50 protein-coding genes, 1 tRNA gene and 1 pseudogene (2 of these 52 running past the window's edge) are annotated in these 56,670 nt (G+C 60.6%); 27 read left to right on the top strand and 25 right to left on the bottom strand.

What is annotated here, in order from left to right; genetic code table 11:
* The 7 genes from BLS87_RS20800 to BLS87_RS20770 all read left to right on the top strand — a co-directional run.
* Positions 1 to 1,365 carry the 3' portion of an LTA synthase family protein gene (locus BLS87_RS20800; RefSeq protein WP_074755138.1) on the top strand. It extends 705 nt beyond the left edge of the window, so only the last 1,365 of its 2,070 coding nucleotides appear in the window; the start codon falls outside the window, past its left edge; the stop codon is at positions 1,363 to 1,365.
* A gap of 337 nt (positions 1,366 to 1,702) precedes the next feature.
* Entirely contained in the window at positions 1,703 to 3,295 is a 1,593-nt protein-coding gene (locus tag BLS87_RS20795) for an ABC-F family ATP-binding cassette domain-containing protein (protein ID WP_074755136.1), read from the top strand.
* A 167-nt stretch (positions 3,296 to 3,462) separates the two neighbouring features.
* The gene (locus tag BLS87_RS20790) at positions 3,463 to 3,699 is read left to right on the top strand and encodes a hypothetical protein (protein WP_074755134.1); all 237 of its coding nucleotides are present in this window, start codon (positions 3,463 to 3,465) and stop codon (positions 3,697 to 3,699) included.
* A gap of 252 nt (positions 3,700 to 3,951) precedes the next feature.
* The gene (locus tag BLS87_RS20785; RefSeq protein WP_074755132.1) at positions 3,952 to 4,290 is read left to right on the top strand and encodes a ribonuclease E inhibitor RraB; all 339 of its coding nucleotides are present in this window, start codon (positions 3,952 to 3,954) and stop codon (positions 4,288 to 4,290) included.
* A 519-nt stretch (positions 4,291 to 4,809) separates the two neighbouring features.
* Positions 4,810 to 6,219, top strand: coding sequence for a circularly permuted type 2 ATP-grasp protein (locus BLS87_RS20780; RefSeq protein ID WP_074755130.1), 1,410 nt, complete (start codon positions 4,810 to 4,812; stop codon positions 6,217 to 6,219).
* Positions 6,220 to 6,231: 12 nt separating this feature from the next.
* Positions 6,232 to 7,191, top strand: coding sequence for an alpha-E domain-containing protein (locus tag BLS87_RS20775; protein WP_074755128.1), 960 nt, complete (start codon positions 6,232 to 6,234; stop codon positions 7,189 to 7,191).
* The gene (locus BLS87_RS20770; protein WP_074755126.1) at positions 7,188 to 8,036 is read left to right on the top strand and encodes a transglutaminase family protein; all 849 of its coding nucleotides are present in this window, start codon (positions 7,188 to 7,190) and stop codon (positions 8,034 to 8,036) included. Before BLS87_RS20775 ends, BLS87_RS20770 begins: the two co-directional genes overlap by 4 nt.
* Before the next feature lie 115 nt (positions 8,037 to 8,151).
* On the opposite strand, the gene BLS87_RS20765 is transcribed toward BLS87_RS20770, so the two are convergent.
* Complete coding sequence (locus BLS87_RS20765) at positions 8,152 to 8,958, bottom strand: cytochrome c (RefSeq protein ID WP_074755124.1); 807 nt, start codon at positions 8,956 to 8,958, stop codon at positions 8,152 to 8,154.
* A gap of 8 nt (positions 8,959 to 8,966) precedes the next feature.
* Complete coding sequence (locus tag BLS87_RS20760) at positions 8,967 to 9,341, bottom strand: rhodanese-like domain-containing protein (protein WP_074755122.1); 375 nt, start codon at positions 9,339 to 9,341, stop codon at positions 8,967 to 8,969.
* Positions 9,342 to 9,971: 630 nt separating this feature from the next.
* Between BLS87_RS20760 and BLS87_RS20755 the strand changes: the two genes are divergently transcribed.
* From BLS87_RS20755 to BLS87_RS20745, 3 genes are all read left to right on the top strand, one after another.
* The gene (locus BLS87_RS20755) at positions 9,972 to 11,177 is read left to right on the top strand and encodes an acetyl-CoA C-acetyltransferase (protein WP_074755120.1); all 1,206 of its coding nucleotides are present in this window, start codon (positions 9,972 to 9,974) and stop codon (positions 11,175 to 11,177) included.
* 80 nt (positions 11,178 to 11,257) lie between these two features.
* Complete coding sequence (locus tag BLS87_RS20750) at positions 11,258 to 13,399, top strand: 3-hydroxyacyl-CoA dehydrogenase NAD-binding domain-containing protein (protein WP_074755118.1); 2,142 nt, start codon at positions 11,258 to 11,260, stop codon at positions 13,397 to 13,399.
* Positions 13,400 to 13,549: 150 nt separating this feature from the next.
* A complete protein-coding gene (locus BLS87_RS20745; protein ID WP_074755116.1) occupies positions 13,550 to 14,272 on the top strand; it encodes an amidotransferase in 723 nt (240 codons plus the stop codon).
* Positions 14,273 to 14,386: 114 nt separating this feature from the next.
* Here the strand turns inward: BLS87_RS20745 and BLS87_RS20740 are convergent, their stop codons facing one another.
* From BLS87_RS20740 to BLS87_RS20695, 10 genes are all read right to left on the bottom strand, one after another.
* Positions 14,387 to 15,358 (bottom strand): magnesium and cobalt transport protein CorA, encoded by a 972-nt coding sequence (locus tag BLS87_RS20740; RefSeq protein ID WP_074755114.1) that lies wholly within the window; start codon positions 15,356 to 15,358, stop codon positions 14,387 to 14,389.
* Positions 15,359 to 15,430: 72 nt separating this feature from the next.
* A complete protein-coding gene (locus BLS87_RS20735; RefSeq protein WP_074755112.1) occupies positions 15,431 to 16,207 on the bottom strand; it encodes a lysophospholipid acyltransferase family protein in 777 nt (258 codons plus the stop codon).
* 452 nt (positions 16,208 to 16,659) lie between these two features.
* The gene (locus tag BLS87_RS20730) at positions 16,660 to 17,349 is read right to left on the bottom strand and encodes a crotonase/enoyl-CoA hydratase family protein (protein ID WP_074755110.1); all 690 of its coding nucleotides are present in this window, start codon (positions 17,347 to 17,349) and stop codon (positions 16,660 to 16,662) included.
* A 145-nt stretch (positions 17,350 to 17,494) separates the two neighbouring features.
* Positions 17,495 to 17,788: a DUF6388 family protein gene (locus tag BLS87_RS20725; protein ID WP_074755108.1), complete on the bottom strand. Its 294-nt coding sequence runs from the start codon at positions 17,786 to 17,788 to the stop codon at positions 17,495 to 17,497.
* Between the two features lie 174 nt (positions 17,789 to 17,962).
* Positions 17,963 to 19,465, bottom strand: coding sequence for a purine-cytosine permease family protein (locus tag BLS87_RS20720; RefSeq protein ID WP_074755106.1), 1,503 nt, complete (start codon positions 19,463 to 19,465; stop codon positions 17,963 to 17,965).
* 199 nt (positions 19,466 to 19,664) lie between these two features.
* Positions 19,665 to 20,063 (bottom strand): YybH family protein, encoded by a 399-nt coding sequence (locus BLS87_RS20715; RefSeq protein ID WP_074755104.1) that lies wholly within the window; start codon positions 20,061 to 20,063, stop codon positions 19,665 to 19,667.
* A gap of 115 nt (positions 20,064 to 20,178) precedes the next feature.
* Complete coding sequence (locus BLS87_RS20710) at positions 20,179 to 20,610, bottom strand: DUF4124 domain-containing protein (RefSeq protein ID WP_074755102.1); 432 nt, start codon at positions 20,608 to 20,610, stop codon at positions 20,179 to 20,181.
* Positions 20,611 to 20,683: 73 nt separating this feature from the next.
* Positions 20,684 to 21,178 carry a helix-turn-helix domain-containing protein gene (locus tag BLS87_RS20705; RefSeq protein WP_074755100.1) on the bottom strand — a complete coding sequence of 165 codons (495 nt, stop codon included), beginning with the start codon at positions 21,176 to 21,178 and terminating at the stop codon, positions 20,684 to 20,686.
* 460 nt (positions 21,179 to 21,638) lie between these two features.
* Positions 21,639 to 21,728 (bottom strand) — tRNA-Ser (locus BLS87_RS20700).
* Positions 21,729 to 21,893: 165 nt separating this feature from the next.
* Positions 21,894 to 22,643: a 3-oxoacyl-ACP reductase family protein gene (locus BLS87_RS20695; RefSeq protein WP_074755098.1), complete on the bottom strand. Its 750-nt coding sequence runs from the start codon at positions 22,641 to 22,643 to the stop codon at positions 21,894 to 21,896.
* 119 nt (positions 22,644 to 22,762) lie between these two features.
* On the opposite strand from BLS87_RS20695, the gene BLS87_RS20690 reads away from it, so the two are divergent.
* A complete protein-coding gene (locus tag BLS87_RS20690) occupies positions 22,763 to 23,686 on the top strand; it encodes a LysR family transcriptional regulator (protein WP_074755096.1) in 924 nt (307 codons plus the stop codon).
* 13 nt (positions 23,687 to 23,699) lie between these two features.
* Positions 23,700 to 24,260: a cysteine hydrolase family protein gene (locus BLS87_RS20685; protein ID WP_074755094.1), complete on the top strand. Its 561-nt coding sequence runs from the start codon at positions 23,700 to 23,702 to the stop codon at positions 24,258 to 24,260.
* 54 nt (positions 24,261 to 24,314) lie between these two features.
* Here the strand turns inward: BLS87_RS20685 and BLS87_RS35295 are convergent, their stop codons facing one another.
* Both BLS87_RS35295 and BLS87_RS35290 read right to left on the bottom strand, forming a co-directional pair.
* Positions 24,315 to 25,043 (bottom strand): methyl-accepting chemotaxis protein, encoded by a 729-nt coding sequence (locus BLS87_RS35295; protein ID WP_425262239.1) that lies wholly within the window; start codon positions 25,041 to 25,043, stop codon positions 24,315 to 24,317.
* A 129-nt stretch (positions 25,044 to 25,172) separates the two neighbouring features.
* A pseudogene (locus BLS87_RS35290) lies at positions 25,173 to 26,111 on the bottom strand (cache domain-containing sensor histidine kinase); the annotation flags it as partial.
* 549 nt (positions 26,112 to 26,660) lie between these two features.
* On the opposite strand from BLS87_RS35290, the gene BLS87_RS20675 reads away from it, so the two are divergent.
* From BLS87_RS20675 to BLS87_RS20660, 4 genes are all read left to right on the top strand, one after another.
* Complete coding sequence (locus tag BLS87_RS20675; RefSeq protein ID WP_074755090.1) at positions 26,661 to 27,659, top strand: NAD-dependent epimerase/dehydratase family protein; 999 nt, start codon at positions 26,661 to 26,663, stop codon at positions 27,657 to 27,659.
* A gap of 33 nt (positions 27,660 to 27,692) precedes the next feature.
* A complete protein-coding gene (locus BLS87_RS20670) occupies positions 27,693 to 28,436 on the top strand; it encodes a glycosyltransferase family 2 protein (RefSeq protein ID WP_074755088.1) in 744 nt (247 codons plus the stop codon).
* Between the two features lies 1 nt (position 28,437).
* Positions 28,438 to 28,731, top strand: a complete 294-nt coding sequence (locus BLS87_RS20665; protein ID WP_074755086.1) for a lipid-A-disaccharide synthase N-terminal domain-containing protein — start codon at positions 28,438 to 28,440, stop codon at positions 28,729 to 28,731.
* A gap of 61 nt (positions 28,732 to 28,792) precedes the next feature.
* Positions 28,793 to 30,277 carry an ArnT family glycosyltransferase gene (locus BLS87_RS20660; protein ID WP_074755407.1) on the top strand — a complete coding sequence of 495 codons (1,485 nt, stop codon included), beginning with the start codon at positions 28,793 to 28,795 and terminating at the stop codon, positions 30,275 to 30,277.
* A 214-nt stretch (positions 30,278 to 30,491) separates the two neighbouring features.
* Here the strand turns inward: BLS87_RS20660 and BLS87_RS20655 are convergent, their stop codons facing one another.
* On the bottom strand, positions 30,492 to 31,934 hold the full coding sequence (locus BLS87_RS20655) for a SulP family inorganic anion transporter (protein ID WP_074755084.1): 1,443 nt from the start codon (positions 31,932 to 31,934) through the stop codon (positions 30,492 to 30,494).
* 256 nt (positions 31,935 to 32,190) lie between these two features.
* Here BLS87_RS20655 and BLS87_RS20650 point away from each other — a divergent pair, with 256 nt between their 5' ends.
* From BLS87_RS20650 to zapE, 3 genes are all read left to right on the top strand, one after another.
* Entirely contained in the window at positions 32,191 to 34,773 is a 2,583-nt protein-coding gene (locus tag BLS87_RS20650; RefSeq protein WP_074755082.1) for a bifunctional diguanylate cyclase/phosphodiesterase, read from the top strand.
* A 108-nt stretch (positions 34,774 to 34,881) separates the two neighbouring features.
* A complete protein-coding gene (locus BLS87_RS20645) occupies positions 34,882 to 36,090 on the top strand; it encodes an MFS transporter (RefSeq protein WP_074755080.1) in 1,209 nt (402 codons plus the stop codon).
* A 9-nt stretch (positions 36,091 to 36,099) separates the two neighbouring features.
* Positions 36,100 to 37,221, top strand: a complete 1,122-nt coding sequence (gene zapE, locus BLS87_RS20640) for a cell division protein ZapE (protein ID WP_074755078.1) — start codon at positions 36,100 to 36,102, stop codon at positions 37,219 to 37,221.
* A gap of 177 nt (positions 37,222 to 37,398) precedes the next feature.
* Here the strand turns inward: zapE and rarD are convergent, their stop codons facing one another.
* Positions 37,399 to 38,283 carry an EamA family transporter RarD gene (gene rarD / locus BLS87_RS20635; RefSeq protein ID WP_074755076.1) on the bottom strand — a complete coding sequence of 295 codons (885 nt, stop codon included), beginning with the start codon at positions 38,281 to 38,283 and terminating at the stop codon, positions 37,399 to 37,401.
* Positions 38,284 to 38,548: 265 nt separating this feature from the next.
* On the opposite strand from rarD, the gene BLS87_RS20630 reads away from it, so the two are divergent.
* Positions 38,549 to 39,190, top strand: coding sequence for an HD domain-containing protein (locus BLS87_RS20630; protein WP_074755074.1), 642 nt, complete (start codon positions 38,549 to 38,551; stop codon positions 39,188 to 39,190).
* Positions 39,191 to 39,809: 619 nt separating this feature from the next.
* Positions 39,810 to 40,961, top strand: a complete 1,152-nt coding sequence (locus BLS87_RS20625) for an MFS transporter (protein WP_074755072.1) — start codon at positions 39,810 to 39,812, stop codon at positions 40,959 to 40,961.
* Between the two features lie 3 nt (positions 40,962 to 40,964).
* Here the strand turns inward: BLS87_RS20625 and BLS87_RS20620 are convergent, their stop codons facing one another.
* Positions 40,965 to 41,798: a PhzF family phenazine biosynthesis protein gene (locus BLS87_RS20620; RefSeq protein ID WP_143024439.1), complete on the bottom strand. Its 834-nt coding sequence runs from the start codon at positions 41,796 to 41,798 to the stop codon at positions 40,965 to 40,967.
* Positions 41,799 to 42,012: 214 nt separating this feature from the next.
* On the bottom strand, positions 42,013 to 42,450 hold the full coding sequence (locus BLS87_RS20615) for a carboxymuconolactone decarboxylase family protein (RefSeq protein WP_074755070.1): 438 nt from the start codon (positions 42,448 to 42,450) through the stop codon (positions 42,013 to 42,015).
* Between the two features lie 259 nt (positions 42,451 to 42,709).
* Between BLS87_RS20615 and BLS87_RS20610 the strand changes: the two genes are divergently transcribed.
* The gene (locus BLS87_RS20610) at positions 42,710 to 43,585 is read left to right on the top strand and encodes an alpha/beta fold hydrolase (RefSeq protein WP_074755068.1); all 876 of its coding nucleotides are present in this window, start codon (positions 42,710 to 42,712) and stop codon (positions 43,583 to 43,585) included.
* 224 nt (positions 43,586 to 43,809) lie between these two features.
* Here BLS87_RS20610 and BLS87_RS20605 read toward each other — a convergent pair whose 3' ends face one another.
* Positions 43,810 to 44,310 (bottom strand): multidrug/biocide efflux PACE transporter, encoded by a 501-nt coding sequence (locus BLS87_RS20605; protein WP_074755066.1) that lies wholly within the window; start codon positions 44,308 to 44,310, stop codon positions 43,810 to 43,812.
* A 108-nt stretch (positions 44,311 to 44,418) separates the two neighbouring features.
* Here BLS87_RS20605 and BLS87_RS20600 point away from each other — a divergent pair, with 108 nt between their 5' ends.
* Positions 44,419 to 45,306 (top strand): LysR family transcriptional regulator, encoded by an 888-nt coding sequence (locus tag BLS87_RS20600; RefSeq protein ID WP_074755064.1) that lies wholly within the window; start codon positions 44,419 to 44,421, stop codon positions 45,304 to 45,306.
* A 62-nt stretch (positions 45,307 to 45,368) separates the two neighbouring features.
* On the opposite strand, the gene BLS87_RS20595 is transcribed toward BLS87_RS20600, so the two are convergent.
* On the bottom strand, positions 45,369 to 47,090 hold the full coding sequence (locus BLS87_RS20595) for an acid phosphatase (RefSeq protein ID WP_074755062.1): 1,722 nt from the start codon (positions 47,088 to 47,090) through the stop codon (positions 45,369 to 45,371).
* A 149-nt stretch (positions 47,091 to 47,239) separates the two neighbouring features.
* Positions 47,240 to 48,013 carry a substrate-binding periplasmic protein gene (locus BLS87_RS20590; RefSeq protein ID WP_074755060.1) on the bottom strand — a complete coding sequence of 258 codons (774 nt, stop codon included), beginning with the start codon at positions 48,011 to 48,013 and terminating at the stop codon, positions 47,240 to 47,242.
* A gap of 154 nt (positions 48,014 to 48,167) precedes the next feature.
* Between BLS87_RS20590 and dnaX the strand changes: the two genes are divergently transcribed.
* The 4 genes from dnaX to recR all read left to right on the top strand — a co-directional run bounded on the left by dnaX (position 48,168) and on the right by recR (position 52,825).
* Complete coding sequence (dnaX, locus tag BLS87_RS20585; protein ID WP_074755058.1) at positions 48,168 to 50,330, top strand: DNA polymerase III subunit gamma/tau; 2,163 nt, start codon at positions 48,168 to 48,170, stop codon at positions 50,328 to 50,330.
* Positions 50,331 to 50,397: 67 nt separating this feature from the next.
* Positions 50,398 to 50,724 (top strand): YbaB/EbfC family nucleoid-associated protein, encoded by a 327-nt coding sequence (locus BLS87_RS20580; RefSeq protein ID WP_062385680.1) that lies wholly within the window; start codon positions 50,398 to 50,400, stop codon positions 50,722 to 50,724.
* Between the two features lie 400 nt (positions 50,725 to 51,124).
* Positions 51,125 to 52,153, top strand: coding sequence for an NADP-dependent oxidoreductase (locus BLS87_RS20575; protein ID WP_074755056.1), 1,029 nt, complete (start codon positions 51,125 to 51,127; stop codon positions 52,151 to 52,153).
* A 69-nt stretch (positions 52,154 to 52,222) separates the two neighbouring features.
* Positions 52,223 to 52,825, top strand: coding sequence for a recombination mediator RecR (gene recR, locus BLS87_RS20570; RefSeq protein WP_074755055.1), 603 nt, complete (start codon positions 52,223 to 52,225; stop codon positions 52,823 to 52,825).
* A 155-nt stretch (positions 52,826 to 52,980) separates the two neighbouring features.
* On the opposite strand, the gene BLS87_RS20565 is transcribed toward recR, so the two are convergent.
* The 4 genes from BLS87_RS20565 to BLS87_RS20550 all read right to left on the bottom strand — a co-directional run.
* The gene (locus tag BLS87_RS20565; RefSeq protein WP_074755053.1) at positions 52,981 to 53,529 is read right to left on the bottom strand and encodes an adenine phosphoribosyltransferase; all 549 of its coding nucleotides are present in this window, start codon (positions 53,527 to 53,529) and stop codon (positions 52,981 to 52,983) included.
* A 66-nt stretch (positions 53,530 to 53,595) separates the two neighbouring features.
* Positions 53,596 to 54,330, bottom strand: a complete 735-nt coding sequence (fnr, locus tag BLS87_RS20560; protein WP_074755051.1) for a fumarate/nitrate reduction transcriptional regulator Fnr — start codon at positions 54,328 to 54,330, stop codon at positions 53,596 to 53,598.
* 120 nt (positions 54,331 to 54,450) lie between these two features.
* Entirely contained in the window at positions 54,451 to 55,833 is a 1,383-nt protein-coding gene (gene hemN / locus BLS87_RS20555) for an oxygen-independent coproporphyrinogen III oxidase (RefSeq protein WP_074755049.1), read from the bottom strand.
* A gap of 214 nt (positions 55,834 to 56,047) precedes the next feature.
* A protein-coding gene (locus BLS87_RS20550) for a sulfite exporter TauE/SafE family protein (protein ID WP_074755403.1) crosses the window boundary here: on the bottom strand, positions 56,048 to 56,670 show its 3' portion. Its footprint extends 61 nt past the window's final position; 623 of the gene's 684 nt are visible here — the last part of the coding sequence; its start codon lies off the right edge, out of view; the stop codon is at positions 56,048 to 56,050.

The following is a 56,670-nucleotide window of genomic DNA, read 5'->3' as shown; positions in this document are numbered from 1 at the left end:
CTTGGCCTGAACGGTACGCTGACCTTGATCGCCGCGGCCAAAAGCCGGATGTCCGAGGATCGCGACAACATCTGGAAGGCCACGCTGCCACAGCCGCAGGCTCAGCAGACCGTGCGTGACATGCTGATGACCGTCAACGACAAACTGGTCGATCCCGACAGCGCTGCCGTGCGTCGCGAGTTCACGCCGCCAGCCAGCAACACGCTGCCGATCAAGAACGTCGTCGTCATCCTGATGGAAAGCTTCGCCGGTCACTCGGTCGGTGCGCTGGGCGATAAGTCCAACATTACGCCGTACTTCGACAAGCTGTCCGAAGAAGGGCTGTTGTTCGATCACTTCTTCTCCAACGGCACGCACACCCACCAGGGCATGTTCGCCACCATGGCTTGCTTCCCGAACCTGCCGGGCTTCGAATACCTGATGCAGACCCCGGAAGGCAGCCACAAACTGTCGGGCCTGCCGCAGTTGCTCAGCGCGCGCAAGTACGATGACGTGTACGTCTACAACGGCGACTTCGCCTGGGACAACCAGTCCGGTTTCTTCAGCAACCAGGGCATGACCAACTTCATCGGACGCAACGATTTCGTCAATCCGGTGTTCTCCGATCCTACGTGGGGCGTGTCCGACCAGGACATGTTCGACCGTGGCGCGCAGGAACTGAAAGCCCGCGAAGCCAAGGGCCGTCCGTTCTATGCCTTGCTGCAAACCCTGTCGAACCACACGCCGTATGCGCTGCCAGCCAATCTGCCGGTAGAGCGCGTGACCGGTCATGGCACGCTGGATGAACACTTGACCGCGATGCGTTATTCCGACTGGGCGCTGGGTCAGTTCTTCGAGAAGGCCAAGAAAGAGCCTTACTACAAGGACACGCTGTTCGTGGTCGTGGGCGACCATGGCTTCGGCAACAACGAGCAGATCACCGAGATGGACCTGGGCCGCTTCAACGTCCCGATGCTGATGATCGCGCCAGGCCTTCAAGACAAGTTCGGCAAGCGCAGCAGCATCGTCGGCACGCAGATCGACATCGTGCCGACCATCATGGGCCGTCTGGGCGGCGACACCGTGCATCAGTGCTGGGGTCGTGACCTGCTGAACCTGCCAGCGGGCGATCTGGGCTTTGGTGTGATCAAACCATCTGGCAGCGAGCAGACCGTTGCGCTGGTCACAGGCAATCGCATCCTGATCGAACCAAAAGAGATGGAGCCGAAGGTCTACAGCTATGAGTTGGGCACCAAGCCTCACGCTGAAGTGATGCCGGATGCGCCGGACGTGGCCGAGTTGCGCAAGAAGCTGGACAGCTTCCTGCAGACCGCGACCAAGAGCCTGCTGGATAACACGGCGGGTGTGAAAGACGCCAAGCCGTAGGTTCGCAGTGTCATGAAAAGAGGCCCTCGCGGCCTCTTTTTTTGCGTTGCATTTTGAGAGCTGTATTCTTCAGACGTATCGCCACAAGGTCTTCGCCTTGCCAGCAAAAGCGTTCCGCCTTCGTCTGAGTGTTCTCGCGCTGGTGATGCTTCGTGGACTCGCGCTGACTGGAGAACCCTCGCCTGACAGCGCATCTTGATGATGCAGGATTGGAAAATGTATCGATTTAGTTGTTCTCCATTCGCGTGCAAGTCGGAAAGACTGGAGGAACAACAGAACCCGTTGGATTGGCCAAGGATGGCTGACGGATCAGGCAATTAAGACAGGGAAAGCAACTATGACTCAACATTCACTCCGACTCGACCAGGTGTCGTTGCACCTGCCCGACGGGCGCGTACTGTTTGATCGCTTGAACCACACCTTCAGTACCAAGGCCACGGGAATCGTCGGCGCTAATGGCTGTGGCAAATCTTTGCTTGGTCAGATCCTGACGGGGGAGCGACTGCCCACCAGCGGCACTGTCCGTCGCGAAGGGCGGATTTATGCCGTGGCGCAGTTACTGGAACCTGAGCGTTATCCCAGTGTTGCTGCGCTGGCGGGCGTCGACTCCATTCTGGCGGCGCTGGACCGCATTGCCCAAGGCAGTGCCGACGATGAGGACCATGCGCTGGCGGCCGACCAATGGGATTGCGCTGCACGCCTTAATGCCGAATTGGCCCAGATCGGTCTGGGCCATTTGGATGCCGACTCGCGCACAGAAGACCTTAGCGGCGGCGAGCGGCAGCGGGTTGCGCTGCTCGGGGCGTGGTTGTCCCAGGCTGACTGGCTCATTCTGGATGAGCCCAGTAACCATTTGGATATTGATCAGCAGCGCAAGCTTGCGGGGCAGATTGATCGCTGGCCCAACGGCCTGGTCTTGATCAGCCACGATCGCGGACTATTGGAGCACGTGAATGAAATCATCGAGCTTTCGCCCTTGGGGCTGGCGGTTTATGGCGGCAACTACAGTCAGTATGCGGCGGAGCGCGAGCAGAAACAGCAGTCGTTTCAGGCGGCATTGCAAGGTGAGCGGGCGCAGGCCAAGCGTGAGCGACGAGAGATGGTGGTTCAAATGGAGCGTCAGCAACGGCGTAATGCGCGCGGCGACCGTCAGGCCCGCGACGGCAATCAAACCAAGCTGATCACCAACGCCCAGAAAGAACGGAGTGAAAACAGTCAGGGAAAATCGCGTCTCAATCAGCTGATGGCCCGTGAGCACCAGCAGCAAAGGATCACCGAGGCTCGTGCGAGATGTGCGCCGGACACTCAACGCCTGATGTTATCCCCGCAGAGCGTAGTGCCCGATGGGAAGCTGATTGTGCAACTCAACGATGTGATTCTCCCTTTCGGTTACGCGGCACCGGTCAATCTGACATTGACCGGGCGTATGCGCGTGGCGATCTTGGGCCCCAACGGCAGTGGTAAGTCGACCTTGATGCGAGTGATTGCCGGCCAACTGCCTGCACGCGCAGGCGAGGTCATCTGCAATTGCAATGTGGCTTGGCTGGATCAACACGCCGGATTGCAGCGCCCTGAACGCAGTGCGGTGCAATGGCTTTTCGAGAGCAATCCACAGTTGCCGGAATCCGAAGCGAGAACTCGTTTGGCGCAAATGGGTATCGATGCAGATCGAGTGGGTTTGAAGACTGCTCAGTTGAGTGGAGGTGAACGCCTGAAAATAGCATTAGCAGCGCAGCTGTACGCGCAGCACCCACCGCAACTGCTATTGCTGGACGAGCCTGATAACCATCTTGATCTCCCAAGCAAGATTGCGCTGGAGCAGATGCTCAATCAGTACGAAGGTGCGTTAATTGTCGTGTCCCACGACAGCGAGTTTTTGCGATCCATTGGTTTGGATGCGCATGTTTATCATCTATCGGTGGATCGGTGATGGGGGCGGTCTTTTCAAACAATTCGCGAAAGGCAGAACACCCTCTGCACCGCTATCTTTAGCTCATCTGCAACCTCCCTGAAAACGGCAAAGAGCGTTGAACGAATAACAAAAAAACGCAGTCCGATTTCGGTAGGCCCATGTGCGGCCTGACTGAGGAGACATTGATGAAAGTCTGGACTATTTCGTTTCAGGATAAAGATGGCGTGCAGCAGACCCTCGATCTTGAATGCGAGCACCGTCCCAGTGTGGAGGAAGCTGCTCAGCGCCTGCGGCGGATCCTGTCCCCGGTCACCGAGGATCTCGACCTCAACGACCTTGACGGCAGGACACAGGAACCCACGGTCAAGACACTCAAGGAGCAGAACGCGGTACAGATCAATTCCATCGTTGAGGCTTCATGAAAAAACCTTGGCGAACACCCCTATCTGCCAATTGGCAACACGCTATTAATGGGCGTAGTCTGCAAGTGAGGCCGGTGATGCATCTACCCGAGCCAGCTCGCGTACAGATGCCTGATTTGTAATAGCAGCATCGGCCTTGTCAGCGACATGCTTGAGTCCCGGGCGACGGATGAACTGTCGTTTTCCCTCTCCGAGCGGGAGGGTTTTCGGGATCGTTGAAACTCTATCTATCGTTGCATAGGAGGACGTTTCATGAGCACGACCTACCAAGAAGACATCAGCAGTCACGTACTGCGCCGCATGAAAGAAGGCGGTTTCGACTTCGCGCGTATCCACCCCATCGAGTTCTACGCCATCTTTCCGGACGAGGAGCGGGCGCGTCAGGCAGCGGAAAAGTTTCGCGGTGAATCCCTCAATACACAGATCAACGCCCGAGAGGACGGCGCGTGGCACCTGCAGTTGAGCAAACTGATGTACGCCACTTATGACGGTATCGGTGATTTCGAGCAGGACTTTCAGACAGCGATTATCGGGCTCGACGGTGAAGTCGAAGGCTGGGGCGTGAAACAGGAGATAAAGCGGCTTCATTAAGGGTCAGAGCGTGTGCTTTGACGATGCAGCACCTGTGGGAGCGAATTCATTCGCGATGCGGTCGATCAAACGATGTCTCTCTGTCGGGTGATGTGGCCTGTCGTGAAGGGGCTCGCTCCCACACGTTTGTACCGATTCAGGAAGTCAGCGGGTTGGGGTTACCAAAAACAGGGCAAAAAAAAAGCCGCTCGGGTGTGAGCGGCGTAAAGGGAATTTCGTTGAGCAATCCGGTTCACATAGACCTCGCTCGAACAGTCGAGAGCGGCGTATCTGCGTTGATGGCGCGATTATCAGGCAACAAAATCCCGTCGGGAAATCATCTCTGGCTATGCTGGTAATAGATTTTTCAGTGGCGGGACGCTTCTCTATGAAGCGTAGGAGAATTGGTGAGGGCGCTTCTTGCACAGGAATGGTGCGAAGGTTGTCGCGGGTTTATTCAACCAATTGATTTTAAAGCGTTTATGCCGCTGGCACGGGCCTTGCGAAGGCCCTTGTGTCCATGGTGACAAGGAGTACGGCATGATCCGCACCTTTTATGATGAGATGTACGATGTGGACGGCACTGTCCGACCGCATTATCGGGAATTCGCCCGCTGGTTGGGCGAAGCGCCACCTGAGCTGCTGGCTCAGCGTCGGCGTGAGGCCGATCTTTTGTTTCATCGCGCCGGGATTACCTTCACGTTGTACGGTGACGAGCAGGGGACTGAGCGTCTGATCCCCTTCGATACGATTCCGCGCAGCATCCCCGCCAGCGAATGGCGAGTGGTTGAACGCGGCTGCATCCAGCGCGTCAAGGCGCTGAACATGTTCCTCGCGGATCTGTATCACGACCAGCGCATCATCAAGGCCGGAATCATTCCTGCCGAGCAAGTGCTGGCCAACGAGCAGTATCAGCTGGCGATGCAAGGCTTGAACCTGCACCGCGACCTGTATTCCCACATCTCCGGGGTCGACCTGGTCCGCGATGGCGACGGGACGTATTACGTGCTCGAAGACAACCTGCGGACACCGAGCGGCGTGAGCTACATGCTCGAAGACCGCAAGATGATGATGCGCCTGTTTCCCGAGTTGTTCTCCGCACAACGTATCGCCCCGATCGACCACTACCCGAACCTGCTGCTCGACACGCTGAAAAGCTCAAGCCCCCTGGACAACCCGAGTGTGGTCGTACTGACGCCTGGGCGGTTCAACAGCGCATTTTTCGAGCATGCGTTTCTGGCGCGGGAAATGGGTGTCGAACTGGTGGAAGGCGCTGATCTGTTCGTGCGCGATGATCGTGTGTTCATGCGCACCACCGACGGCCCGAAAGCGGTGGACGTGATCTACCGTCGCCTGGACGACGCGTTCCTTGATCCGTTGGCGTTCAATCCCGATTCAATGCTCGGTGTGCCCGGTCTGCTGTCGGCTTACCGATCCGGCAACGTTGTGCTGGCCAACGCCATTGGTACCGGCGTCGCCGACGACAAGTCGGTCTACCCGTTCGTGACCGACATGATCCGCTTCTACCTCGACGAAGAGCCGATCCTGAAGAACGTGCCAACCTGGCAATGCCGCAAGCCGGAAGAACTGTCGCACGTGCTGGCGAACCTCGGTGATCTGGTGGTGAAGGAAACTCAAGGCTCGGGCGGCTACGGCATGCTCGTCGGCCCGGCGGCGACGGCTGCTGAAATCGAAGCCTTCCGCGCCCGCCTCAAAGCCAAGCCTCACGCGTACATCGCTCAACCGACCTTGTCCCTCTCGACCTGCCCGACGTTCGTCGAGAACGGCATCGCCCCGCGACACATCGACTTGCGCCCGTTTGTTCTGGCTGGCCGCGAAACCCGCGTTGTTCCTGGCGGACTCACCCGCGTTGCGCTGCGTGAGGGGTCGCTGGTGGTGAACTCGTCGCAGGGTGGCGGAACCAAGGACACCTGGGTGGTCGAGGATTAAGGATGCCTGCCAATGCTAAGTAGAACTGCCTCGGATTTATATTGGATGTCGCGGTACCTGGAGCGGGCGGAAAATCTCGCACGGATGCTGGACGTCAGTTATTCGCTGTCGCTGATGCCTCAGGACGGACGCGGTGATGGGCTGAATGAAATCGCCATGCCACTGCTGATTACCGGCACCCTGGACGATTACCTGGAACGCCACGGCGAATTGCACGCTGAACGCCTGCTGCATTTCTTCGCCCTGGACGCTACCAACCCGGCCAGCATTTTCAGTTGCCTGGCGGCGGCGCGGGCCAGTGCTCATGCGGTACGTGGACGCATCACTGCGGACATGTGGGAAAACATCAACGCGACGTATCTTGAAATTCGCGGCATCGCCGAACAGGGCCTGAGCCGTTACGGCATGAGCCGGTTCTGCGAGTGGGTCAAGGAGCGTTCGCACCTGTTCCGTGGGGCGACCTACGGCACGATCATGCGTAACGATGCCTTCCGTTTCATTCGTCTGGGCACCTTCATCGAGCGCGCCGACAACACGTTGCGCATGGTCGATGCCCGTTACGAAATGCTGGAATTGCGCGGCCCTGCCGCCAATGCGGCGGCCGACAGTTCGGCCGCCGGTTACTATCAGTGGAGCGCCTTGCTGCGAGCGCTGTCGTCGTTCGAGGCGTACACCGAGGTCTACCGTGATGCGCCGGGTGCGCGTCAAGTTGCCGAGTTGTTGCTGTTGCGCGCCGACATTCCGCGTTCGTTGCGTGCCTGCCTGGAAGAACTGGACATGATCCTCGCCAGCCTGCCAGGCGCCAACGGCCGTCCGGCACAGCGTCTGGCGGCCGAACTGGATGCTCGTTTGCGCTACACCGGCATCGACGAAATCCTTGAGGAAGGCCTCCACGAATGGTTGAACGAATTCATTCCGTTGCTGGCCCAACTGGGTAACGTTATTCACACTTCTTACCTGGAGGCTGCATGAGACTCTCAATTAGCCACGAGACCACCTATCACTACGACGATCAGGTCCGCGCCAGCATCCAGTATTTGCGTCTGACCCCACACGACAGCGAGCGCCAGCAGGTGCTGAGCTGGCAACTCGCTCTGCCGCGCCCGGTGCGCGCTCAGGTCGATCCGTTCGGCAATATCTTGCACGTGCTGACCATGGACGAACCCCATGAAGCCATCGTCATTGGCGCGCGCGGACAGGTTGAGATCGATGAGAAGCGCGAAGCCGAGCACGAGAGTCAGTCTTCGTTGCCGTTTCTGCGTTTCACCCGTCTGACGGAAGCGGACGAGGCGATTCGCGCCTTTGCCGCCAAAGAAACCAAGAAGCGCACCGACCGCACGGCGTTGATTGACCTGATGCAGGCGCTGAATCAGCACATTACCTACACGCCGGGCGCTACGGCGGTGGACACCAGTGCGGCGCAAGCCTTTGCCAATGGCGCAGGTGTCTGCCAGGACCATACCCACGCGTTCCTGGCGTGCGCGCGCAGCCTGGGTGTGCCGGCGCGTTACGTGTCGGGTTATCTGTACAGCGACAGCAGCGAGCACCTGGCCAGTCATGCCTGGGCCGAGGCGTGGATCGATGACGCGTGGTACAGCTTCGATGTGACCAATCAACTGGCCATTCCCGAGCGTCATCTGAAGTTGGCAGTGGGGCTGGATTACCTGGATGCCTGCCCGGTGCGCGGCATGCGCCGTGGCGGCGGCTGTGAGCAGATGCATGCCAAGGTCGTGGTGTCGCCCTCGGCGCCGGTTGCGACGCCGATCGTTGCAGCGCCTGCGCCGGTGGTGCAGATGCAGGTGCAGCGTCAGTCTTAGGGGTTAACCCCGTCGCTTCCTGTAGGAGTGCGCTTGCCCGCGAATGGCGGTGTGTCAGTCAACATCAATGGCACAGGCCGAAAGCCATCGCGGGCAAGCGCGCTCCTACAATGATCTACGGTGTCACTTTCCTGCCCGCCATGTGCTTCAGATACTTCACCACCTGATCCAGTTCTTCATCCGACAAGACTTGCGGGGTAATCGCCGGCATCTTTGCTTGCGGCCACTGGCGCAGGGCTTGTGGGTTACGGATGTACAGCTTCAGATAATCACCCGCGAAATACTCGGTCGGGTTATGCGGAATGTTCAGGTCGGGCCCCAGTTGCGAATCGCCCGCGCCGTTGAGACGGTGGCAGGCAAAACAGTTCTTCTGAAACAACGCAAAGCCCTGATTGACCGGATCGGTCGCGGCGATTCCTGGGTCAGGGAGCAGGGCGGGGAAGCGTTCAGCGACTGACGCCAAGAGGCGAATTTTACCCACCGCATACGGCCATTGTTCAGGGCTGATCCCACTGGCAGCGGGGTCGGTCCAGACCAGATAAAACGGGCCGGCACTGGGCTTGTCCTTGCTCAGGCCCGGCCATGGGTGCGCAGGGTCTTCGACGGCAAGCCAGGCCTGTGAACCGGTTTTCTGCAGCAGAGGTCCGGCGGGTATTTCGGCGGCAAAGCCATCGGTGGCGACCGCCTGCAGATGGGCATCGCTCGCGACACCTTCCAGCAGCGCGGCGACAGGCACTGCCCGATAGTGCATCGGGCGCTTGTAGGAAACGTCGTCCGGAATGTCGATATCGCGGGCTTGCGGGTGTGTGAGCAGTTGCTCAGTGCTCCAGGTGCGGGCGCCGTTGGCAAGGTCGAGCGTCAGTTGAGCAGCGTGAAGAGGCAGGGCAAGCAGGGCGCTAGCCAGCAGCAAGAGGGTGCGCAAGATGGTGGTTACTCCGCAGGATCGTCGGTGAGGTCGTACAGCGCGTTATGCAATTCGTTGTAGGAGCCGCCGTTGATGATACTGCTGTAACCGGCTTTTACCAGTTTGTCCTGAGCCTTGCCGGCGCGGGCATCACTGGAGCTGAAAATCACCAGGGCTAGGTTGCGGTCGGTCATCACCTGCTTGAGTTGATTGACCAGGCGCCGATCATCCACCCGAACGGCGTTGAGGATCGTGCCGGATTCGTAATCACTCTGGCTGCGCACATCGATGGCGAGCTTGCCCTCCCTGATCGCGGCGACCGCTTGCGCCTGTTCCACCGGTCCGGCATGCGCCGTCACGCTGCTTAAACCCAATGCGAAAACTGCCCACCCCTGACGCATGCGTTTCTCTCCCTGCATGAATGCAGAAAGAGTGGCACAGATACGCGGCGTCACAAGGACGAATGCAGGGTCAGCCGAACAGACGGGTCAGGTTCGGCAATATCAACAGAAGTGTGGTGGCAAAAACAATCAGTCCTGCTTGACGTATCTTCGAATGCTTGAACATGGCGTATGCCTTTTTTTGTTATTCCTGAGCGACAAAAGCTCCTGCTTCGTATTGAACAGAAGCGGCAGCTGGCAAAGGTGAAATCAAGAGAGCAGGTGTCCCGACAAGGTGTCGAAGACAAGGGCGCTTAAGGAATCGGTTTTTATGGCGCCTCTGCTACAGACTTAACCTTAGAGCCCGCGTGCGGCGCGCTTTAGATCTGTTTGGTATGACCTTATGCATTTTTTAGCTAAAAAGATGATAAGGCCCATGGCTACCACGCAGCTATTCCCTTGCTAGACACGTTGAGCCGAAACGATTCACGTCCGATAGCCAGCTACCGTTCGTCTGAGTCCGAAACTTCCTACAACGGGCTACCCTTCACGGCAGTCAAGCGACCTGAGCAGTTTGATCATTGAAAGCATCTGTGTGACCGTTATGGTGTCACCCGAACAATAATTTCCAGCAGGGCAGCGAGGGGAACGATGACCGAGGCGTTTATTTTTGATGCGTTGCGCACACCGCGAGGCCGAGGCAAACCCGATGGCGCGCTTTATAGCGTCAAACCGGTGAACTTGCTGGCGGGGTTGTTGCGTGAGATGCAGTCGCGTCACCGGCTGGACACCCGCCAGGTCGATGACATCGTGTTGGGGTGCGTGACGCCAGTGGGCGATCAGGGCGCAGACATTGCCAAGACCGCCGCGCTGGTCGCTGACTGGGCGGTCAACGTGGCGGGTGTTCAGGTCAATCGCTTTTGTGCGTCGGGCCTTGAGGCCGTGAACCTGGGCGCGATGAAGATACGTTCCGACTTTGAGGATCTGGTGGTGGTCGGCGGCGTCGAATCGATGTCCCGCGTGCCCATGGGCAGCGATGGCGGCGCCTGGGTGCTGGACCCTCAGACTAACCTGCACACGCACTTCACCCCGCAAGGCATCGGCGCCGATCTGATTGCGACGCTGGAAGGGTTCAGTCGTGAAGACGTCGACGGCTTTGCCCTGCAGTCGCAACAGAAAGCGGCGCTCGCCCGACAGAACGGCGCCTTCGACCGCTCGCTGGTTCCCGTAGTGGACCAAAACGGGTTGCTCTTGCTGGACCATGATGAGTTCATCCGTGCCGACACCACGCTCGAAGGTCTGGGCAAGCTCAAGCCCAGCTTCGAAGCCATCGGCCAGATGGGGTATGACGCCACGGCGCTGCGCGTGTACAGCCATGTCGAGCGCATCGAACACGTGCATACGCCGGGCAACAGTTCGGGCATCGTGGACGGCGCCGCCTTGATGCTGTTGGGTTCCGAGAAAAAAGGACAACAACTGGGCCTGCAACCTCGCGCCCGAATCGTGGCGACGGCCGTGACCAGCACCGATCCGACCATCATGCTGACCGGGCCCGCGCCAGCGACCCGAAAAGCCTTGGCGCGGGCAGGGCTCAAGGTCGAAGACATCGATCTGTTCGAAGTCAATGAAGCCTTTGCCTCGGTGGTGCTCAAGTTCATCAAGGACCTGCGCGTCGATCCGCAGAAGGTCAATGTCAATGGCGGTTCCATTGCGCTGGGTCATCCGCTCGGTGCGACAGGCTGCATCATCCTCGGCACGCTGCTGGACGAGCTAGAAGCGCGGCAACTGCGCTATGGCCTGGCGACCCTGTGCGTCGGAGGCGGCATGGGCATTGCGACGATCATCGAGCGGATCTGATTGCTCGGAACCGGCGAGCCCTCGCTGCCGCTGATTCCGGCAGCTCACGACCTAAAAACAGTTTCAGGAAGAACGACCGCATGACTGATGCCATCCAGTACGAAATCGGCCCTGATCAGATCCTCACGCTGACGCTCGACATGCCCGGCCAGCAGGCCAATACCATGAACGCGACGTATCGTCAGGCCATGGACGAGGTGCTTGCTCGCTTGCACGCGGACAAGGACTCCCTGGTCGGGGTGATCGTCCGATCCGCGAAAAAGACGTTTTTTACCGGTGGTGACCTCAACGAACTGATTCGGGTCGACGCCTCACGCGCGGCCTGGTTTTACCAGATGACGATGGACCTGAAGGCGCAACTTCGGGTGTTGGAAACCTTGGGCAAACCGGTCGTCGCTGCTATAAACGGCGCGGCGCTGGGCGGTGGCTGGGAGTTTTGCCTGGCCTGTCACCACCGCGTCGCCCTTGATGAAAAACACGTACGCCTCGGTTTACCGGAGGTCACGCTGGGGTTGCTCCCCGGCGGTGGAGGGACGGTGCGGCTGGTGCGGATGCTGGGTCTGGAAAAAGCGCTGCCGTTGCTGATGGATGGGCGAAACCTGAGCGCGCAGCAGGCGTTCAAGGCCGGGTTGGTCGATCAGCTCGCCAGTGACGTCGATGATTTGCTCACCAAGTCGCGGGAATGGATTCTGGCCAATCCGTCGCCGAGCAAGCCGTGGGACCGGCCGGGCTTCCAGATTCCGGGTGGCACGCCGTCGCACCCCAAGGTCGCGCAGATGCTGGCGATTGCGCCGTCGATACTGCGCAGCAAGACCCACGGGTGTTATCCGGCACCCGAGAAGATCCTCGCCGCCGCCGTGGAAGGCGCACAGGTGGACTTTCACACCGCCGAGAAGATCGAGGCGCGCTATTTCACCGAACTCACCACGGGCCAGATCTCGAAGAACATGATCGGCACCTGGTTTCAACTCAACGAACTCAACGCGGGCCAGTCCAGGCCCAAGGCACCGCCTGTGTATCACATGCGCAGGGTCGGGATTCTGGGGGCGGGGATGATGGGGGGTGGCATTGCCTACGTCACCGCCCTGGCTGGCGTGGACGTGGTGCTCAAGGACATCAATCTGGCCACGGCCCAGAAGGGCAAGGACTACTCGGTGCGACTGCTGAACAAGCAGGTTGCCACGGGCCGCATGAGCGCTGAGCAACGCGATGCGGTGCTGGCGCGCATCAAGACCACGGGCCGCGACAGTGACCTGGAAGGCTGCGACCTGATCATTGAAGCGGTGCTCGAAGACCGTGACCTCAAGGCGCAAGTGACGGCGGCCGCTGAACAGGTGGTTGTGCCCTACGCGGTGATCGCATCCAACACCTCGACCTTGCCCATCACTGGGCTGGCGACCGCGGTCAGCCGGCAGGAACGTTTCATCGGCATGCATTTCTTCAGCCCGGTGGACAAGATGCGGCTGGTGGAAATCATCAAGGGCGCGCGCACCAACGACATGACCCTGGCCCGCGCGTTCGACTTCGTGCAACAGATCAACAAGACCCCGATCGTGGTCAACGATGCTCGTGGGTTCTTTACCTCCAGGGTGTTTGCGACCTTCACCAACGAAGGCATCGCGATGCTGGGGGAGGGGGTTTCGGCGGTCATGATCGAAACCGAAGCACGCAAGGCCGGGATGCCGGTCGGGCCGCTGGCGGTGTCGGACGAGGTGTCGTTAAGCCTGATGAGCCACATTCGCCAGCAAGCGCGCAAGGACCTCGAAGCACAAGGCGAGACGGTGACGGACCACCCGGCCACTGCGGTGATCGATCTGCTCCTCAATGAGTACAACCGTGCAGGCAAGGCGGCGGGTGGCGGCTTCTACGACTACCCCGACGGCGCGCCTAAACGGTTGTGGCCTGAACTCAAGGTGCGGTTCGAGAACGCCGACGCTCAGATTGCCGGGCAGGAGATTCGTGATCGCCTGCTGTTCATTCAGGCGATAGAAACGGTCCGTTGTGTCGAGGAGGGCGTACTGCGCTCGACCACCGACGCGAACATCGGCTCGATCTTCGGTATCGGCTTTCCGGCCTGTACCGGCGGCGCGCTGCAATTCATCAACCAATACGGCCTCAAGGATTTCATTGCCCGCGGGCAATACCTGGCCGAGCACTACGGCGAGCGTTTCCAGCCTCCGGCCTTGCTGCTGGAAAAGGCGCTCAAGGGCGAGTTGTTCTGACCGTGGCACGGTCGCTGTAGCGACTTCAAAACGGTACAGCGGCGGTTCAGCCTTGACTGACGACAGGGCGCACACGGCCCTTGCCTTGCCTGTGGCTTCAAGGCAGGCTTGGGCGTGCGCATTTTCGCCTTTGTCGCTTCAGGGATTTTTATGTCGTTACGCATCTGCATTCTGGAAACCGACGTTCTTCGCCCGGAACTGGTCGATCAATATCAAGGTTATGGGCGGATGTTCGAGTCACTGTTTTCCCGCCAGCCTATCCCCGCTGAATTTGTCGTCTACAACGTGATGCAGGGTGACTATCCCCCTGATGACGAGCGCTTCGACGCGTACCTGATCACGGGCTCCAAGGCTGATTCCTTTGGCACCGACCCGTGGATTCAGACCCTCAAGACCTACCTGCTGGAACGCTACAAACGCGGCGACAAGCTGTTGGGTGTGTGCTTCGGCCATCAGTTGCTGGCGTTGCTGCTGGGCGGTAAAACCGAGCGCGCGACTCAGGGCTGGGGCGTGGGCATTCATCACTACGATCTGGCGCCTGCCAAGCCGTGGATGAGCCCGGCGATGGACAAGCTCACGTTGTTGATCAGCCATCAGGATCAAGTGACCGCATTGCCGGAGGGCGCGACGGTCATTGCCTCCAGCGAGTTCTGCCAGTTCGCGGCGTATCACATCAACGACCAGGTGCTGTGCTTCCAGGGTCACCCGGAGTTCATCCACGATTACTCGCGCACCTTGCTCGACATTCGTCAGGACGCACTGGGCGAGCAGGTCTACAGCAAGGGCATCGCCAGCCTGGAAGAGGATCATCACGGCGCGACGGTGGCCGAGTGGATGATGCGGTTTGTGGCGAACAAGCCGCAGGTCGCCTAACGCATTACCTGTAGGAGCGCGCTTGCCCGCGAAGACGGACGTACGATCGCCAGATCCGTATCGGTTTGACCGCCATTCGCGAGCAAGCTCGCTCCCACAGGAATCGACTGCGTTTTACAGCCAACCCGAGCGCTTGAAGCTCGCGAACAACACACCGCATCCGCCGACAATCACGCCCAGCACGGCAAAGTAGCCGTAGTGCCAACTCAGCTCGGGCATGTTCTGGAAGTTCATCCCGTAGATCCCGGCAATCGCGGTCGGAAACGCCAGAATCGCGGCCCAGGCGGCAAATTTGCGCTGGGTCAGGCTTTGCCGCGAGGATTCCAGCAGCAGGCCGATTTCAATCGTTTGACTGGCGATGTCCCGCAGATTGGCCAAGTCTTCCATCTGACGCTTCACATGGATTTCCACGTCGCGGAAATACGGGCGCATGTTCTTGTCGATGAACGGGAAGCTGAGCTTCTGCAACTCCTCGCCAATCTCGACCATGGGCGCCACGTAACGCCTCAGGCGCAGCAAGTCTCGGCGCAGGGCGTGAATACGATGGATATCGGACTCATTGAGCTCGGTGCTCAGCACGCCGTGCTCGAGTTCTTCGAGTTCGCAATGAATGGCTTCGGTCACCGGCTGGTAGTTCTCGGTCACGAAGTCGAGCAGGGCATACAGCACGAAATCTTCCCCGTGCTCCAACAGCAAGGGCCGCGCCTCGCAGCGTTGACGCACCAGGCCGTAGGACTTCGAGTCCCCGTTGCGCGACGTAATGATGTAGCCCTTGCCGGCGAAGATGTGGGTTTCGATGAAGATCAGCTTGCCGTTCTCTCGGATCGGCGCATAGGTAACGATGAACAGCGCATCGCCGAAGGTCTCCAGCTTGGGGCGGCTGTGAACCTCCAGCGCATCCTCAATGGCGAGCTCGTGCAGGCAGAACTGTTTTTGCAGGGTGGCAAGTTCCTGAGCATTGGGCTGCTCAAGGCCGATCCAGACGAAATGCCCGGGCTTTGCGGCCCAGGCAGCCCCTTCGTCGAGGGTGATGTTGGTGACTTTTTTCCCGGCACTGTAAACGGCGGCAGCGACAACTCGGCCCATGGTGATCTACTTCTTCTTTTAAAAGGGACTACGCGCAGCTTAGCGCGCTCTCTTCCTCAGAGTCGGCGAGATTCAGCGAGTTCGCGGGTTTTGTGCAAGCTGTTCAGCAACGGTTTGGGCGACGTTGGCAGGGGCGCGAAGCTGCGCGTCCATCTGCTCGATGCAGGTTTGCATCTGGCCGTGGCACCGCTCGATCAATTGCGCAATGTCGTCGCTGGTCATGCCGGTCGTGGCGATGGCCGGGAGGGCGCGAATCATCACGCGGCCGCTGTTCCAGGCGTTCAATTGCATGTCGCTCACGTAGGTGCTGACGCACACCGGGACAATGGGCACGCCCGCGTCGATGGCCATTTGAAAGGCGCCGCGTTTGAACGGCAGCAGCCCTTGGCCTTTATTGCGCGTACCTTCCGGAAAGACCCAGATCGAGGTGTCCTTGTGCTGCAGGGTTTCAGTGGTCTGGCGGATGGACAGGCGTGCCCGCAGAGGGTTGCCACGATCGATCAGCACATTGCCCGCCAGCCAGAACAACTGACCGAAAAAGGGCACCCACTTCAGGCTTTTTTTTCCGATGCAGACGGTGCGCGGCGGGACGATGTTGCCGAGAATGAACAGGTCGTAGTTGGATTGGTGATTGCAGACAATCACGCAGGGGCGAGTCTGGTCAAACTGCGCACCCATGTCAGCGTTGAGGCGCAGACGCAGAATCCACATCGCCGGTAACGCATACAGGCGGGCGCACAGACGGCTGTTGTCGGGGTTGAACGGACGGCAAATGCCCAGCAACAAACCCAGTATTCCGGCCACGATGAAGTGCAGCCCCATCAGCAACATACGCAAGACAAACAGCATGCAAACCACTCGAGAAACAAAAGGTGGCGCAGTGTACGGATGTGCACTTAATTCGGCAAATGGCACACAGACAGATGGTGTTCGACGAATTTAACCGAATGTTTCAGAGGGGAAGCGGCAGACCGCCCGATCACGGTCCGCAGCAAGCCGGACTCCCACGCCCTCCGGGGAGAAGCACGTGCGCCCCAAATACCTGATCATTACCTGATCATTACCTGATCGTTCCCACGCTCCGCGTGGTAATGCAGGGATCGACGCTCTGCGTCGAGCGTCGAGCTACGCCCTTCGGGCAGAAACAGGGATGTTGCTGCCCAGAGCACTGATGACCGACTGAGCACAAAACCCGGGAGTCAGCTTGCTGACGAATCGGTCGGTCAGCCGTGAAGATGTCGACTGACACACCGCAGTGCTCGCGAAGGCGCCGTGCAGCAAGGAGTCTTTAGAACTGATGCTTAGAACTGATGCTGCCGGTCCAGCTCAATCGCCTTGTCCAGCGTTTCGAGGAAGTCCTTGCGCACTTTCAGCTTGGTTTGCTTGTGGGCCTTCATGTTGATTTTCTTCAACTGCAAGGCCACGGTGCGGGCGGCGTCGGTGAGTTCTTCGGGGGCGACAACCTTGTCGAGGAAACCCGCTTGCAGGGCACTTTTGGGGTCGAACATCTCGCCGTTGATCACCGACCGGCCGAAGGCACTCGTGTTCAGGCGATTACGGGCCAGTTCGATCCCGGCGTTGTGCATGGTCATGCCGATCTGCACTTCGTTCAGGCCGATGCTGAACGGGCCTTCGACGCCGATGCGGTAATCGGCCGACAGCAATAAGAAGGCGCCTTTCGCCACAGCATGCCCGGTGCACGCCACCACGATAGGGAAGGGGTGTGACAGCATGCGACGCGCCAGGGTCGAACCGGCGGCCACCAGATCCATCGCGGCTTCGGGGCTTGAGGTCATGATTTTCAGGTCGTAGCCACCGGACAGGATGCCCGGGCCACTGGTGATGATCACGACGGCGCGGTCCTTTTCTGCCTGGTCCAGCGCGGCGTTGAACGCAGCGATCACCTCGTTGCTGATGGCGTTGACCTTGCCATTGCTCAGGGTCAGCGTGGCGACGCCGTCGTCCAGCTGATACGCGACCAAATCACTCATGGGACGAGTCCTTATTGTTTTGAAGTGGCGCAGACGTTACCCACCCGAACGGGCGAGGTAAAGCGTAAAGGGTGACCGATGAGTCAGGAAATCGGGCCGCGTGAAGGGCAGTGAAGGGCGCGGCCCGAAGGAGGGAGGAACGGGGTTATACCTCGACCGCGTTCAGCGCGCAGTACTCTTCCCAATCCATTTCCAGCGTCTTGGCGGCTTCCTGATGGACAGCCAGCCGCAGCGCCTTCACTTCGTCTTCTGATTTGTCGCTGAAGTCCAGAGCCAACTCCCAGGGTTCAATGTTCAAGGCTTCGGCCTCGTCCTCGAAGGCCCATAGAATCTGATCCAGTTGATCTTTCTCGCTAAGGCCTGATATCTCTGCCAGCAGAGCCGGGTTGGTCAAGATGTAATTCGGCAGGGCAGCTTCGATCCATTCTTCTTTATTCATGTGAGGTAGATCTCCTGTGGGTCGAGCTGACATTTTCTGTTGTAGGGATGTTGACGTGAGGCCCGATTGTGCGGGATGTCCGCAGCGCATGCCAGCCGCACGCGGGCCGTTTGTCGGTGCTGCAAATGAAAAGGGCTCACCTGTGGTGAGCCCTTATTAAAAGCGCAAGGTGACTCAGCCGATGACCATCGGCTTTTTCGCGTTCCGATGGGCATTGTCACCCAGCAGCGGATGCGGCTGGTGGTCGCCGTAGACACCAACGGGCTCCGGGAACGTACGCAGCAGCGTGATGTAAAGCAACGCGGCCAGCCCCAGCGTGATCGGCAGGCTGATGTCGATGCCGCCCGCAAGGTTGCCCAACGGGCCCACGAATTGTCCCGGCAGGTTCACGAAGCACAGGCCTACGGCAGCGCTCGGGATCCAGGCGCCCAGACCGCGCCAGTTCCAGCCATTTTCGAACCAATAGTGACCGCCGCTCTGGCCGCGGGTGAACACCTGCAAATCGGCCGGATGGTAAAAACCGCGACGGATGATCAGGCCCAGCACCATGATCACGATCCAGGGCGAGGTGCAGGTGACGATCAACACGGCGAAGGTCGACACGCTCTGCACCAGGTTGAAGGCGAAACGGCCGACGAAGATGAAGGCAATGGCGGCGATGCCGATCAGAATCGTCGCCTGAGCGCGATTGAGCAGGCGCGGGAACATGCTCGACATATCCAGCCCCGTGCCATACAGCGAGGTGGTGCCGGTGGACATGCCGCCGATGATCGCGATCAGGCAGACCGGCAGGAAGAACCAGCTCGGCGACACGGCCAGCAGGCCGCCGACATAGTTGTTGTCAGTGATGTACTGCGGCGCTTGTGTCGCGACAATGGTGGCGGTGCAAAGGCCGAACAGGAACGGGATCAGGGTGCAGATCTGCGCCAGGAACACGGAGGTCATGATGCGTTTCTTCGACGTGTTGCGCGGGATGTAGCGCGACCAGTCACCGAGGAACGCGCCGAACGAAACCGGGTTGCTCATCGCCAGCAGGGCCGCGCCGATGAACGCCGCCCAGAAGCCTTCGCTGCCTTGGTTGACCGTGCCTGCAAAGCCTGCGTCGAAGCTGCCGCTGAAGGCGAAGATGCCGAGCAGGAACAACAGGCTGGAGGCGAATACCGCAATCTTGTTGACCCACAACATGAAGCGGAAGCCATAAATGCACACCACCAGTACCAGCACCGCGAACACGCCGTAGGCGACGGCCAGCGTCAGGTCGTTTTCCGGCAGCCCGGCCATGCGCTTGGCACCGCCAATCAACGCATCGCCCGAACTCCAGACGGACAACGAGAAAAACGCCACGGCGGTCAGCAACGACAGGAACGAGCCAACGATCCGGCCATGCACCCCGAAATGCGCGCCCGAAGACACCGCGTTATTGGTGCCGTTGAGTGCGCCGAACAGCCCCATCGGCGCAAGGATGATGGAGCCCAGCACGATGCCCAGAATGATCGACCAGACGCCCGCCTGGAACGACAGACCGAACAGCACCGGAAAACTGCCAAGGACGGCGGTGGCGAACGTGTTGGCACCGCCGAACGTCAGGCGGAACAGGTCGATGGGCGACGCATCGCGTTGATCGTCTGGAATCTGTTCGACACCAAAGGTTTCGATACGGGTAGGGGATTGAGACATGACGTATTCCTGCGCGCTGTCGTGTTGTTATAAGGCTGGCACGAGGGCTGGCCCTTATTGTTGGCCGATGGGTATCCGGCCGTGGCATTGGCAGTGGTCGACAAACCGACCGTAAGTGCGGGTGGAACGTTGTGCTTGTTGTGATTGATTCTTCCAGGCAGCGCGCTCTAACGGCACGCTTACCCGAGCGACGCGTCGATTAATCCGGTTGCGTCGACAAATGCTCGTGACAGGCCAGCCATTGGCTGCCGTCATGGCGGAACACTATGGTTTCGCGCTCGTTGAAATGGCGCTCTTCGGTGCCGAACCGCACATGGGTGGTGACGTCATGGAAGAACACCGCCGCGTCGCCCTGCAGGCTGATCGTGACGTTGCTCGACCGGCAGTCGATGACTGCAAATCCGTCGGCTTGCCAGCCATTCCACACTTCTCGGTAAGCGGCGCGGGAGAGCAACGGAGTGGGGAGCGTATAGAACAGGAAGGTGGCGTCTTCGCTGAAGGCGGCGAAGTAGGCTTCGATGTCATTGCTGGCGAATGCAGCAATCAGCGCATCGGCGGCTTGCTGGACGTGTTCTTTGCGGTATGCGGTGGAGGTCATGGCCGTCTCGTTGTTGTGATTCTGGCGATGGGGCATGACTTTAAGCAGCTCTCACATTCGGTCACATCGTTCCCGATAAATATTCAGTTCAGAAAAACCAGAACTAAGGGCCGTCTTATTTGGCGCCGGACTGAAACAGATTGCCCTTTACCGGTTGCCGAATCTTGCCGCCGGAGGGGTCGAAACACGCGCTGTCGTAGTGGGGCGCGACACAGGTCGACGGAACCCCGGGAGGAGGGGGCCGAATGGCCTGCATGCGGTCGGAGATTTCTTTTTCATTGGTGATGATGATCTTCCTGCGGCGGCTCACTTGCAGGATTTCAGTGGCGTTCTTGTTCACCCGATGCGGAAAGTCAGCCTCCTCCCAGTCACTGGAAAGCCGCGACGGTGCAGGGCGCAACGGCAACGTATCGCCCACATAACTCGGACACGGCGTGGAGGCAAAGCTGACCCTGCCATCGTGGGTCATGCACTTGAACACGTCCGCAGTGGCAGCGTCGCACGCGCCCAGCACAAGAATGGCGAGTGTGCCTGCAAACCGTCTCATCGAAAGAACCCTCCCTGTTATGGCGCAAGGCTACCATTTGCGGGAGGGTGCTGTCAGCGGCGCGCCGTTGGCCTCAATGCGTTTCGTGAGTCGCTTTTTGCACCCTGGCCAACGCCAATGCAACGAACATGTCAGCATCGCCCTGCAGAACCCGTAAATGGTCCTCGACATGATCGCCGTTTTTCTGCACCTCTCTGGAATCAACCAGCCGGGTGACTTCGCACAACGCATTGGCGGTGACCCACAGGCTCTGACGTAGCTGCCCAATGATTTTCACCACGCTCTCGGTGCTGTCTTGTTCGTCGTCGGTGTACCCGTTATGCCCTGCTGGCACGCTGGGCAACAGCGGCACCTCCATTCGATTGTGCGAATCGATACCTGTCACTACGCGGCTTATGTCGACGCCTGCCGCGGCGATACGGAAGAGGTAGTCGGCTCTGGGCAGACGCTGTCCACTTTCGTAATGACCTTGAGCGTTGGCCTCTACGCCCCCGATGGCTCCGAGGGCACTTTGCGTCAGCTTCAAGCGTTTCCTTTCCTGTTTCAGGCGTTTGCCAATACCGTTCATCAACCTACTCCTGCGAGATCCACGCCCTGGTTTTCTTCTAATAGGGCGCGCAATGGGGGCCGGAATACGGGCTGGGTAATCTTTGTAGAACTAGCCTCGTACTAACTGGTTACCTCTAAAGTAGAAAGCAACGGATAGACATTAGCTGGTCAATTGACACTACGACGTTCTTTCCGATGTCCTGCGGCTGAATATCTGTGCGGACGGAGGGATAAGCCCAAAAATACACCGTATCGGATGGGCTGTTCATCCGCACGGATGGGAGAAGCGCGGCAGCGCGCAGAGGGGATTGGGGCAAAACGGCGTTCACGCTGGTGGACGTGACCCTCGTTTGAATTATTGGGCGCGGTGGGCAAGGGCTCGGCTTCGAGTCTTTCTCTGGCGGACACGTAATGGGTCACCAGAAACGAAAAACCCCTGGATTCTCGAGGAATCTCAGGGGTTTCGTTTACATCGAATGTGGCGGTGAAGGAGAGATTCGAACTCTCGATACAGTTTCCTGTATACACACTTTCCAGGCGTGCTCCTTAAGCCACTCGGACACTTCACCGTATCTCTTCAGACGTTCAGTCTGTCGAGGCGCGCTAATGTAGTCGAAAGCTCTCGCGAAGGCAAAACTTTTTTTCAGAATTTTCATGCGGTTAAGCAGAAAAGCATGAAGCCCCGGCTTCTTTATAAAGCGCGGGGCGGGGCGTGGTGGGTCCGGGCGTCTGGATCAGGCGCCGAAGCCGCCGTCGATGGTCAGGCTGGCGCCGGTGACGTAGCCCGCTTCAGGGCCTGCGAGGTAGGCAACCATTGCAGCGATTTCTTCGGCCTTGCCGTAGCGAGGGACGGCCATCAGGCCCATCAGCGATTCGGCGAAGTCACTGTTTGCCGGGTTCATGTCGGTGTCGACCGGGCCGGGTTGTACGTTGTTGACGGTGATGCCGCGTGGGCCGAGGTCCCGAGCCAGGCCTTTGGTCAGGCCGACCAGTGCCGATTTGCTCATGGCATAAACGCCGCCACCGGCGAAGGGCATGCGGTCAGCGTTGGTGCTGCCGATGTTGATGATGCGACCGCCGTCACCCATGTGGCGGGCCGCTTCCTGGCTGGCGATGAAGACACTGCGCACGTTGATGGCCAGGGTCCGGTCGAAATCTTCCAGCGTGAACTCGTCCAGCGGCGCGACCGCCAGTACGCCTGCGTTGTTGACCAGGATGTCGAGGCGCTTGAAGGCGTCCACGGTTTTGGCGACGGCGCCGCGAATGTCTTGTTCGTTCGCGCTGTCGGCCTTGATCGCCAGGGCTTTGCCGCCAGCGGAGGTGATGTGGTCCTGCAGGGCGCGGGCCTTGTCTTCGGAGCTGACGAAGGTAAAGGCCCCGGCGGCGCCTTGTTCGGCCAGGCGTTTGACGATGGCGGCGCCGATACCGCGAGAGCCGCCTTGAACCAGTACGACTTTGCCTGTGAGGTTGGTGGGGTGAGTCATGTCGATCTCCTGTAACCGTTGATCAGTGAGTGGATGGGTTCAGTATCTGTTGCGCATTAGGTTCTCGGTAGCCGGTAATCGCTATAGTCTGTGTAAACCAAAAGTTGTGAATGAGTGAAATGGAAAACTTCACCAGCATTGAATGTTTCGTGCGCAGCGCGGAGGTCGGGAGCTTCGCTGAAGCGGCCCGGCGTCTGAGCCTGACCCCGGCCGCCGTGGGCAAAAGCGTCGCGAAGCTGGAAAGTCGGCTCGGCGTGCGGCTGTTCCAGCGTAGTACGCGTCGACTGACCCTGACGGAAGCCGGACAACGATTTCTGGAAGAGGTCCGCGCGAGCTTCAATACCATCCAGAACGCAGTCGCCAATCTGGCGAGCGCCGAAGGCAGTCCGGCAGGCACGTTGAAGGTCAGCGTGGGCACGATGTTCGGCTGTTTATACGTGGTGCCGTTGCTGGGCGAGTTTCTGCGTCGCTACCCGGCGATCACGCCTGACTGGCATTTCGATAACCGTCAGGTGGACTTGATCGGGCAGGGTTTTGATGCCGCGATTGGCGGCGGTTTCGATCTGCCGCAAGGTGTCGTCGCCCGCAAGCTGACGCCAGCCCATCGTGTGCTGGTGGCGTCTGCACAGTGGCTGTCGGCGCATCCGGGGCTCGAACACCCTGACGATTTGAGTGGGTGCGACGGCATCCTGATTCGTTCGCCACAAACGGGCAGAATCCGCGCCTGGCCGCTCACTCACCGCAGCCAGGAGCAAAGCCCGTTGCGCTTGAAGGCGCGCATGACCCTGAGCGATTCCGAAGCGGCGTGCCGGGCGGCGATGCAAGGCTTGGGTGTCGCGCTGGTGAGCATGCCGTTTGCGCTGCCTTATTTACGCAGCGGCGCCTTGCAGCGCGTGTTGCCGGATTGGTATGTCGAGGACGGCGCCATTTCGATTTATTACAGTGAACACAAGCTGCTGCCTGGGAAGACGCGGGCGTTTGTCGATTTCATCATTGAGCAGTTTGCCGAACAGCAGCTGGCCAGACATTTCAGTGCCATTTGAAGAGAGCGAATTCATGAACATCCACCCCAAGGCCGCGCTGGTCATCATCGACATGCAGCAAGGCATCAACCACCCGAAGCTGGGGCGGCGGAACAACCCTGATGCAGAGCGGCAGATGCTGGCGCTGCTGGACGCGTGGCGCCGAACCGATCGGACGGTGATTCACGTCCGGCATTTTTCCCGCGAGCCGGATTCCGTGTTCTGGCCTAAGCAGTCGGGGGTCGAATTCCAGCCTGAATTTCTGCCGTGGGACGGGGAAGGGGAGCTGCACAAACAGGTGCCGGATGCATTTTGTCATTCGGCACTGGAAGGCTGGTTGCGCGCGGACGGCATCAATCAGGTGGTGATCGTCGGTGTCGTAACCCACAACTCGGTGGAGTCTACGGCGCGTAGCGGGGGCAATCTGGGGTTTGAGGTGATCGTGCCCCATGACGCCTGCTACACCTTCGACGGTGCGGATTTTTTCGGTCATCCGCGCACCGCCGAAGAGATCCACGGGATGTCGCTGGCCAACCTGCACGGCGAATACGCGCAGGTGGTGGCGACTGAGACGATTTTGCAGGGCCTGGGCTAGCGCCGCACACGCTCCCACAGGTCAGGCGTTCAGATCACGATGCGCGGTGGTTGCTCACAACCTGAACCGCGCCATCTGCGCCGCCAGATGCTCGGCTTTTTCCGACAACCGCTGGCAGTCTTCCCGGCAGGCTTTTACATCGCTGGCCGTGGATTGCGCCAGATCGGCGATGCCTTGCACGTTGCGGTTGATCTCTTCGGTCACGGTGCTTTGTTCCTCGGTGGCGGCGGCGACCTGATGGTTGCGGTCGGTCAGCTCTTCGACATGTCCGGCAATCGCATCCAGTGAGTTGCCCGTGCGGCGACTGGCTTCCACACCCGTGCCTGTCGCCGCTTGACCGGCGCGCATGGAGGTGACGGCTTGGTCGGCGCCGCTTTTCAATTCCCCCATCATCTGCTGGATTTCCGACGTGGCGCTCTGAGTGCGTCCGGCGAGGGTGCGCACTTCGTCGGCGACCACGGCGAAACCGCGACCCATCTCGCCCGCGCGCGCGGCTTCAATGGCCGCGTTAAGCGCCAGCAGGTTGGTCTGCTCGGAAATGCTGCGAATCACGCTGAGCACCTGATCGATGGTGGAGATCTGCGTCGCCAGGTTTTCCACGGCACCGGCTGCAGTGCCAACGCCGTCAGACATGCTTTGGATGTGACCGATGGACTCGCCGACCACCTTTTTCGCCGACACCGCTTCCTGATGGGTATTGCGCGATACGTCAGCCGCGGCGCCAGCGTTGCGAGCGATTTCCTGCACGGTCAGGCCCATCTCGTGAACCGCGGTGGCCACCATGTCTGTCATCTGTTGTTGCTTGAGCGCGCGGCTTGAGGTGCTGTCGACCACACGCGCCACGTCCACCACGCTGTGGCGCAATTGTTCGCTGGTTTTCAGCACGTCACCGATCAGCAGGCGCAAGCTTTCGATGAAGCGGTTGAAGCCCCGGGCCAGGTCGCCCAACTCGTTCGCACGGCTGTCGTCCAGACGTCGGGTGAGATCGCCCTGGCCGCCACCGATGTCGACCAGCGCATTGGTCACCTGTTGAATGGGCCGCACGATCCCTCGGGCGATCCAGGCAACGAAGCCCAGGAAACACAGCACGACGGCGAGGCTGATCGCCGAAATGGTGGTCAAGGCGTCCTTGGCCGGGCCATAGACTTCCGCCAGCGGGACCTCGCTCACCAGCGTCCAGCCCAGCGAGGCAACGGGCTTGGCGACCGCCACATAGGCTTGACCCTTGCGTTCGAACGCCAGCGCCTGGCCGTCGCCGGTCTGGCTCAACAGCGCCCGCGCGGCGGAATCACCCACCAGTTGCGTCAATGTTTCACGGTCATTGAACTCCGCGTTCGGGTGCACTTTGACCTTGCCGTCCGGGCTGACCAGGTACACCTGGCCTTCCTTACCGAAATGGAAGTCGCGCACCATCTGCGACAGCGCGCTCATGCTGAAGCCCAGGCCCGCCACACCCACCACTGTGCCGTTGTGCTCGATGCGCTGGTTAATGAACAGCGTCGGCACCTTGGTCGTGGCATCAATGTCGATGTCCGGCGAGCGTTGCTTGTTGCTGTCGAGAAATCCGTAGAACCAGCTGTTTTCGGCAGGGCCGCGTTGCAGCGTGCGGTCCGCACCCTTGTTGGTGATGTAGTGACCGCTGTCCTTGGCGACGATGAAGGTGGTCAGCGCGTTGTGCTGGTCCTTGATTTTCGCCAGGTAACGAATGAAAGACGGTTGTTGCGCCGCGTCTTCACCCGAGCTCAGCCAGTCGGACACCAGCGTGTTATCGGCAATGTCGCTGGCGGCGGTCAGAGGGGCTGCCAGCAGACGTTCGAGGTCGTTACGGATCGCTTCGACACTGGCCGGCATCGCTTGCTGGAGCAAATAACGGTCGGTCAGTTTGTTCAGTGCGAAGGCATAAATCGCAATGACGATCAGGCTGCTGATCACCAGCGCAGCACCCATGCTCAGTGTCAGTTGCCACTGAATACTCTTTCGCCAGACAGGCATAGAAAACTCCGCAAATACAAGCGCACAACCACGATGGAACAGTGCCGGTAGTTCGCCTGGAGCAATAACCGGGCCACGAAACTGATCGAATGGTCAGGTTGTCAGTCGCTGACGCTCTCCAGAGCCTTTGCGTGAAGGGCAGCGACCATTTGGCGGATTGTTTCAAAGGTGCTGCGAGTCAGGTTTGTGTACAAAATATGAGTAGTTTTGTATCGGTTATTCGTGGGGTGCGCACCAATATGGCAAAAGGCCGGAAACACTGCCCTCGAAGCTGCCATTTGGCTGACGCGGGACCGGACACCCTCGTCGCTCACACAACTGTCAACATCCGCCCATAAAACCTTCACTTGCGGTTGATATAAGCCTCTGCAGCGATAGAAACGCCTTGGCCATCGAGCAGAGCAATTTATGGATGTGAGCGTTCCGGGTAACCGCAAGAAAATCCTCGTCACCGGGGCGGCGGGGTTTATCGGTTTTCATACCGCCCGGCGGCTGTGCAGGGACGGCCACGACGTGGTCGGCATCGATAACCTCAACGGTTACTACAGCGTCGAACTCAAGCAGGCCCGGCTGTCACTGCTCATGGCACTGCCCAACTTCGCGTTCAAGCTGCTCGATCTGGGTGACAAACAGGCAATGCTGACGCTGTTCGCCGAACAGCGCTTCGATCACGTTATTCACCTCGCCGCTCAGGCGGGCGTGCGCTATTCCATCGACAGCCCGGACACCTACGCGCAAAGCAACCTGGTGGGGTTCCTCAACGTGCTGGAAGCCTGCCGGGCCCATGTGCCGACGCATTTGATCTATGCCTCAAGCAGTTCGGTGTACGGGTTGAACGACCATCTGCCGTACGCCACGACCGACTCGGTCGAGCGGCCGATGTCGTTCTATGCCGCCACCAAACGCGCCAACGAGCTGATGGCGCATTCGTACGCTCACCTGTATGGCATTCCCACGACCGGCCTGCGGTTCTTTACCGTGTACGGCCCGTGGGGCAGACCCGACATGGCGCTGTTCAAATTCACGGATGCCATCCTCAAAAGACGCACCATCGACCTCTACAACGATGGCGCCATGTCCCGCGACTTCACTTATATCGACGACATCGTCGAGGGCCTCGTGCGCCTGATACCGCTGCCGCCGACGTCCGAAAGCGGGGCGCCGAACAAGGTCTACAACATCGGATTCGGCTCCCCCGTGAAGCTGCTGGATTTCGTCGAATGCCTCGAAGACACCCTCGGCATCCGCGCCATCAAGCATTTCATGCCACAGCAGCCAGGCGACGTTCTGAACACCTGGGCCGACACCCGTGAGCTGGAGGCGCGAACGGGTTTCCGGCCTCACGTCACGGTGTCGACCGGTGTGCCGTCCTTTGTCGACTGGTACTGCAGTTACTACCGCGTTTAATCCTTTATTTCCCAGCCTTGTGACAGGAACTTCATGTCCGAAACCCCTTACGTGTCGGTGCTCATTCCGGCAAAAAATGAAGCCGGCAACCTCATTCCGTTGCTGGAAGAAGTCCGCGCCGCGCTGGCCAACGAGGCGTTTGAAGTCATTGTGGTGGACGACGGCAGCACCGACGCCACCGCTGCCGAATTACGCAGCTTGCAGGCCGCTGGATACCCTGAGTTGCGGGTGCTGAGCCATGCCCGCTCCCTGGGCCAGAGCACCTCGATTCATCACGCTGCGCAGGCGGCACGCGGTCGCTGGCTGGCGACGCTCGACGGCGATGGTCAGAACGATCCTGCCGATCTGCCGAAGATGCTGGATCTGGTTCGTGGCTCGGAAGGAAAACCCGGGGGCGTGAAGCTGGTGGCGGGCCATCGGGTCAACCGTCAGGACACCGCGAGCAAACGCTGGGCGTCGCGATTCGCCAACAAACTGCGCAGCAATCTGCTCAAAGACCAGACGCCCGACACCGGCTGCGGCATCAAGCTGATCGAGCGCGAAGCGTTTCTGCGCTTGCCGTACTTCGATCACATGCACCGCTTCATTCCCGCACTGATCCGTCGTCACAACGGGCGGATGCTGGTGCACCCGGTCAACCACCGCGAGCGCGGATCAGGGGTGTCGAATTACGGCAACCTGGACCGGGCACTTGTCGGCATCCTCGATCTGTTCGGCGTGTGGTGGCTGATAAGGCGCACCCGTCTGGACGTCACCGCACAAGAAACCGAGGTCTGAGATGGGCAGAGAATCGTTGTGGCTGGCCGTCGGTTTCATTGGCCAGCTGGCGTTCACCGGGCGTTTTGTTCTGCAATGGCTGTACAGCGAATACAAGAAACGCAGCATGATCCCGGTCGGGTTCTGGTACCTGAGCATCATCGGCAGCGCGTTGCTGCTGGCGTACGCGATTTACCGCGCAGACCCGGTGTTTATCGTCGGGCAGTCGTTCGGGTTCATCGTCTACCTGCGCAATCTGCAGCTGATTGCCAAACACGGTGAGAAGGCGTCCCCCGAACCGGACAAGGGACACTGAGGCCGTGCGCATACGATTGGCGTCTTCGCGGCTGGAGTTTTGGGCGAGTGTGGCGTTGGCGATGGTGTTGCTGGGAGCCGGTCTTGGCTGGCGCCAACCGCTCAATGTCGACGAAGAGCGCTTTCTGGGCGTCGCCCTGGAAATGCTGCAGAACGGCTCCTGGTTCATCCCGCATCGCGCGGGCGAAATTTACGCCGACAAGCCGCCGCTGTTCATGTGGGCGGTGGCGCTGTGCGTGCAGTTGACCCACCTGCCCAAAGTGGCGCTTTACCTGCCGGCGTTGCTGGCGGGGGCGGTATCCACGGGCTGTCTGTATGACCTGGGGCGGCGCTTGTGGGGGCGGCGTGTCGGGGTGATCTCGGCGTTGCTGTTTCTCACGACCTATCAGACGTACAGCATCTTGCAGACCGGACAGATCGACGGCTTTCTCGCGCTCTGGACGATGCTGGGGATCTACGGCCTGTGCCGGCACTTGCTGCTGGGGCCGGCGTGGGGGTGGTTCTACATCGGCTGTGCCGCCATGGGGCTGGGTGTCATCAGCAAGGGCGTGGGTTTTTTGCCGGCCTTGATGCTGATTCCTTACGCCTATGCGGTGCGCAAAGGCTGGCACGGGGTGGTGCCGATGCCGGGCAAGGCCAACGCCTGGTGGTTGGGGTTGCTGGTGGCGTTGGCGGCAATTGCGATATGGCTGCTGCCGTTGATCGTGATCGTGTCCCAAGGCAGCGCCGACAGCCTGGCGTACGCCCAGGAAATTCTGCTGAAGCAGACGGCAGGCCGTTATGCCAATGCCTGGGACCATCGCGAGCCGTTCTGGTATTTCTTTGTGCAGGTCATCCCCAAGTACTGGCTACCGATCATCTTCATGCTGCCCTGGCTGGTGCCCGCCTGGCGCAAGCAGTTGCTCAAGCACGACGGTCGGGTCCTGGTATTGCTCGGCTGGGTGGTGCTGGTGCTGGTGTTCTTCAGCCTGAGCACGGGCAAGCGCAAGATTTACGTCTTTCCTGCGGTGCCTGCGTTGGTGCTGGCGGTCGCACCGTTGGTTCCCTGGATGCTGCGTCGCTGGTTCAGCCGCAGGCCTTGGGGCCGAACGGTGTTCGTGACGCTGACGGCGGTGTGGTTGTGCGCCTGGTTCGTGCGCGGTTTCGTCGAGCCTCGTCAGGAGGGCATCAATCCTCATGAAACCATGATGCGGGACGTGGCGCAGTTGACCGGTAACGCGCAGGTCGTGCTGGTGGGCTGGCGTGAAGGGCACTGGTTGTTCGCGCAGCAGCCGGTCGTGCACTTTGGCTTCATGGACAAAAGCCCGCTGGAGCACTCGGTCGTCTGGTTGCGCAGCCATCCACAGGCCTATGCCCTCGTCCCCGCGAACGACATGGCGCGCTGCTACGACCCGGCGAAGGCCCGAAGCGTGGGCGACACCTCACGGGCCGAGTGGTACCTGGTCGGGGCGGATGCAGACAACGGCCGTTGCCAGTCCCCGCCGCCGTCGAAGGTGTATGCGTTTGAGTGGACGCAGCAGCGGGTGGGTGGCGTCGCCTCGCGTTGACGGGTGAAACACAGAACCTGTGGGAGATTCTAGGGTTCTCAAACCTGTGGTGCCTGTCCGTTTCTTGAGGGTCGCAAAGCCTGACAGTACGCCACATCCCGGATGACGCAGAGCGTCATGGGATGGGTTACCACACGGAGCGTGGGAACCATCAGAAAGAGGTTGAGCTGACAGCGCTTGCTGTGTGGAGGCACGCCCACGGCAAAACCGCCTGTCAGTGCTGCACGCCGGCGCGCTTGAGCAGCTTTTTGCAGCGCTCGGACAGGTGCACGACCCGCAGGTGTTTACCGGCTTTCTGATAGCGCTCGCGCAACGTCTTCAGGGCGGCGATGGCCGAGTAGTCGACGAAGCGCAGGTGCCGGCAGTCCAGCGTCACCTGGCCTGGATCGTTGAGGTGATCGAACTGGTCGAGGAACGGAGTGGTCGAGGCGAAGAACAGCGTGCCGTGCAAGTGATACAGCTTGCTGCCGTCGGCTTCGACATGGCTGTCGGCGTACAGCTCGCGGGCTTGTTGCCAGGCGAAGTTGAGGGCTGCGATAAGAATGCCGAACAGCACCGCGGTCGCCAGATCCGTGAGCACGGTGACGATGGTCACGGCGATGATCGCCATCACATCGTTCAACGGCACTTTGCGCAGCACGCGCAGCGACGCCCAGGCGAAGGTCTGTTGAGCGACCACGAACATCACGCCGACCAGCGCGGCCAGTGGAATGCGCTCGATCAGCGGTGACAGAAACAGCACGAACATCAGAATCATCACCCCGGCCACGATGCCGGACAGACGTCCGCGACCGCCCGAGCTGAGGTTGATCACGGTCTGGCCGATCATGGCGCAACCGCCCATGCCGCCACAGAAACCCGACGCCATGTTGGCAACCCCCAAGGCCACGCATTCCCGATCCGGGTAGCCACGGCTTTCGGTGATCTCATCGGTGAGGTTGAGCGTCAGCAGGGTTTCCAGCAGACCGACCAGTGCCATCAACACGGCATAGGGCGCAATGATGTAAAGGGTCTCCAGGTTCCACGGGATATCCGGCATGGCGACGCCGGGCAGGCCGCCCGCGATGTGCGCCATGTCGCCGAGCGTGCGGGTCGGCAGGTTGAACAGGTACACCAGCAGCCCGACGCCCAGAATGGCGACCAATGCAGGCGGGACCGAGCGGGTCAGGCGCGGCAGCAGGTAAACGACGGCCATGGTCAACGCCACCAGACCGAGCATCAGGTACAGCGGCGCGCCGCTGAGCCAGGTGTCGCCGCGCTTGAAGTGTTCGAGCTGGGCCATGGCGATCACGATCGCCAGGCCGTTGACGAAGCCGAGCATCACCGGGTACGGCACCATGCGCACCAGTTTGCCCAGACGCAGCAGGCCGAACGCAATCATCACCAGACCGCCGAGCAACACCGTCGCCAGTAAATACTGCACGCCGTGTTGCACCACCAGCGCAACGATCACCACCGCCATCGACCCTGCGGCGCCCGACACCATGCCGGGCCGACCACCGAACAGCGCGGTCAGCGTGCAAATGATGAACGCGCCATACAGGCCCATCAGCGGGTTGAGGTGGGCGACCAGGGCGAAGGCGATGCACTCCGGCACCAGGGCGAAAGACGTGGTGAGTCCGGCGAGGACATCGGCGCGTAGGCGAGCGGGTTTCATGAAGTACCTGAGTGACGGAGCGGCTCCGGGACGGCCGCGTCGGTGAAAAAGGGGGAATGTTACGGAATGCTGCGTGCGTAAGCCAGCCGGGGTGCGAGCGCCCGGCGTCATGTGTTGACTGCTGCCCCGTGATTGCTGGGCCGGCCGCCAGGTGCCCGTCTTTGGCGATTGCAGCTGATCAGTGGCGACTCATCATTTTGGGGCATCTGTCGATACAGGTTTCATGACTGAACGTGATGAGCCCTTGCCAACGCCTATGCCAACGCTTCCCCCTTCGGACCCTTTGAATCCGAGAAACCATCGCTCCAGTGTGGCGCTGGCCCGTGCGTCGCTCTTCAAATTCGTTGTGTTGTTGACCGGCGTGTTTGTGCTGGGAGGCTGCATGTTGGCCTATCTGGCCCGGGATCTGGACCGCGTCGAAGAAGTTGAAAGTGAGTTCTACACCCTCAAGGCAGTGCGTTCACTGGAGAAGTCGCTAAGCGCGACCATCAAGGATTACGCCTTCTGGGGCGACAGCTATAAGAACCTCCACCTGCATGTCGACACCGACTGGGCCTTTGTGCGCCAGAACATCGGCCCGACGCTCTACAGTGATTTCGGGTTCGAAGGCCTCTTTGTCGTCAATGACGCCGATGCCACGGTTTATGCCGTGACCGAGGGCAACCTGACGACCGTCGATGCCGCGCAGTGGCTGGGGCCGTCGATGAGCCAGATCCTCGCGCGGGCTCGTGAGGGGGCCGAGAAAGAGACCCCGACCACAGCCTACATTCAAGTCAACGGCGTTCCCGCGTTGGTCGCCGCCGCAGCGATAACGCCAGGCACCGACCCGACCGTCGTGCCGGATGACCGCGCCCCGTCCGTGCTGATATTCGTCACGCTTCTTACCGACGCCAAGCTCGCCGCGCTAGGCAAGGACTATGGCGTGGGCGCGCTCCATGTGGCCACACCGGACGAGTTGGGGCACGCGTCGGTGCTGGCGCTTGGGCAGGACGGCGAGGCAGGGGCCTTGCACTGGATCCCGCCCAAGCCTGGGGAGCGTTTGTTGATGCTGGGGCTGCCCTGGGTCTGCGTGGCCGGACTGCTGGTCTGTCTGATGGCGTGGGCGATTTTGCGTCGCACCACCGCCAGCGCCAAATCGCTCGACGACAGTTACGCCTCCTTGCAACGCAGCCAGATCGCGCTGGCGACCAGTGAAGCCAGGTTTCGGGATGTCGTTGAAGCCAGTTCCGACTGGGTTTGGGAAATCGACGACCAAGGGCGGTTCACCTATCTGTCGGAGCGATTCGAAGCCGTTACCGGCCTGTCGCGCGACGGTTGGGCCGGCGCTTCAATGGATGATTTGCTGGGCACTGAAATGGGGACCGTCTCGCAGTGGCTGGCGATCCCGGATCGCAAGCCTGAGATCAGTATCCAGTGCCGTTATGCGGACGCCCGGGGTCAAGCTCGGATCACCCGTTTGTCCGCCCGGCAGATGAAGGGTGCAGGCTTCCGCGGAACGGCAACGGACGTCACCGAAGAAGTCGAAGCGCGGCGGCGTATCGAATTTCTCTCGCAGCACGATGCCCTGACCGGGCTGCCCAACCGGGTCAGGCTCCAGGAGTTTCTGGACGGAAAGCTCAAGGCGACGCCTACGGCGCAGCATCCGCTGGTCATGCTCAGCCTGGACCTGGATCGGTTCAAACCGGTCAACGACCTGCTGGGGCACGCCGCAGGTGACACTGTGCTGAACGAGGTGTCCCGTCGGCTTTCCGATTGTGTGCGTCACGGCGATCTGGTGGCGCGCGTCGGGGGCGACGAGTTTGTGCTGATTCTGACGGATGTCGAAGGCCCCGAAGAGGTCGAGGCGTTGTGCCAGCGATTGATCGGGTCCATCGAACATCCCGTTTTGCTCAACGAACAGGAGGTGTTCGTCAGTGCCAGCATCGGTATTGCGATGGCGCCCACGGATGCTCGAGAAGCCGCCGAACTGCTTCGTTATGCCGACATCGCCTTGTATGAGGCCAAAGCCAGCGGCAGGAGCACCTGGCGCTTTTATGCCGGCGACATGAATGCCCGGATCATCGAGCGGCGTCGTCTGGAAAGCGATTTGCGCTTTGCCATCAAGCATGGCGAGCTGAGGCTGCATTTTCAGCCGCGGTACCGCATTGCCGATGGGCACATGGTGGGCGCCGAAGCACTGGTTCGCTGGCAGCATCCTGTCCGCGGCCTGATCGCGCCGGATACCTTTATCCCGATTGCGGAGGAGACGGGGCTGATCATCCCCCTCAGTGATTGGGTGATTGCGACTGCTTGCAGCCAGGCCGCTACATGGCCGGCCCATCTGTTTGTCTCGATCAACCTGTCGCCTGCAGAGTTCAAGCGCGGTCAGGTCTCGCTTCGGGTCCAGAAGATTCTGGAGGCGAGCGGCCTGGAGCCTTCGCGCGTCGAGCTTGAGATCACCGAAGGCGTGATGCTGGAAGATGCTGCGGGCGCGCTGGAGGTCATGCGGTCACTCAAGCGTCTCGGCGTGCGGATTGCCATGGATGATTTCGGCACGGGGTATTCGTCGTTGAGCTACCTGCGCACGTTCCCGTTTGACGGGCTGAAGATCGACCGCAGTTTTCTCACCCGGCTGGGTGAAAGCGAAGATGACCAGTCGATTGTCAAAGCCATCATCGGGTTAGGGCGAGCGCTTTCGCTGACGGTCACCGCCGAAGGAATCGAAACAGCCGAGCATCTTGCTCTGCTCAAGGCGGTGGCGTGTGATGAGGGGCAGGGCTACTACCTGAGCAAACCGTTGAATATGAGCGACTTCACGTCGCTGCTGGGGCAGGGCAGCCCGGTCGACAGCGACTGCTGACGGCGGGGTCAATCTTCTCGGTGTCCAGTCAGGCAAGATTGTGTAAGGATGCCGGGCTATAACACTCCTTGCCCGCCCAATCCGCCCCCCTTTAAGGACAGAACACGGATGCTCGCCGCCCTCAGACATTACCCTGCGTCAGTCAATCTGCTGCTGTCCTCGTCGCTCTTTCTGACGCTGGGCAGGGCCATTACCTTGCCGTATCTGGTGATTTACCTTTCATCCAGCTTTGTCCTGAGCATCAGTGATATCGGCATGGTGGTCGGCAGCGCGCTGATCGTCGGCTCGTTGTTGAGCCTGTACGGCGGTTACCTCACCGACAAACTGTCCAGCTACAAGCTGATCCTGTGCTTCACCGGGTTCTTCGTCACCGGCTTCGTCGGCATGTGCGTGACCAACAAGCTGTGGCTGTTCTTCCTGTTTCTGGTGTCCTTCAACTTCGCCTATTCAGTGATCGACATCGTGGTCAAGGCGGCGTTTGGCAAGCTGCTGCCGGTGGCCGAGCAAAGCAAGGTGTTTTCGGTGCGCTACACGCTGATCAACATCGGTTATGCGGTGGGGCCGTTCATCGGTGCGGGTTTGGCCCACTGGAACATGAAGCTGCCGTTCATGATGTCTGCGCTGCTGGGTCTGGGCTTCTTCGTGGTCTATTCGATCTTCGGCGACCGCAAGCTCAGCTCGGCGGACCCTGCCAACGCGCCGGTGTCGTTCCTGGCGGTCGGGCGAATTCTGCTCAAGGACTATCGGCTGGTCTGCTTCACCGTGGGCGGTGTGCTGAGCGCCGTGGTGTTCGGCCAGTTCACGGCGTACATCTCGCAATACCTGGTGACCACCAGCACCCCGGAGTTCACGTATCAGGTCATCAGTTCGGTGGTGGCGGTCAACGCAGCGGTGGTGATCTGCTTGCAGTATTTCGTCGGCAAACACATCAGTCATCAGTACCTGAATCAGTGGCTGACGGCAGGTTTCAGCCTGTTTCTGATGGGCGTGGTCGGCTTTGCCTTGTCGACCACGGTGCTGCACTGGTCGCTGGCGGTGGCGATCTTCACCCTCGGCGAAATCATCGTGTTCCCGGCCGAATACATGTTCATCGACCGCATCGCTCCCACGCACCTGCGCGGCATGTATTACGGCGCGCAGAACCTGTCCAACCTTGGCGGTGCACTGGGTCCGGTGCTGTGCGGTTTTGCTCTGGCGACGCAGTCAGCGCACTTCATGTTCTATATGCTGGCGGCCTTTATCGTGGCCGGCGGCTGTTTCTATCTGCTGGGCGCTTCGTACTCCAGACGTCACGATCAATCCTCCAGCACGCGGTGATGTTTTGCGATGAGTGTTCTGTCTCCTCTGGATGCCTGGCAGCAGGCGGTCGACACGCAGGGTTTTCAGCCGGACGAGGCTCAGCGCCGAGCGGCGCACACACTTCAGGAATGCTGGCAGGCCCTGCGTGATCGCACGCCTCACGCGTCGGTGAAGGGCGTGTATCTGTGGGGCCCGGTGGGGCGTGGCAAGACCTGGCTCATGGACCGTTTCTACGAGAGCCTGCAGATTCCCGCGCGCCGCCAGCATTTTCATCACTTCATGCGTTGGGTGCATCAGCGGTTGTTCCAGTTGACCGGCGTTGCCCGGCCGCTGGAGGTGCTCGCCCGTGAACTCGCTCAGGAAGTGCGGGTGCTGTGTTTTGACGAGCTGTTCGTCAACGACATTGGCGATGCAGTGATTCTGGGCGGTTTGTTGCGGGCCATGTTCGAGGAGGGCGTGGTGCTGGTCTGCACGTCGAACCAGTTGCCGGAACAGCTCTATGCGACAGGGCACAACCGCGATCGCTTCGTGCCCGCGATTACCGCGATCAATCACTGCATGACGGTGGTCTCGGTGGACGGCGGTGAAGACCATCGCCTGCACCCGGGGCAGGCGCAGCAACGTTATTGGGTGACCGAAGAGCAGGGCGCCAGCGCCTTGGTCCAGGTTTTCGAAACGCTGAGCAGCGGCGAGTCGGTGTCTATTCAGCCGGTGCCTGTGGGGCGGCGTCATTTGCCGGTCGTGCGTGCCAGCCGAACGGTGGTCTGGTGTCGATACGCCGATCTGTGTGAACAGCCACTGGCGGCGATGGACTTCATCGAGCTGTGCGATCGCTACAAGGCCGTGTTGCTCAGCGAGGTGCCTGCGTTGAGCGCGCCGCAGCGCGAAGGTCGCATTGCGCGCGGCACCGAGGACGGCGTGGAGCAGGTGGTGGCAGGCGACCGTGAACTGCCGCAGTTGTCTCCCTACGATGACGGTGTGCGGCGGTTCATTGCGTTGGTGGACGAGTGTTACGACCGCAAGGTGCCGCTGTATGTCGAAGCGGCCATGCCGATGCAGGAACTGTACACCGAGGGTTACCTGGCCTTTGCCTTTCGCCGGACGTTGAGCCGTTTGCAGGAAATGCAGCTGGCGCGGTTTGGGCAATAGCGCTACCGATGCAATGTCACTTCAGGCGATGGCAACCTGTTGGAGCGAATTCATTCGCGAAAGAGGCGCCAGACGCCAGACGGTTATCGGCTGTACCGGCCTCTCGCGAATGAATTCGCTCCCACAGCGTTCAGTCATCAGCGAGGGTCAGATGGCTTACTCGACGATGCATTGCGATCAAACCCTGTTGCGTCGACTTTGTGCGAGTACATGCTTGCCACCTTCACCCACCAGCACCATGACCGCGAGCCAGATCGGCAGGTAGGTCATCCATTCATCCCGCCCGATGGACTCGCCCAGCAGCAGGGCGACGCCGACCAGCAGTACCGGCTCAACGTAACTCAGCAGGCCGAACACGCTGAACGCCAACAGGCGACTGGCGAGGATGTAGGCCACGAGGGCCGAGGCGCTGATCGCACCCAGCACCGGAATCAACAGGTAGAAACGCGGGAACTGTTCGACCACCGCCGGGTTGCCTTTGCAGATAAAGGTCACGGCCACCGGCAGGATCAGCAACATGTCCCACCACAGCCCGCCGAGGTTATCGGTCCTGAGCTTGCGCCGCAGGATGAAATACACCGGATACCCCAGGCACACCACCAGGGTTTCCCAGGAAAAACTGCCCAGGCGCAGCAGCTCGTTGCCCACGCCGACCAATGCGCAGCAGGCGGCGATCTTTTGCAAGTGCGAGAGTCGCTCGCCATACACCAGGCGCCCGGTGAGAATCATTGTCAGGGGTAACAGAAAATAGCCCAGCGACACTTCCAGACTGCGGCCGTGCAAGGGCGCCCACAGGAACAGCCACAGCTGCAGCCCCATCAGCGATGCCGACAGCGCCATCCCGCCAAGCAGTGCCGGGTTCCGACGCAGGCGTGCGGCCAGTGCTCGAGTCAATTGCCAGTCGCCACTGGACAGCATGAAGACCGTGACGCAGGGCAGGGTCAGCAGCATGCGCCAGCCGAAGATTTCTTCACCGCTCAACGGTTTGAGCAGTGAGGTGTAGTAGTACATGACCGCGAAGAGGCAGGAGGCCATGACCGATAACGCAACACCCTTGTACACAGGGTCTCCTTGGTTTCGATGCTTGGGGATTTTGAAGGGGCTTACGGCGTCAGACTCTGGCGGCCTGATCGTGGGAAACGGCGGACAGTCTAGCTGAAGGTGTCCCTCTCGTTCGCGAGTAATCTGATAAACACCAGATGAGCTGGCAGTAAACGATGCACGTTTGGCAGAGAACGAGACCGCGCGCCGATTGAGCGTACACCGCCTGTCCCACAGACTTCTCCTCAACGCGCCACACCGGCGCGATCAATCGAGGAAGACCTCCATGACTCAAGAAATCGCCGGTATCAAGATCCCCGACAGCGCCCTGGCGCGGGCGACCACCGAATACATCCGCGAGCAGGAAGATGACCTGCTGTTCCATCACTCTCGCCGCGTATTTCTGTGGGGCGCGTTGACTGGCGAGCGTAAAGGATTGAAATACGACGCCGAGCAGCTGTATGTAGGCGCCATGTTCCACGACCTCGGCCTGGTGGAAAAACACAGCAGCCCGGACCTGCGTTTTGAGGTCGACAGCGCCAACGCAGCCCGTGCGTTCATGAAGCCGTTTGGCCTGTCCGAAGGCGATATGGAGCAGGTGTGGTTGTCCATTGCCCTGCACACCACGCCGGGTGTGCCTGAGCATCTGCGTCCGAACGTGGCACTGGTCACTGCGGGCGTTGAGATGGACGTGCTGGGCATCAATTACGAAAAGTTCAGCGACCAGCAGCGCGACGTCGTGACCCATGCTCATCCGCGTGGCGAAGCGTTCAAGGAATGCATCCTCTGTGCCTTCGCAAACGGCTTCCGTCACAAGCCCGACACCACCTTCGGCACCGTCAACGCCGACGTGCTGGTCGATGAAAATCCGACGTTCAAGCCGATGAACTTCGTCGAGATCATCCGCACCTCGCCGTGGAAGGCGTAAGCCATACGACCCGACGCGGTTCGGTGTAGGGGACGTCGGAGGTTACGACGGCAGCGAACGCGGTGGGTCAGACGTTGATGCATTGCCTGACACACCGCATTCGCGACCGTCGTAACCTCCGATTGCTCCTACAGGGGTAGTGCAGACTCCCGGCCATGTGGAGGGTGCTGATCGTTCCCGCGCCGCGCACGGGAATGCCGCGTGAGACGCTCGGCGTCCGGTAAGGGTGACGCGGAGCGTCACAGGATGCGTGCCCACGCAGAGCGTGGGTACGATCAAAGATCATCCGCACCTCGCCGTGGAAGGCGTAAGCCATACGACCCGGCAACGCGGTCCGGTGTAGGAGACGTCGGAGGTTACGACGGCAGCGAACGCGGTGTGTCGGACGTTGATGCATTGCCTGACACACCGCATTCGCGACCGTCGTAACCTCCGATTGCGCCTACAGGGACAATGCAGCCTCTCGGGCGTGTAGATTGTTGATGCCGCAAGACTGCTGAGGCATTTCTGAGGCCAAATCCATCAGCATCCCTTCTTCGGCATTGCGCCATCCTTTGTTAGGCTCTGTGTTTGTCGGCCCATGAAGGGCGCTTTTCCATTGCCAGACAAGGGAGCAGCAATGACCTCCATCGGCACCGCAGCACCGACCGTGCCAGGGCGGCTCGAACAGTTCTCCACCCGCGTCACCTACTTCATCACCGGGTTCAGTATTTCTGCGTGGGCGCCGCTGGTGCCTTATGCCAAAAGCCGTCTGGGCCTGGACGACGCAGGCCTGGGTCTGTTGCTGCTGTGCCTGGGCATCGGCTCGATCATTGCCATGCCCCTTGCCGGCGCCATGACCGTCAAGTACGGCTGTCGTCGGATCATCACCCTGGTGGGCGGCATCGCCTGTCTGTGCCTGCCGTTGCTCGCCACACTCAACAGCGTGCCGATGATGGTGGCGGTGCTCTTTATCTACGGCGCCAGCATGGGCGCGCTGGGGTGTGTCACCAACATTCAGGCCATCATCGTCGAGCGCGCCAGTGGCAAGACCATGATGTCGGGTTTTCACGGGCTGTTCAGTTGTGGCGGTATCGTGGGGGCGGCAGGTGTTTCCGCTTTGTTGAGCGTCGGCGTGTGGCCGTGGTTGACCGTTTCGCTGGTGTCGGTGTTTCTCGCCCTTGCCTTATACAAGGCTCGCCCGAACATGCTCGGGTACGGCAGCGAGGCGGGCGGTCCGGCGTTCGCCATACCCCATGGCGTGGTGCTGTTCATCGGCCTGATGTGCTTTACCGTCTTTCTCACCGAAGGCGCGATGCTGGACTGGAGCGCGGTGTTTCTCAGTGCCCGGCACGGTGTCGAGCCGTCATACGCCGGTTTTGGTTATGCGGTGTTTGCGTTGGCGATGGCCATCGGGCGCTTGTGCGGCGACCCGATCGTGCGTCGACTGGGCGTGCACAAGATCATTCTGTTCGGTGGGCTGTGCGCAGCGGTCGGCATGACGGTCGCGACACTGGTTCCCTACTGGCAAGCGGCCCTGTGCGGTTATGCGCTCGTGGGGCTGGGCTGCTCCAACATCGTGCCGGTGTTCTACAGCGCCGTGGGCCGGCAGAAAACCATGCCCGAAAACGTCGCCGTCCCGGCCATCACCACCCTGGGTTACATCGGTATTCTGATGGGCCCGGCCGGTATCGGGTTTGTTGCTCACCTCAGCAGCCTCGGCGCCGCGTTTCTGATCATTGCCGTGATGCTGCTGGGTGTCGCGATCAGCGGTCGCTATCTGAAGGTATAACGGTTACAACGCACGCGCTGTCCCTGACAGGCGAATTGAACTGCCGGGTTCAGGGCTGAACTCGGCACGAATCCGCGAACGGCTGCCCATGTCTTCACCCTGCACGATGTCGATGACCCCGCCGTGGTCCCAGCCAATGTCACGCAAATAACCGGCGAATGCCGCGCTTGACGCACCCGTGGCAGGGTCTTCATAGACGCCACCAAAGGCAAATGGATTGCGCGTGTGGAAGAGGCGAGCGGATTCGGCGAACACCAGCAATATCGTCACCCAACCTTCACGCACCATCAGCTCACGTCCGGTGGCGAAGTCATAGCGCATGTTCCTGAGCGTGTCCCGACGGTTCACGGCGAGTACAAGGTGTTGCGCGCCGCCATTGATCAACGCAGGCGGAATACGCAAGTCAATGTCTTCGGCTTGCAGGTCAAAGAGTGACATTGCCTGACTGAGCAACTCGCGGCTGACCGGTTTGCTCAAGGTCGGTGGGGACTGCAGCGCGGCAGAGGTCAACGCGCCGTCCCTGTGGCCTTCGACGCTGATCTGCGCTTCGTTGAGGGAGAGCTTGAAAAGGCCTTCGCCAAACCTGCCCGCCAGCGCTGCGCCCAAGGCGATGGTGGCGTGGCCGCAAAACGGTACTTCGGCTTCGGGGGAGAAGTAGCGCACCCGAAAACCGTCGCCTTGCGGCACGGCGAAGGCCGTTTCCGAGTAACCGACCTCGGCGGCCACCTGCTGCATGATCGCGTCGTCAGGGAATATGTCGCCGATCCAGACGCCCGCCGGATTACCGCCTTGGTCAGCGTCGGAAAAGGCCGCAAGCCTGAGGATGTCCATTGCCATGTTCGAGTGCTCGTTGCGCCGTGGGGAAGTGGCGCAATTGTTGTCGAAGAACGGCAGTGGACACCAACCGAAAGTGCTTATGCGTGGGATTCAACGGGTTGATGCAAGGTACGACGTGCATCCCTTGGCCGTTCGGCCTGCCAGCGTTAGCGTCCCGGAGGACGTCAGCGCCGGCAAGCCGGACCGTTACGGCGAAGATTCCCGGCGCGATCGATCAGGCCGGAACCATCGCAAAGCCCACACCGAAGCGGTTCCAGGCATTGATGGTGGCGATCGCCAGGGTGATGTTGGCGACGTCCGCCTCGCTGTAGTGCGCAAGCAGCGCTTCGTATTGATCCTGCGGCGCGTGATGGATCGACAGCTGCGTCAGGCTTTCGACCCACGCCAGCACGGCTTTCTCTTTCTCGGTGAAGAACGTGGTTTCTGCCCATACGCTCAGGGTCTGCAGGCGGGCTTCGGTTTCGCCAGCTTTGCGCGCGTCATTGGCGTGCATGTTGACGCAGTAGGCGCAGCCGTTGATCTGCGAAGCGCGCAGGCGGATCAGTTCCAGCAGGGAGCTGTCCAGGCCCGATTTGGCAAGGGCAGCTTCCAGACCGACCATGGCTTTGTAGGCTTCTGGCGATTTCTGTCCCCAGGCGATTCTTTTGTTCATGTGTGCGTGCTCCGATGAAGTCAGTGTGAAATTCGTTGGCTGTGGCACTACATTACGCTTGAGCTCACGATGGCCGAATAGCCAATGGATCGGGATTTTTGGAGACCAATTGCCGAGGTTTTCCAGGATGGGTCTACCGCACCGCACACGTGCGTCGAGGCCTGCGAACACGCTTCATGAACGGCGCGGCCACGCTTTACGCCTTGCCGCTCAGGCTCAGCGATCTAGCATGTGCGCCAACCATCACAAGGAGTCATCCATGTTTGCCGGATTCCAGAAAGACCAGCGCCTGGTCAACGGTGTTCAGATCAGCTATCGCATCGGCGGGACCGGCCCAGGCCTGTTACTGCTGCACGGTCACCCGCAGACCCATGTGATCTGGCACAAGATAGCCGAGCAGCTGAGCCAGCATTTCACGGTGGTGGCCGCTGATCTGCGCGGTTACGGCGACAGCAGCAAGCCGCCTGCCACGCCAGACCATTCCAGTTATTCCAAGCGCGAGATGGGCCGCGACATGGTCGGGCTGATGCGCGAACTGGGCCTGTCGACGTTCTCGATCCTGGCCCATGATCGTGGCGCCCGCGTGGCTCACCGGCTGGCGCTGGATCATCCGACGTCTGTCACGCGCATGGCCTTGCTCGACATCGCCCCGACGCTGGCGATGTACAGCCAGACCAATGAAGCCTTTGCCCGTGCCTATTGGCACTGGTTTTTCCTGATCCGTCCGGCCCCGTTGCCGGAGATGTTGCTGGAGGCCAATCCGGAGCAGTACTTGCGCAGTGTCATGGGCAGTCGCAGCGCGGGGCTGACCCCGTTCACCGACGAAGCCTTCGCCGAATACCTGCGCTGCGCAAGCCTGCCAGGTGCCGCGCGGGGCGTGTGCGAAGACTACCGCGCCAGCGCCAGCATCGACCTGGAACATGATCGGGCGGACATTGACGCGGGCAATCACCTGACGTTGCCGTTGCTGGTTTTGTGGGGCGGCGAGGGAACGGTCGGCAAATGCTTCGAGCCGCTCAAGGAGTGGCAGAAAGTCGCCACCGACGTGCGTGGCAAAGCGCTGCCCGGCGGGCATTATCTGGCCGAGGAGATTCCGGAGGAATTGCTGGCAGAGGTTTTACCGTTTTTGAGGTGAGACGTGGCAGTGATCCGTTTCTGGTCGCAGGCCGGTTGCGGCAGATCGCTGGCACAAAAGCGAGTTGTCAGCCGAGCATCCTGCTAACGCCGCAAAACCTGTGGGAGACGTCCGAGGTTACGAGGGCAGCGAATGCGAAGGGTCATCCACCCTCCATTTCGCTGGCCCCCTTCATTAGCCATCCCGCCAAGCTGCCACGGCCTCTGGTTAGAATCAAAAGCCGTTCAACGGGATGTTGCGCGGGTGCTGCGTCGCAGGCTTTTGCGCGCCACAACCCGTTCGCGCACCTTGTCCCACGCCATGTTGAACAGCATCGTGTAGGGCAGGAACAACAGCAGCAATCCGATATCCAGCAGGAAGGCTTCCCACAGACTGATCGACAGCCACCACGCCGCCAGCGGCACGACCGCGACGATCAAACCGGTTTCGAACGAGATGGCGTGCAGTGCGCGAGCCTTCAAGGTCATGGCAAAGCCGAGTCGTGCCCGCAGCCGGTCAAATCCTGCGTTGAAGACCATGTTCCAGAGCATCGCCACGGTGGAAATCATCACCGTCATCGCGCCCATTTTGCCGAGGGACTGACCGAGTACCCAAGCCAGTCCCGGCGCGAACAGCAACACACCGATGAGTTCGAACAGCAGCGCGTGCAGGGCGCGCTCTTTGACGGATTTCGCAGGGACGGCCGACTTCGCGGCTTTCTCCCTGGAGAGGACGTTTACAGGCATGACGCATTCACTTTGTGACGGGGCAGGCGTGCATTGTCACCGGGCGATGAACTAAAGTGAAAATCGTTGTCATCGGAAAAACCGATGGATGAGAAGACGAGTGTAAGCATGAGCTATTCACCCGAAGCGCTGGAAGCGTTTGCCCAAGTCCTGGCCTTGGGGTCGTTCAGTGCGGCAGCGCGTCGATTGGGCAAGAGTCAGTCGACCATCAGCGAAGCCATTTCCCGGCTGGAAATCGATCTGGGTGTGGCGCTTTTCGACCGGTCGTCCAAACACCCGACGCTGACGGAAGCGGGCAGGGCGCTGCAAGGGCGGATCGAAGAACTGCTGGCCGCGTCCGACAAACTGCGCCGGGCCGCAGGCCGACTGGTGGAAGGCATGGAGCCGCGCTTGACCCTAGTGTTGTCCGACGCCAATCAGTTCGCTGAATTCGAGGCGCGCATGGCCGAGCTCGATCAACGTTTTCCCGAGATTGAACTGGAGTGCGTGTTCGCCGAGCACGGCGATGCGATCAACCTGATCCAGAGCGGTCGCGCCTCGCTCGGGCTGCTGTCAGCGCAGGCGAGCTATCCGCCGGAAGTCGGTTACGCGACGATTGCCGAACGTGCCGATTTTGGTCTCTTTGTGTCGCACACCCATCCGCTGGCCTCCGAACCGGCTGTCGATTACCACAGGCTTGCGCAGCATCGTGCGCTGCGTCTGAACACCCTCGTGGATGAAAGTGTTCCCACCAACGACCTGCCCAGCGGCGCGCGCCGCAGCTGGTCGGCGCCCAACTACCTGTTGTTGATGGACATGGCGGTGTTTGGTTTTGGCTGGTCGGCGCTGCCGCGCTGGCTGGTGCGCGGCTATGCACAGGGTCGGCTCAAGGAGTTGCAGGTGCCGGGATGGCCGCGCAGTTCGGCAGTGGACGTGATCTGGTCGCGGCAAAAGAGCCTGGGGCCAGCAGGCGCATGGTTGCTGGATACGTTGCTGGAGGGGCGAGGGGACTATTAGTAGACCGCTCGCAGGAAACGCTGATTCGGCGTTTCCTGCGAGCCTTCTTGGCTGTTGGAAGATTACGCGGGGAACCGCAGCGCATTGGTCAGATCGCCCATCGGCGCCTGGCCGCGAGCGATCATGGCATTGTCACGCTCGACGATACCGTCGAGCTTTTCCAGCCCGTGAACGCGGGTGATCAGGCGCAGGATGGAGGCCGTGTCATAAACGGTATGGTCCACCGTGCCTTTGCGGGCAAACGGCGAAATCACGATGGCTGGAACCCGTGTGCCAGGGCCCCAACGGTCACCTTTGGGCGGAGCCACGTGGTCCCACCAGCCGCCGTTTTCATCGACGGTGATGACGATCACCATGTTTTTCCATTGCGGACTGTTGCGCAGCATCTTCACGGCGCGGTCGATGTGTCGATCACCGGCCGCGACGTCGGCGTAACCGGCGTGCATGTTCAGGTTGCCCTGAGGTTTGTAGAAGGTCACGGCAGGCAGTTTGCCCGCTTCGACGTCGGCGAAGAATTTGTTGGTGCCCGAATCATCCCCGAGGCCGCCGTCGCGCAGACGCTTAGTGCGTTCATCAGCGTTTTGCGGACCTTGCTGCTTGAAATAGTTGAAGGGTTGGTGGTGGTACTGGAAGTTCGGGATCTTGGGGATGCCCGCCGAATCCTTGTACGCGTCCAGCGTCACCTGCCAGGCACCGGCGTACCACGCCCAGTCGACGTTCTTCTTCGACAGCTTGTCGCCGATGTGGTCATGGGTTTGCGGCACCAGCACGTTAGCCAGGTCGGGCTGGGAATAGTCCGGTTTTTCCTTGTCGCGCAGCCAGGTCGGCCAGTACGGCGGTGCCATGGTGTTCACCGCATAACCGTCGGGGGTCAGCAGGCTAGGCCCGAATTGGGGCGGGCCGTCCATGGCACTGGCCGGGGATTTTTCCAGCGGCTTGAGGCGGGTTTCCAGCGGGTCGCTGCTTTCCAGCGTGGCGATCTGCGACTTGGCGGGCGAGTTGGCCGCGTCTGGGTAGAACGGCACTCTGGCGGACACCAGGTACTGGTGGTTGAGGAACGAGCCGCCGAAAGCGCCCTGGAAGAAGTTGTCGCAGAGTACGAACTCCTTCGCGACGTCCCACAAACGAAGGGAATACTGGGTCTGACCGTAGTGGCCCATGGTCAGGCTGCCGGAATCGGCCCATGCCACGAAGCCGTCGTTCTTGCCGCCATTGATCTGCATCTGATTCTGATAGAACACGTGCCACAGGTCGCGGGTGACCACGTTCAACGGCAGGTCTTCGCCACTGGGGCCTTTGAGGGCATACGGCGCGTTCGGCAGGTTTTCCTGATACTGCACGCCAGTGGCGTAGGTCACGCCATCGACGCTCTGCGGGCCAACCTGGCACACGCCACCCCAGCACTGCGGCAGCTTGTCGAGCACGGCACCATTGCGGTCGCGCTGCCGGTAGTCTTCCGGCTTCACCGCCGACAAGGGTTTTTCCACGCCGGGGAAGTTAGCGAACAGGTTGTTGAAACTGCGGTTCTCGCCGTAGATCACCACGATGGTCTTGACGTTGTCCTGCAGCGCCTTGTCCAGCGCCGGACCGCTGAGCGAGGTTTCAAGGGTGGCGGACGTGCCATCGCTCGGCGTCTCGCTGGCGGTCACGACGCCACTCAAGGTGGCGCCAGCGCCCAGTACGGCAACGCCGCCGAGGAAGCGCCGGCGGCTGGTATCGGGGGGGGAATCAACAGAGTGATTGGTAGCGGACGGCTTGTTGGGGTCTTGTTGTTTGTCGCTCATCACGGCTCCTGATGCGGGATTCGAAGTGTTACTAATTATGTCGACGGAGCCTAATCCCGCAATGTGACGTTAATGCGACAGCTTGAAACGCTGGGTCCAGAGCCGTCCATGGCGTGCCGCAGCGACGTCCCGAGCCTTGGGCGTGGGTGTCAAGGCGCCGCTGCAGGCCGATCCGCTGGAAGGCCCGACACCGTGTTGTAGCGGCTCATGATCCGGTCGATCTCGCCCGACATGCGCATCCTCAGCAGAATCCGCATCAGGCGTTGCGCGGGAATTTGCGTGTCGTTGCGCACGATGCAACCCACAGGCTGTTCGTCGATGACGGCGACGCCACGCAGTTTCTGATCGTCGGGCAGGTTGCGGTTGAACCAGTCCAGCGACCACTGATTGCCCACGGCGTAGCGGTAACGGTGGACTTGCAGTTTCTGCAGCACCTGGACTTCGCTGCGCGCGTCATCGCGCTTCAAGCGGTGGCTGTCGAAGGCGGTTTGCAGGGTCGGGTAGGCGTAGCCGAGCACGGTGCCGATGGTTTCGTCGGTCAGGGTGTCCGGGGCTCTGGGCGTGGCGTTATCCGGCGTGCTGATCAACAGATCGCGCTGAATCAGCAGCGGCAAGCTCCATGTGTAATCGCCGGAGAGGTTGGGCATCCACGATTGCGCGGCATAGCAGCGCACGTCGATGGCGCCCCGTTCGAGCGTGCGCTGAACGCGCTGAATCGGCACCACGCGGTATTCCGCCGACAGGTTCGCCTGCGCCGCCATGCTTTGCATGATGTCGAAGATGATGCCGCCGGTAGGTTGATGGTCGTCGAGCTGCACCAGCGGCATCGACCACGCATCGGCGATGGAAAACCGTAACGGTATTTCCTGCGCCCCGACGGACCCGCTCATTAGCAATAAAGCGCTCAGTGTCAGCAACCGCATGAGGTCCCTCGGTGTGAGCCGAAATGCTATTGGGCAGTGATGGCAGTCTAGCGGCAGATTGTTTATATGCGCGCGTTCATATTGCCCGGATGCAATTTTGGCCCCGCTCCGCTAGCATTAGCGGTCTTCCGCAACCCAGTCGCGACGGTTTTCAATGAGTTATCAGGTTCTTGCACGTAAATGGCGTCCGCGCTCGTTCCGCGAAATGGTCGGCCAGACCCATGTGCTCAAGGCCTTGATCAACGCGCTGGACAGCCAGCGCCTGCACCATGCCTATTTATTCACCGGCACGCGCGGTGTCGGCAAGACCACCATCGCGCGAATCATCGCTAAATGCCTGAACTGTGAAACCGGTATTACTTCCACGCCCTGTGGTGAGTGTTCAGTGTGCCGCGAGATTGACGAAGGTCGCTTCGTCGACCTGATCGAAATCGACGCCGCGAGCCGCACCAAGGTCGAAGACACCCGAGAACTGCTGGACAACGTGCAGTACGCGCCCAGCCGTGGCCGCTTCAAGGTCTACCTGATCGATGAAGTGCACATGCTGTCCAGCCATTCGTTCAACGCCTTGCTGAAAACGCTGGAAGAGCCGCCGCCCTACGTCAAGTTCATCCTGGCGACCACCGATCCGCAGAAGCTGCCAGCGACCATTCTGTCCCGTTGCCTGCAGTTCTCCCTGAAAAACATGACGCCCGAGCGCGTGGTCGAGCACCTAACCCACGTGCTGGGCGCTGAAAACATTCCGTTCGAAGACGACGCACTGTGGCTGCTCGGTCGTGCCGCCGACGGCTCGATGCGGGACGCCATGAGCCTGACCGACCAGGCGATCGCCTTCGGCGAGGGCAAAGTGCTGGCCACTGACGTGCGAGCGATGCTCGGCACGCTGGACCACGGCCAGGTGTATGACGTGCTCACGGCACTCATCGACGGCGACGCGCGCTCCTTGCTGGAAGCCGTGCGCCACCTGGCTGAACAAGGCCCGGACTGGAGCGGCGTGCTCTCGGAAATCCTCAACGTGTTGCACCGTGTTGCGATTGCGCAGGCCTTGCCTGAGGGCGTCGACAACGGTCACGGCGACCGGGACCGCGTGTTGGCGCTGGCCCAGGCATTGCCGGCCGAGGACGTGCAGTTCTATTACCAGATGGGCCTGATCGGGCGTCGCGATTTGCCTTTGGCGCCGGACCCGCGCGGCGGTTTTGAGATGGTCCTGCTGCGCATGTTGGCGTTCCGCCCCGCCGACAGCGAAAACGCGCCGAGACAGCCGTTAAAGTCAGTGGGGATCAACCCGGCCACGGTTGATTCCCAGACAACGGTGGCCGGTGCAGCGCCTGTTGCGCCGATACCGGCCCCGGCTCCGGCAGCATCAACGCCTGCGCCCGCTGCTGTTCTTGAACAGCCTGCACCCGTGACGCCATCCGCGCCCGCATACGCACCGGCGCCCGTCGCTGAAACGGTTGCGGCGTCAGCGCCGGTCGAAGAAGTGGACCTGCCCTGGAATGAGCCGAAAGCAGCGTCGCCAGTCAGTGAGCCTGAACCGGCCCCGGCCGCTGTGGCTGAAGACATTCCCGAGCCCGTTCTCGACACCGTGGCCGAGCAACCCGAGCTGACGCCGATGCCGACGCCCGCACCTGCGAGCCCGGTGCCGGATGCGCCGGAAGTCGAGTCGCAGGAGCCTATCCCGGCGGCCGCCGAGGTCGTCACCCCGGCGATGCTCGAACAGGTGCCCGACGCCGCGCCGTACGTGCCTGCGCCCATGGAACGTGACGACGAGCCGCCACCTGATGATGACTATTACGAGCCGGATGTCGACATTGATCCGGCGTCGTTCGCCTATCTGGACGACCTGGCCCACGACACGGCCGAGGCGGTGGAGAAAGAGCCTGAATTGCTCCCGGCTGCCAAACCGGCGACCGGCCTTGCCGCCGACTGGCTCGACCTGTTTCCGAAACTGCCGATTTCCGGCATGACCGGCAGCATTGCCGCCAACTGCACCCTGATGTCGGTCGACGGCGACAACTGGCTGCTGCACCTGGACCCAGCCCACAGCGCGCTGTTCAACTCGACGCAGCAGCGCCGCCTGAACGATGCGCTGAACCAATACCATGAACGCACCATCAACCTGAGTATCGAGCTGATCAAGCCCGAACAGGAAACCCCGGCTCAGGCGGCGGCGCGTCGGCGTGCCGACCGCCAGCGTCAGGCCGAGGCGTCGATCCACGCCGATCCGTTCATCCAGCAGATGCTCGAACAGTTTGGCGCCAGGATCCGTGAGGATACGATTGCGCCCGTGGATGCTCCCGTTGTACAGACCCCTTAATTCCCGCAAGGCGCTAAGCTGAGTTAGCGCCGCGCAACGACCCCATCGACGTTCGAGGAGAACTCCCATGATGAAAGGTGGCATGGCTGGCCTGATGAAGCAGGCCCAGCAGATGCAGGAAAAAATGGCCAAGATGCAGGAAGAACTGGCCAATGCCGAAGTGACCGGCCAATCGGGCGCAGGCCTGGTGAGCGTGGTGATGACCGGTCGTCACGACGTCAAGCGCGTTAGCCTGGACGACAGCCTGATGCAGGAAGACAAGGAAATCCTTGAAGACCTGATCGCCGCAGCCGTCAACGACGCCGTGCGCAAGATCGAAGCGGCCAGCCAGGAAAAAACCGCCAGCATGACTGCCGGCATGCAACTGCCGCCAGGCATGAAGCTGCCGTTCTGACCGAGCGGTTGTTGCGGCACCCGAATGCCAGGCCCAGTGCCTGGCATTTTTGTAAGCGTTTCTAGACGACCGACGGATACTCTCCGGGCGGCGTAAACCCTGTGGGAGCGAATTTATTCGCGATTGGCCAGCCGCCTCGACACATTCCTGCCGCCTGAACCATTTTTCGCGAATGAATTCGCTCCCACCGTAATCAGGCGTCTGGTCTGTGATGGCTGAGTCGATTTCATGGATGCCTCTGTCGTCAAGCCTCGCTGCTACGGGTTACCCCTCTCGTTGCTTGGGGTATTTTCTGCGTTCATTACGTGTCTCATACTGCCGCCGCATCCAACCGAACCGCTCCCGAGCGCTGCGGTCTGCTTTCTATAGCCTGTCACTCATCGATAAAGGAACCGCTCCGATGTCGCAAGAATTGATCCTCAACCAGCGTGTCGTCCTGGCCTCTCGTCCCCAAGGTTCGCCGACGCCGGAGAATTTTCGGCTTGAGCGCGAGGCACTGCCTGACGTGCAGGACGGCCAGGTTCAACTGCGCACGCTGTACCTTTCCCTCGATCCCTACATGCGCGGTCGCATGAGTGACGCGCCGTCCTATGCGCCGCCGGTGGAAATCGACGCCGTCATGGAGGGCGGGGCAGTCAGCGTGGTCGAGCAATCGCGCAACCCGGCGTTCAAGGAAGGCGATCTGGTGGTCGGGCAAACCGGATGGCAGACCCACAGCCTCTCCGATGGCAAGAACCTCATGCAGGTGCCTAAAGACTTGCCGAGCCCGTCGATGGCCGTGGGCGTGCTCGGGATGCCGGGCATCACGGGTTACATGGGCTTGATGAACATTGGCCAGCCCAAGTCCGGCGAAACCCTGGTGGTCGCTGCGGCGTCCGGCGCGGTCGGCTCGGTGGTCGGGCAAGTCGCCAAGCTGCACGGTCTGCGTGTGGTCGGGATTGCCGGTGGTATCGACAAATGTCGCTACGTCATGGACGAGTTGGGCTTTGACGCCTGTATCGATCACAAGAGCGAGCATTTTGCCGAGCAACTGAGCGAGGCCTGTCCCAGTGGCATCGACATCTATTTCGAACTGGTGGGCGGCAAGGTCTTCGAAGCGGTACTGCCGCTACTGAACCAGCACGCCCGCATACCTCTGTGCGGCCTGATTGCTCAGTACAATGCCCAGCGCCTGCCCGACGGTCCGAATTACCTGCCGCTGCTGATGCGCACGCTGTTGACCAAGCGCGCGAAGATTCAGGGTTTTATCGTCTACGAGGAGTACTACCATCGCCTGGAAGAATTCATGCAGGCCATGGTGCCGTTGGTGAAGGACGGCAAGGTGAAATTCCGCGAAGACGTGGTCGAAGGCCTGGAGCACGCGCCGGATGCGTTCATCGGCATGCTCGAAGGCAAGAACTTCGGCAAGCTGGTGGTGAAGGTGTCGTAAGCGTGATTTGACGCTCACCGGAGGCGCGGGTATAAACCGCGTCTCGTGTATTTGTCGGACCTTTCCCCAATGAGCTTCAGCCCACTGATTCGCCAGTTGATCGACTCCCTGCGCATTCTGCCTGGCGTCGGTCAGAAAACCGCCCAGCGCATGGCGTTGCAGTTGCTTGAGCGCGATCGCAGCGGTGGCTCACGCCTGGCTCAGGCGCTGAGTCAGGCCATGGAAGGCGTTGGACACTGCAAACAGTGCCGCACCCTCACCGAAGAAGAACTGTGCCCTCAGTGTTCCGATGTCCGTCGGGATGACACGCTGCTGTGCGTGGTGGAAGGCCCAATGGACGTGTATGCCGTGGAGCAGACGGGCTATCGCGGTCGCTACTTCGTCCTCAAGGGGCACTTGTCGCCGCTCGATGGCCTCGGGCCTGAGGCCATCGGTATCCCGCAACTGATGGCACGGATCGAAGAGCAAGGCACGTTCACCGAAGTGATCCTGGCAACCAACCCGACCGTGGAAGGTGAGGCCACCGCGCATTACATCGCCCAGTTGCTCAACAACAAGGGCCTGATCACGTCCCGGATTGCCCACGGCGTCCCGCTGGGCGGTGAGCTGGAACTGGTGGACGGCGGCACGCTGGCGCATTCCTTCGCAGGGCGCAAGCCAATCCAGCTTTGACGTTAAAAGCTTTGACGTTTGGCCCAGCACTGTAGGAGCCGGCTTGCTGGCGAACGCGTCGGGTCAGCCACATCCAGGGTGAATGACACACCGATTTCGTCGGAACGCCGCCCGCACCAAGCCGGCTACAGTTTCGTCCGCTGATCGGGCCGGCCTTATTTATCCGTCAGCGCAAACTGCGTCAGGCAGAACGTCGGGATTTCCATGTCTTGCAGGCGTTGCGAGCCGCCCAGCTCAGGCAGGTCGATGATGGCGGCCGCTTCGTGCACCTTCGCGCCCATGCGGCGGATGAGGTTGGCGGCTGCGATCAGCGTGCCGCCCGTGGCAATCAGGTCATCGAACATCACCACCGCGTCGCCGTCGCACAGGCTGTCGGCGTGAACTTCCAGAAACGCTTCGCCGTATTCGGTCTGATAACCCTCTGACAGCACGTCTGCGGGCAGCTTGCCCTGTTTGCGGAACAGCACCAGAGGTTTGTTGAGTTCGTAGGCGATGATTGAGCCGATCAGGAATCCGCGGGCATCCATGGCACCCACGTGGGTGAAGTCCGAGTCGATGTAACGCTGCACGAAACTGTCCATCACCAGGCGCAGCGCCTTGGGCGACTGAAACAGCGGGGTGATGTCGCGAAAAATGACGCCAGGCTTGGGGAAGTCCACCACGGGGCGGATCAGGGATTTGAAGCTGAATTCGTCGAAAATCATCGAAAGGTCTCGGGCAGGAGATACACGCAAAGAGCGTAGTTTAAGCCTGCCCGGCCTGTGTCGCCATCAGCTTTCCAGCGAACCGCCCGCCAGCGCGCACAGCTGGATGGGGTCAAGAATGTGAATTTCCTTGCCTTCGGCGGCGATCAGCGCGTTCTGCTGAAAGCGGGTGAACACCCGGGATACGGTTTCCACGGCCAGGCCCAGGTAATTGCCGATTTCGTTGCGCGACATGCTCAGACGGAACTGATTGGCGGAAAAGCCGCGCGCCTGGAAGCGGGCCGACAAGTTGACCAAGAACGTGGCGATGCGCTCGTCCGCGGTTTTCTTCGACAGCAACAGCATCATTTGCTGGTCGTCGCGGATCTCGCGGCTCATGACGCGCATCAACTGACGACGCAGTTGTGGCAATTGCACCGACAGCTCATCCAGACGCTCGAAGGGAATTTCACACACCGAGGTCGTTTCCATGGCCTGGGCGGAGACGGGGTAGGCTTCTGCGTCCATGCCTGATAGCCCGACCAGTTCGCTGGGCAGATGGAAGCCGGTGAGCTGCTCTTCGCCGCTGTCGCTCAAGCTGAAGGTCTTCAGCGCGCCGGACCGCACGGCGTAGACCGAGTCGAAGGTATCGCCCTGACGAAACAGGAACTCGCCTTTTTTCAGGGGGCGGCCACGTTTGACGATTTCGTCGAGTGCGTCCATGTCTTCAAGGTTCAATGACAGCGGGAGGCACAACGGGGCCAGGCTGCAATCCTTGCAGTGAGCCTGGGTATGAGCACGCATCTTTACTGGCTCAGACATCGGGTAATTCCTTGTAAAAAAACACACATAAGTCGTAAGGGTAACCCACGGGTCAAGGCCTCGACTAGCACGCGCCCTCCATGGCGTGAAATGGATTCCTGCTGCTTAAACAGAAACGTCCTAGATCACTCGCGAAAACCGCTGACGGTTTTGAACGCTCATATAGGCGTCGAAGACCATGCAGATCGAGCGCACCAGCAAGCGTCCGGCCGGGGTGACACGGATGCCGTTGCTGTCCAGGTGAATCAATCCGTCTTTGGCCATCTGCAGCAACCTGGGCCAGCTTTCGCTGAAGTAGCCGCGAAAATCGATACCGAACTCATCGTTGATCGGGGCGAAGTCGAGCGAGCAGTGACAGATCAACTGCTGAATGACCGCTCGCCGTATGCGGTCGTCGTCGTTGCAGATCAGCCCTCGTTTGGTCGCCAGTTGATCGCTGGCGATCAGGTTCTGGTACTCGTTGAGGTCGTTGCTGTTCTGCGCGTACAGATCGCCGATCTGGCTGATGGCCGAGACCCCCAGGCCGATCAGGTCGCAGTGGCCGTGGGTGGTGTAGCCCTGGAAGTTGCGCTGCAGCGTGCCTTCTTCCTGAGCGATGGCCAGGTCATCATCGGGCAGGGCGAAATGGTCCATGCCGATGTAGCGGTAACCGGCCTGGGTCAGTTGCTCGATGGTGCGCTGCAGTATCTGCAGTTTGTGTTCGGCGCTGGGCAACTGCGCCGTGTCGATGCGCCGCTGGGGCATGAAGCGTTCGGGCAGGTGTGCGTAGTTGAACACCGACAGACGATCGGGTTGCAGGGCAATGACTTCGTCGACCGTGCGCGCGAACCCCTCGGGTGTCTGCAGCGGCAGTCCGTAGATGAGGTCGATGTTCACCGAACGAAATTGCAGCGTGCGGGCGGCTTCGACGATCGCGCGGGTTTCTTCCAGGCTTTGCAGGCGGTTGATAGCGCGTTGCACCAGCGGATCGAGGTCTTGCACGCCAAGGCTGACACGGTTGAAGCCCAGCTCGCGGAGCAGGCCCATGGTCGACCAATCCGCCTCGCGAGGGTCTATCTCGATGCCGTAATCGCCGGAGTGGTCGTCCAGCAAGGTGAAGTGCTGGCGCAGGTGCGCCATCAACTGACGCAGTTCGACATGGCTGAGAAAGGTCGGCGTGCCGCCACCGAAATGCAGCTGTTCAACCACCTGACGCCCGTCGACGTGGCGGGCGATCATCTGGATCTCCTGTTCCAGTCGCTGCAGATAGACGTGAGCACGGCTGCGGTCCTTGGTGATGACCTTGTTGCAGGCACAGTAGTAGCAAATGTTGGCGCAGAACGGGACGTGCACGTACAGCGACAATGGGCGCACAGCCTTGCGGCTTTCACGCATTGCATGCAACAGATCGAACGCACCCACCTGCGTATGGAACTGCACGGCGGTGGGATAGGACGTATAGCGCGGCCCGGTCAGGTCGTAGCGACGGATGAGTTCAGAATCCCAACGAAGGTCGTCGAGCATGCGGGCATTCCCGAAAAGGCTGGCGGTGAAGGCAGTTTAGGGAGAGCGGGTCGAGCCACTATTGACCTGGATCAATGGATGGCCGACATCCTCAGTGGGAGCGAATTCATTCGCGAAAGGTAGGGGAGGCGACAGACGTCCAGCGACCCATCCTGCCAATTGCGAATGAATTCGCACACAGGAAGCTAACGCACCGGAAGGCATGGGTGAGTGCTCAATGCCCCATCAACCAGTGCTGATGCGGGCCGGGCAGCGTCCACAGGCCAAACACAATCACCAACAGTCCACCGGCGACGCGCACGCCTCGTTTTCGCAGCAGGGCCGTGGTGCGGTCGGCGGCAAGGCCGGTGGCAATCAGGACGGGCCAGGTGCCGATCCCGAAGGCCAGCATCAGCAGTGCACTGTAAAGCGCATTGCCCTGACTCGCCGCCCAGAGCAAGGTGCTGTAGACCAGCCCGCAGGGCAGCCAGCCCCATGCCGCGCCGAGCAGCAATGCGCGCGGCAGGCTCGACACCGGCAGCAGTCGGCTGGCAACCGGCTGAATGTAGCGCCATAGCCAGCGTCCCAACCCTTCAATGCGTGTCAGACCGCTCCACCATCCCGCCAGGTACAGGCCCATGGCGATCAACAGCACGGCAGCCATCACCCGCAGAATCATCGCGCCGGGGCTGTTGGCGACCGCCCAACCCGCCAGGCCAATCAACAATCCCGCGCAGGCGTAGCTGAAAATGCGCCCGACGTTGTAGGCCAGCAACAGGCGCAAGCGTCGGCTGCGTTGCTCTTTGGGGATCGCCATCGTCAACGCCCCCATCAGACCGCCACACATGCCCAGGCAAT

This window comes from Pseudomonas abietaniphila (assembly GCF_900100795.1).
Lineage (GTDB): Bacteria > Pseudomonadota > Gammaproteobacteria > Pseudomonadales > Pseudomonadaceae > Aquipseudomonas > Aquipseudomonas abietaniphila.
This window is presented reverse-complemented; position numbering and strand designations above follow the sequence as displayed.

Excerpts from the sequence above, each read along its gene's own strand:
- BLS87_RS20795 (WP_074755136.1), top strand. The coding sequence starts at position 1,703 with ATGACTCAACATTCACTCCGACTCGACCAGGTGTCGTTGCACCTGCCC.
- BLS87_RS20790 (WP_074755134.1), top strand. The coding sequence starts at position 3,463 with ATGAAAGTCTGGACTATTTCGTTTCAGGATAAAGATGGCGTGCAGCAG.
- BLS87_RS20785 (WP_074755132.1), top strand. The coding sequence starts at position 3,952 with ATGAGCACGACCTACCAAGAAGACATCAGCAGTCACGTACTGCGCCGC.
- BLS87_RS20780 (WP_074755130.1), top strand. The coding sequence starts at position 4,810 with ATGATCCGCACCTTTTATGATGAGATGTACGATGTGGACGGCACTGTC.
- BLS87_RS20775 (WP_074755128.1), top strand. The coding sequence starts at position 6,232 with ATGCTAAGTAGAACTGCCTCGGATTTATATTGGATGTCGCGGTACCTG.
- BLS87_RS20770 (WP_074755126.1), top strand. The coding sequence starts at position 7,188 with ATGAGACTCTCAATTAGCCACGAGACCACCTATCACTACGACGATCAG.
- BLS87_RS20760 (WP_074755122.1), bottom strand. The coding sequence starts at position 9,341 with ATGCGTCAGGGGTGGGCAGTTTTCGCATTGGGTTTAAGCAGCGTGACG.
- BLS87_RS20755 (WP_074755120.1), top strand. The coding sequence starts at position 9,972 with ATGACCGAGGCGTTTATTTTTGATGCGTTGCGCACACCGCGAGGCCGA.
- BLS87_RS20750 (WP_074755118.1), top strand. The coding sequence starts at position 11,258 with ATGACTGATGCCATCCAGTACGAAATCGGCCCTGATCAGATCCTCACG.
- BLS87_RS20745 (WP_074755116.1), top strand. The coding sequence starts at position 13,550 with ATGTCGTTACGCATCTGCATTCTGGAAACCGACGTTCTTCGCCCGGAA.
- BLS87_RS20740 (WP_074755114.1), bottom strand. The coding sequence starts at position 15,358 with ATGGGCCGAGTTGTCGCTGCCGCCGTTTACAGTGCCGGGAAAAAAGTC.
- BLS87_RS20735 (WP_074755112.1), bottom strand. The coding sequence starts at position 16,207 with ATGCTGTTTGTCTTGCGTATGTTGCTGATGGGGCTGCACTTCATCGTG.
- BLS87_RS20730 (WP_074755110.1), bottom strand. The coding sequence starts at position 17,349 with ATGAGTGATTTGGTCGCGTATCAGCTGGACGACGGCGTCGCCACGCTG.
- BLS87_RS20725 (WP_074755108.1), bottom strand. The coding sequence starts at position 17,788 with ATGAATAAAGAAGAATGGATCGAAGCTGCCCTGCCGAATTACATCTTG.
- BLS87_RS20720 (WP_074755106.1), bottom strand. The coding sequence starts at position 19,465 with ATGTCTCAATCCCCTACCCGTATCGAAACCTTTGGTGTCGAACAGATT.
- BLS87_RS20715 (WP_074755104.1), bottom strand. The coding sequence starts at position 20,063 with ATGACCTCCACCGCATACCGCAAAGAACACGTCCAGCAAGCCGCCGAT.
- BLS87_RS20710 (WP_074755102.1), bottom strand. The coding sequence starts at position 20,610 with ATGAGACGGTTTGCAGGCACACTCGCCATTCTTGTGCTGGGCGCGTGC.
- BLS87_RS20705 (WP_074755100.1), bottom strand. The coding sequence starts at position 21,178 with ATGAACGGTATTGGCAAACGCCTGAAACAGGAAAGGAAACGCTTGAAG.
- BLS87_RS20695 (WP_074755098.1), bottom strand. The coding sequence starts at position 22,643 with ATGACTCACCCCACCAACCTCACAGGCAAAGTCGTACTGGTTCAAGGC.
- BLS87_RS20690 (WP_074755096.1), top strand. The coding sequence starts at position 22,763 with ATGGAAAACTTCACCAGCATTGAATGTTTCGTGCGCAGCGCGGAGGTC.
- BLS87_RS20685 (WP_074755094.1), top strand. The coding sequence starts at position 23,700 with ATGAACATCCACCCCAAGGCCGCGCTGGTCATCATCGACATGCAGCAA.
- BLS87_RS35295 (WP_425262239.1), bottom strand. The coding sequence starts at position 25,043 with ATGGTGGCCACCGCGGTTCACGAGATGGGCCTGACCGTGCAGGAAATC.
- BLS87_RS20675 (WP_074755090.1), top strand. The coding sequence starts at position 26,661 with ATGGATGTGAGCGTTCCGGGTAACCGCAAGAAAATCCTCGTCACCGGG.
- BLS87_RS20670 (WP_074755088.1), top strand. The coding sequence starts at position 27,693 with ATGTCCGAAACCCCTTACGTGTCGGTGCTCATTCCGGCAAAAAATGAA.
- BLS87_RS20665 (WP_074755086.1), top strand. The coding sequence starts at position 28,438 with ATGGGCAGAGAATCGTTGTGGCTGGCCGTCGGTTTCATTGGCCAGCTG.
- BLS87_RS20660 (WP_074755407.1), top strand. The coding sequence starts at position 28,793 with ATGGTGTTGCTGGGAGCCGGTCTTGGCTGGCGCCAACCGCTCAATGTC.
- BLS87_RS20655 (WP_074755084.1), bottom strand. The coding sequence starts at position 31,934 with ATGAAACCCGCTCGCCTACGCGCCGATGTCCTCGCCGGACTCACCACG.
- BLS87_RS20650 (WP_074755082.1), top strand. The coding sequence starts at position 32,191 with ATGCCAACGCTTCCCCCTTCGGACCCTTTGAATCCGAGAAACCATCGC.
- BLS87_RS20645 (WP_074755080.1), top strand. The coding sequence starts at position 34,882 with ATGCTCGCCGCCCTCAGACATTACCCTGCGTCAGTCAATCTGCTGCTG.
- zapE (WP_074755078.1), top strand. The coding sequence starts at position 36,100 with ATGAGTGTTCTGTCTCCTCTGGATGCCTGGCAGCAGGCGGTCGACACG.
- BLS87_RS20630 (WP_074755074.1), top strand. The coding sequence starts at position 38,549 with ATGACTCAAGAAATCGCCGGTATCAAGATCCCCGACAGCGCCCTGGCG.
- BLS87_RS20625 (WP_074755072.1), top strand. The coding sequence starts at position 39,810 with ATGACCTCCATCGGCACCGCAGCACCGACCGTGCCAGGGCGGCTCGAA.
- BLS87_RS20620 (WP_143024439.1), bottom strand. The coding sequence starts at position 41,798 with ATGGCAATGGACATCCTCAGGCTTGCGGCCTTTTCCGACGCTGACCAA.
- BLS87_RS20615 (WP_074755070.1), bottom strand. The coding sequence starts at position 42,450 with ATGAACAAAAGAATCGCCTGGGGACAGAAATCGCCAGAAGCCTACAAA.
- BLS87_RS20610 (WP_074755068.1), top strand. The coding sequence starts at position 42,710 with ATGTTTGCCGGATTCCAGAAAGACCAGCGCCTGGTCAACGGTGTTCAG.
- BLS87_RS20605 (WP_074755066.1), bottom strand. The coding sequence starts at position 44,310 with ATGCCTGTAAACGTCCTCTCCAGGGAGAAAGCCGCGAAGTCGGCCGTC.
- BLS87_RS20600 (WP_074755064.1), top strand. The coding sequence starts at position 44,419 with ATGAGCTATTCACCCGAAGCGCTGGAAGCGTTTGCCCAAGTCCTGGCC.
- BLS87_RS20595 (WP_074755062.1), bottom strand. The coding sequence starts at position 47,090 with ATGAGCGACAAACAACAAGACCCCAACAAGCCGTCCGCTACCAATCAC.
- BLS87_RS20590 (WP_074755060.1), bottom strand. The coding sequence starts at position 48,013 with ATGCGGTTGCTGACACTGAGCGCTTTATTGCTAATGAGCGGGTCCGTC.
- dnaX (WP_074755058.1), top strand. The coding sequence starts at position 48,168 with ATGAGTTATCAGGTTCTTGCACGTAAATGGCGTCCGCGCTCGTTCCGC.
- BLS87_RS20580 (WP_062385680.1), top strand. The coding sequence starts at position 50,398 with ATGATGAAAGGTGGCATGGCTGGCCTGATGAAGCAGGCCCAGCAGATG.
- BLS87_RS20575 (WP_074755056.1), top strand. The coding sequence starts at position 51,125 with ATGTCGCAAGAATTGATCCTCAACCAGCGTGTCGTCCTGGCCTCTCGT.
- recR (WP_074755055.1), top strand. The coding sequence starts at position 52,223 with ATGAGCTTCAGCCCACTGATTCGCCAGTTGATCGACTCCCTGCGCATT.
- BLS87_RS20565 (WP_074755053.1), bottom strand. The coding sequence starts at position 53,529 with ATGATTTTCGACGAATTCAGCTTCAAATCCCTGATCCGCCCCGTGGTG.
- fnr (WP_074755051.1), bottom strand. The coding sequence starts at position 54,330 with ATGTCTGAGCCAGTAAAGATGCGTGCTCATACCCAGGCTCACTGCAAG.
- hemN (WP_074755049.1), bottom strand. The coding sequence starts at position 55,833 with ATGCTCGACGACCTTCGTTGGGATTCTGAACTCATCCGTCGCTACGAC.